Origin of the sequence: Aneurinibacillus uraniidurans (assembly GCF_028471905.1) — a bacterium.
In the GTDB taxonomy this organism is placed as follows: Bacteria; Bacillota; Bacilli; order Aneurinibacillales; family Aneurinibacillaceae; genus Aneurinibacillus; species Aneurinibacillus uraniidurans.
Window position 1 is genome coordinate 3,570,001 of sequence record NZ_CP116902.1, and the last position, 57,671, is coordinate 3,627,671.

The following is a 57,671-nucleotide window of genomic DNA, read 5'->3' on the forward strand; positions in this document are numbered from 1 at the left end:
GTTTGACCGAGATGGAGCGTGAAGCTCTCCCATTCTTCTTCCGCAACTAAATAATTCAGCATCCCTACATCATATGCTTCCTGTCCCGCAAAAGCACGTCCGGTAAAAATTAAATCCTTCGTACGGCTTGGGCCAATTACATGCACAAGGCGTTGCGAAAAACGCTGGCTGATCGTAATGCCTAACTTGCCAATCGGAATCCCCATCAGCGCATTCGGCGTACCAACCCGAATGTCACAGGCCAGGGCCAGTTCTAAACCCGCTCCCATCGCAGGGCCGTTAATCGCTGCAATCGTCGGAATGCGGATGTACTCAAATGCCGTAATGGCTTCTTCCATTGTTACAAATGCCTCATTCGCTTCTTCCAGCGACATCTGATGAAACGCCTTAATATCAGATCCTACTGTGAACTGCGAACCTTCCCCACGCAAAATGACGGTCTTAATTTTCGGGTTCTTTTCAATGCTGCGGGCAATGTCGGCCAATGCCTTCCACATCTCCGGTGTCATCGCGTTTTTCACTTCTGGGCGCTTAATCGTTACAATCGCCAACCCACCTGTTTCCTGCCAGACAAGCTTGGCCCCATTATCAAATCTCGTGATGTCCACTTTCATTGCTCTATCCTCCGCTGCTGTTTATCCTTCTACTACCACATCCAACTTTCCTGTCTCTGGATGAATAACTAATCCATGAACCGCAATGTTAGGTGGGAACAACGGATGCTTCTTAACATTTCGCACCGTCTCCTTCACACTTTCTTCTACACAACTAAATCCCGTCAGCCACTCATCGAGTTCAATCCCAGCGTCCTGCAGGGTATCTATTTTCTCTTGTTTAACTCCATATTCCCGTGCTTTTTCCAATATAGAATTCGGCTTCAGACCTGTCATCCCACAGTCGTGATGCCCGACAACAAACACTTCCTTAGCCTTTAATTCATAGACTGCGACTAGAATGCTGCGCATAATACTTCCAAATGGATGTGTAACCATTGCCCCGGCATTTTTGATAATCTTTGCATCTCCATTATGCAGATTCATCGCATGCGGCAGAAGTGCCAACAGGCGGGTATCCATACAAGTAAGAATTACGATTCCTTTATCAGGAAATTTCGTCGTACGAAACTCTTCATACTTCTCGTCAGCCACAAATTTTTGATTATAGTCCATGATTTCTTTTAGTACAGACATGATTGTCCCTCCTAAATTCCATTCCTGAAAAATTTTTATTTTCTTTTTATTGTATCCTACTGTTCATAATTCCACCACTAGCCCATCGGCACATGATGTGTAAAAAGAGAACTAGCTAACAAAAAAATCGCCTATCGGCTACAATAAAAGGTACGGAAAGGAGTGGCTGACATGACTACGATTTACTGCCTTACCCCTGCCTCTTACTGGGCCACATTCGCGGATAAAAGTGAATATGTGCCACGCGACTATAAAGAGGAAGGTTTTATTCATGCTACCAAAGGAGACGATCTGCTTTATAAAGTAGCAAACCGGGTTTATCATAATTTTGATGCAGAATTATTGCTTCTTGTTATCGATGAAGAACTTGTTACATCCACCATCAAATATGAGCAAGCAAAAGACGGGAATTTATACCCGCATATTTACGGACCATTAAACATGGATGCCATTATCGAAATCAAAACAATGCATCGGACCAAGGAAGGCTGGACGCTCCCTCACTCCCATCGGATATAAAAAGACGGAACCCTTTGCCGGGCCATTGCCGGGTCAAGGGTTCCGTCTTTTTCTCTTAAACGGTTGTTTAAACCGCATATCGAACAGGAAGCAAGATATCTACTGTCGTTCCACGACCTACCTGGCTTGAAAATAGAAGCTCTCCACCGTGTTCCTTTATAAACTTAAAGCAAATCATCAAGCCAAGCCCCGTTCCTTTTTCTTTTAATGTATAAAACGGTTCACCAAGTCTGGCGATTCGCTCGACTGGTATCCCGCAGCCGCTGTCTGTAATGCTAATCTTCACTCGTTCTCCAGCCATGCCAACCCTTATATTCACACACCCTCCATCCGGCATAGCTTCCATGGCATTTTTAATAATATTAATAAACACCTGTTTAAGCTGATTTTCTTCACATGTAACCATAGGAACACTCGCATATTCCGTCTTAATTTCAATCTGATTGAGCGCAGCCTGTGCCCCCAAAAGCATCGTAACGCTAGTCAAAAGCTGCTGTATATCACACTCCCGGAAGCTCCGAGCTTGCGGCTTGGCTAATCCCAAAAATTCATTCGTAATCATTTCAATTCGCTCCAACTCTGAAAACATCAAGTCAAAATAACGAGCATGCTTCGTATCCTTACCAAAAAACTGAATAAAACCCTTTAATGTTGTTAATGGATTTCGAATTTCATGAGCAATTCCTGCCGCCAGCTCGCCAATAATGGACAACTTCTCTGATTTTTGCAGCAGTTCTTCCGTTCGTTTTCGCTCGCTTACATCCCGGCAAACAATCAACAGCGATTCTACTTCCCCATGGTCATCAAGCACTGGCTGAATGCGCGCATCTAGGCATATCCAGACCCCAGTTTTATGCTGGATGCGAAATTCAACTTCTCCTTGTCGCTTTGCTGTAATACAAGACCGAAATGTGTGTTGCACCACAAACAAATCATCCGGATGCACAAGCATTCGGAATTCATCTACCCCTATTCGATCAACTTCCTCCTCACTATATCCGAGTATTACTTGATGCGAGGGCGAAGCATACTTGATTTGACCATTCGGCTTACTCACAACAATTAAATCGGTTGTATTTTCTGCGATGTATCTGTATTTAGCTTCACTAAGACGTAACGCCTCTTCCTGTTTTTTTCGATTTGTAATATCTAAGGATACAATCGAAAAGCTCGAAATTCGCTTTTCTTCATCCCAAATAGGCGAGATCGTAACAGCCACATACCGAAAATGTCCATTTTTACATTGGGCAACTGTCTCCAACCCAATCACAGATTCTCCACTCGCTACCCGATCAAACACACCCTTCATCATCTCTTCTTTCCCCGATGGAATGACCGGAAGCGGCTTTCCTTTGATCTCCTTCTCTGTCCAGCCGTATAACGTTTCGAATGCACGATTTACCTGCTGTACATTCCGATTTGCATCGAGAATCATAATTGCATCTGCGCTGTACAGAAGAAAGGCTTCCATCTGATCCTTGGCATTCTGCAGCAGTGTAAGCAAATCATTCGAGCGTCGCAAATATTCAGCCGCATACAAAACAAGAACGCCACCACTCAGAAAAATTAACGCAAAATCAATCCAGATGCGAAAAAACAGTTCCGTATCTTTGATAATGGGCAAAAAGATCAGACCATTTTGTATGGTCATGTAGACTAACATAAGGAGACCAGCCATCCAGCGAACAGACAAATGTCGCCTAATAAACAGGCAGACAACAGCCATCACCAACACACTTCCCATTCCAAGTAACGCCATAGAATCGACGCCTGTCACCATCAGGCGAAACAATCCAATGAGCAAGCCAGCTACAATAGGTGCCTGCCATCCTCCACCATACAAAGCTGCTAGCATGAGCGGAAGCTGACGCATATCCACAAAAATATGAGGGCCAATTGCAATTGTAAATTGCATCATCACGCCCCCCATTATCCCGTACACAATTCCTGCCTGACACGAGAATCTGACACTTTTTCGTGCATATAGCTTGCTGAAAATATAATTAGAAATAAACAAAAGACTAATGAATACTGCGATATGAATAAACAGTTCACGCAACATTTGCTTTACGCTCAACTTTCCTTAAAATCATAACGTTTTTACGATATCACACCGCAAGCTCCACATCACCCAAAATATCCACAAACGTACACAAAAAACCACCTGCTTCTATTCAGTCAGATGCAGGTGGTTTTTTCATTTATATTAGAACGTATCGATAACCGTCACTTCAGAAACCGGGAAACGGCTGGAGGCATGGGCCGCTTTTTCTGCCTTACCAACTGTAATCATCATAACCGGAATATAACGGTCCGGCACATTGAACGCCTTCTTGCATTGCTGTTTATCAAATCCGCCAATTGGGCATGTATCATACCCCTTCGCCTTTGCAGCAAGCATCAGCTGCATAGCCGCCAGAGAAGCATTCAAAATCGCTTCATCTCGTGCAATTGTCGGAGAAGATGCGTAGGCATTTTTGATCTGGCCGACTAGTGTATTCTTAACATCTTCATTCATAAAGCCATTTTCAACCGCTTCACCGTATACACGCTCTGCATTTTTGTCAGCTTCTAGATCGCCTAATACAACTACCGTAAACGAACTATCTACAACCTGCTGCTGATTGTATGCGATTGGAAGCATTTTTTGCTTGGCTTCCTCTGACTTGATGATAAGAAACTTCCAATGCTGCAGGTTCCAAGAAGACGGAGCCTGAGAAGTTACCGCCAGCATTTCTTCGATTTCGGCATCAGAAATCACATGTCCTTTTTCGTACGCCCGCACGGAATGGCGTTCGTTCATCACGTGTAATACAGAGTTCTGTGTTGCTTCCATAGATTTCGTCTCCTTTGTATGTACAAATATCAATGAAAAAAGAAGCACATCATGTGCTTTTCTCAAGCTTCTGACAGGCGCATGCTACCTCAACAGCTAAACGCTTCGCTTCATCCTGTCCTAACACTTCTATATACTGTGCATAAAGATTACGCAAACATTCCTGGATGCGCTCATGTAGTGCTTCGCCTTCTTCCGTCAGCGATAGCTCCACATATTTTCCCTCATTCCTTCGCACAGCATACTTCTGTGTAACCAATTTGTCCAAAAAACGTGTGCTCGTTGAGGGCGAAATACGGAGCTGCTCACATAGCTCTTTCTGCGTCAAGCCAGGCTTCTCTTTCAATGCGAGAATAACATACGCATATGTGGGCGCAATTCCGAGTGGCGCAAACGCTTCTTCTGCCAGCTTATTCATCGCACGATGCAGACGCCCTGCCACAAAAAACAGACAGGAATCATAAATACTTCCGGGCATATAGCATCCCTACTTCTCTTTTCATTTGTATGTACAAATAATAGTATATAAGTAGATCGGTAGCAAGCCCTTTTCATATGCCATAACAGACAAAAGCACCCAATCACCTGTTTACAGGCTATCAGATGCTTTTGGTGCTATTGGTTCTCTAACTGTCAAATCAACAAATTGAAGAGGGACGGATTATGATTGATCTCCATATAGGAGAAGCTTTTCTGCTCCAGTCGCTCGATAAGCGACGTGTAATCTTCTGGCTTTTTCAGCTCAATCCCGACAAGAGCCGGGCCATTATCTTTGTTTGTTTTCTTCGTATATTCAAATCGCGTAATATCATCGGTCGGTCCAAGCACTTCATCCAGGAATTCACGCAGCGCACCGGCGCGTTGTGGAAAGTTAATAATGAAGTAATGCTTCAATCCTTCATAGATCAAAGAGCGTTCTTTAATCTCCTGCATCCGGTCAATGTCATTATTACCGCCACTAATAATACATACAACGGTCTTGCCTGCAATCTGTTCTTTACAGAACTCAAGAGCTGCGATCGACAGAGCTCCCGCCGGCTCTGCGACGATGGCATTCTGATTATACAGCTCCAAAATCGTCGTACATACTTTCCCTTCCGGTACGACTACGATGTCGTCAAGAAGCTCCCGGCAGATCTCATACGTCAGCTGCCCAACCTGCTGAACGGCTGCTCCGTCTACAAACTTGTCAATCTGTCCGAGCGTTACGACTTTATTTTCCGCAAACGACTGCTGCATCGATGGTGCACCCGCCGGTTCAACTCCAACTACTTTCGTCTGTGGGCTAATGCTTTTCACATATGTTCCGACACCAGCAACCAGTCCACCTCCGCCAATGCCTGCAAACACATAATCAACCGGCTCAGGTATTTCGTTCATAATCTCCATCCCGACTGTTCCCTGGCCCGCAATAACCTTCGAATCATCAAATGGATGGATAAATGTCATGCCCTGTTCTTCACAGTACGCCATCGCTTCTGCAAATGACGCATCGAATGTATCGCCAACCAGAATCACTTCAACGAACTCTCCACCAAACAGCTTCACCTGCGTTACTTTTTGACGCGGTGTCGTAGTCGGCATGAAAATCTTGCCTGGAATCTGTAGCTCCTTGCAGGAAAACGCCACTCCCTGTGCATGGTTACCCGCACTCGCACACACAACCCCGCGCGCGAGTTCCTCATCTGTCAGACTGCGAATTTTATTGTATGCGCCCCGGATTTTGAACGACCGGACCGTTTGTAAATCTTCACGTTTAAGATACACATTGCAGTTGTACTTTTCTGACAGGACTGCATTGTGCTGCAGCGGTGTTTTGTGTACAACATCTCGCAAAACATGATGGGCAACGATAATCTCTTCCATGCTTACCTTCTGTGCTGTTTCGTTCATCATACTTCCTGCCTCCTTCATTTTTTCTAGATCAAATAAAAAACTCCCAGCCTGAAACAATGCTCAGGCGGGAGTTCGCGGTACCACTCAGCTTCTCTGTTTTCCTCACGGAAAACAGACTCATATAAGTCTCTATCAAGACCCTGCCCAGTAACGTGGGCGTATCCGTTGCTTCTTATTCCGATGATTATACAGTCGTTTCAGCAGCAAAGCTCAAAGGTGATGTTCAAAGAAAGATGATGTCCGTCCTCTCAGCCTTGGGACAGCTCTCTGCGCATCAGCGCTTTCTTCTACTTTTCCTTATCGGCGCTTTTTTATTTTTCTAAACTTTTCGTTACTTGTGACATCGATTATAGTGCGTCTCTACAACGGTGTCAACACCCCACGATCAATTGACAGGATGCGGTCACCTAATTTAGCTGCCTCCGCTGTATCATGTGTGACGAGCAAAATCGGAATTTTCCACATCCGATGAAGCTCTAGCAGTTCATCCTGACAGCGCAATCGTGTCGCTTCATCGAGCGCAGACAGCGGTTCATCGAGTAACAGTACATCCGGCTTCGTCGCCAGCGCCCGGGCGAGTGCAACGCGCTGCTTCTCCCCACCGGAAATCTCATGCGGATATGCCGTAAATAGATGTTGAATGCCGAGTACATCCAGGATGGCCTGCACATCGGACATGTCGTTCGATTGCATGCCATAGCCTATGTTTTCTTTCACAGACATATGCGGAAAAAGCGCATAGTCCTGAAACAAATACCCAACCTTCCGCTTCCGCGTTGGCATTGGTTTCTGTCCCGTCGCAAAAAACACCGTATCATGCAGTTGAATTCTTCCCGAGTCTGGCCGAACAAGACCTGCAACGCTATTAAGCACCGTTGTCTTCCCGGAGCCAGACGGACCGAACAGCACAACAATCTCATCGCGCACGACAAACTGCACATCTAACGTAAAATGCGTCAACTTCTTCTTTATTTGTACTTCTAGCATATACGCTGTCTCCTTACTTAGCTCGACTCATATAACGACGCATCGTCTTGCGGCTCCAGTAGTTGAGCCACATAAGGGCACTAAAGCCAAGCGCCGCAATTACAATCACCCAGGTCCATGCCGTCTTCATATCCCCGGCTTCTACTGCAAAATAAATCGCCAGCGGTATTGTATCGGTCTTACCCGGAATGTAGCCTGCAATCATCAACGTCGCACCGAACTCACCAAGGCCACGAGCAAATGAGAGAACCGAACCAGCCAAAATACCCGGCCATGCCAGCGGAAACGTAATTGTGCGAAACACCCGCCATTCTGATGCTCCCATCGTACGCGCCGCCTGCTCCAGCCGATCATCCACCGTTTGAAAAGCCGCTGAAGCCGATTGATACATAAGCGGAAAAGAAACGACAATAGATGCCAACACCGCACCGATCCAGTTAAATACAACCTGGATGTCGAACCAATCCGCAAGCCATGCACCAATCCATCCATTCTTGCCAAACAAGACGAGCAAGCCAAACCCGACCACAGTTGGCGGCAGCACCATCGGCAGTAAAAACAGCGACTCCACGATACTTTTGCCCGGAAACTGGCGGCGAGCAAGAAGGCGGGCGAGCACGGTTCCTGTGAGAAATACGATAATGGTAGAAATGCCCGCTACTTTTATGGATAAAAGAAGCGGGCCTATGTTTATTTCATTCATTTTTTTATCCCTGTTTTACTTATTGGAATCCATATGTTTTTAGCGTAGCTTTTCCTTCTGGACCCGTCAAGTATGCGAGAAATTCCTGCGCTTGCTCAGCATGGGACGAGCCTGCCAGCACAGCGGCTGGATATACGATTGGCTTATGCCACTTCGGATTCGCCGTTGCAACAACTTTTACTTTTTTCGATACACGTGCATCTGTCGCGTATACGATCCCCGCTTCCGCACTGCCGGACTCTACATACGACAGCACCTGGCGAACGTCACTGCCAAATACCAGCTTATTTTTCACCTTGGCTGATAACCCGAGTGCATTAAACAATTCCTGTGAATAGCGCCCGGCTGGCACACTTTGTGGCTCTCCTACCGCAAGATGAGTTAGCGGAGCTGTGCCAAGCTTCTCAAACGAATCAATCGCTCCTGTACTTCCTTCTGGTACAATTAAGACAAGCTCGTTGCGGGCAAAGTCTGTACGTGTCTGAGCTGCAAGTAATTTCTTATCATTCAGCTTATCCATATCCTTTTTACTGGCAGACAAAAAGACATCGGCCGGCGCGCCCTGTTCAATCTGTTGGGCTAGCTTACCTGACCCACCAAAGCTGTACGTCAATGTAATATCAAGATGCCCTTGCTCGAATTTCGGTTTTAACTCCGTAAGTGCATCTTTAAGACTGGCAGCAGCAGAAATCGTGATTTCCGTCTTTTTCACCGGCTCTGCTTTTTGTTGCGGAGAACACGCTGTTACCATAATGACGAGAGCCACCATCATTATGATCGAAATAACCTTTTTGTGCATTCTTCTACCCCTTTTACTTTTTATATCTAAACATAACTAATTATAACTAAATATAACTAATTATAAATAACGAATTTTAATCAGGAGGGTATTATGAGTGATATTTCGTATACCACAGAAGAAATCGCCTCTCTCTTAAAAGTGTCCAAACTTACCGTATATGATTTGATCAAAAAAGGGGATCTGATCGCGTATCGAGTCGGACGACAGATGCGGGTAGATGCAGCTGATCTCGAAGCGTACAAGCAGCGGGCACGGGGCGGAGTCCCATCCATCCGATCAGAGCAACCGCCATCGCATTCTAGTGTCAGCACTTCGGATCGCGATGTTGTCATTAGCGGGCAGGATATGGCTCTCGATATTTTGACACGCCACCTGGAAGGACATGATGGAATCCGTCCACTTCGCTCTTATACCGGAAGCTTAAATGGCCTGATGGCGATGTACCGGGGAGAAGCTCATATCGTGAGCACTCATCTGTGGGATGGGGATACAGGCGAATACAACATTCCATATGTACGCAAGATTCTGGTCAGCCACCACTATACTGTTGTCAATCTTGTATCCCGTCAGGCGGGCCTGTATGTACAAAAAGGGAATCCAAAAAAAATAACTGGGTGGAGTGATCTGGAGCGCGGCGACATCTCGATTGTCAATCGCGAGAAAGGCTCAGGAGCACGTGTTCTTCTTGATGAGCAGCTGCGTCTGCATCGCATTGCGTCATCTGATGTACACGGCTATCAAAATGAGGAGTCCAGCCATTTAGGAGTTGCCGGGGCAGTCGCCAGCGGATGCGCGGATACGGGAGTGGGCATTGAAAAAGTAGCGTATGTGGTCGGCGTGGACTTTATCCCTCTCATTCAAGAGCGGTATGATCTGGTGATACTCAAAACACCGAACAATACGATGCTGCTAGACAATTTGCTTCGGACACTACAAAGTCCCGCTTTTCAGAACGAAATCACAGCAATCGGGGGATATGATCTGACCCATACCGGTAAAATATTGTATGAAAACGAGTAAAAAGAAACCGTTCAATTCTTCTAACAAACAAGGTCGTAACCTGCTACACAGTTACGACCTTGCATTTTCTATTCTTCTTTAGCTAATTTCACTGTACTTCCCTGGGTAATCTGCACGAGTTTTTGCGGAGAAATAGGCAAAAGCGATTCTGGAATGCCCGCTGCTGTATAAACCACGTCAAAACGATGTAATAATTCATCAATATAAATCGGGATCTCCTGTTGTAAGGCAAACGGACAAACAGCACCCGGCTTAAAACCCGTCACCTCTTCTACTTCCTCAGCAGAGGCCATTTTTTGCTTTTTTCCACCAATAAGTGATTTTACCTTTTTGGAGTCGATTCGAATATCACCTGATGCTACAAATAAACCATACGCATCGTCATTCGTTCGAAATAAAATGGACTTGGCAATTTGGCCAATCTCTACTCCTAAAACGCGGGCAGCCTCTTCCGACGTATGCATTTTCTCCTCATATACAATCGGCTCAATAGCAGCATCATGCTTTTTAAGAAATTCTCGTACTCGCTCAATAGCCATACGACAATACCTCCCCTGTCTCTGTATCATTTCGACATGTCCATTTTACCTAAGGGAGGGTGAATTTGATAGAGAAAGCGCCTGAGTAAAATCAGCCTGCAAATCTGCCGCTTCTTCCAGCCCGACCGAAAGGCGGACAAGCTTACCTGTAATCCCGATCGCACGACGCACTTCTTCCGGAATGCTTGCATGTGACATGCGAATCGGATGCGTCAAAATACTCTCCACTGCTCCGAGACTCACCGCAAGTGCCGGGATTTTCGTCCGTTCCAGAAACGATTCCGCCTCTTCCTCTGTACGGAATTCAAACGAAACAATCCCGCCAAACCCAGATGCCTGCCGCGTCGCTAACTCATGATCCGGATGATCAGCAAGCCCCGGATAATACACCCGTTCAATTTGCGGCTGTTCCGAAAGCCAGCGAGCTAGCGCAAGCGCTGTCGCCTGGTGCTGGTCAAGCCGGATTTTTAACGTCTTCAATCCGCGAAGTAAGAGCCATGAATCCTGCGGGCCAAGAATGGCACCGAACGAATTCTGCACAAAATATATCTCCTCCGCCAGATCTTCCGCAGCTACAACCACAAGACCACCCACCACATCACTGTGCCCCCCAATGTATTTGGTCGCACTATGCACCACAATATCCGCTCCAAGCGCAAGCGGCTTCTGCAAATACGGGGTCATAAACGTGTTATCCACTACCGTTAGAATCCCATACTGCCTGGCAATTGCCGATACAGCAGCAATATCGGTAATTTTCATCAGTGGATTGGACGGTGTTTCAATAAAAATCATTCGTGTCTCTGGCGTGATTGAAGCCGCCACTGCCTCCAGGTCCGTCATATCAACGAACTGCGGCTCAATGCCAAAGCGTGGAAACAACCGAGTCAGCACCCGATACGTACCGCCATAAATATCACGGGAGATCAGCACCTTATCCCCCTGATTCAACAAACAAAATACAGAGGAGATTGCCGCCATCCCGGATGCGAACGCGAACCCTGCATACCCACCTTCCAGCTGCGCAATCGTATTCTCCAATGCTTTGCGAGTCGGGTTGCCGGATCGGGAATAATCAAACGCTCCCTCTCCCGCTAGTGCCCGTTGATCAAATGTCGAAACCTGGTACACCGGAACGTTTACCGCACCATACGGCTCCGCAATTCCTGTCTGAGCATGGATGAGCCGTGTGCCAAACGACGAATTTTCATCATAAGCGTCAACAGTATGAGTAAGCATGAAGGACCTCCTTTATATCCGCGAGAATATCGTCTACATTTTCAATACCGACCGACAGACGAAGCAAGCGGTCTGAGATACCAAGCTGCTTTCTTGTCTCTTCGGGAATGTCTGCATGTGTCTGACGTGCTGGAAATGTAATTAGACTCTCTACACCACCGAGGCTTTCGGCAAATGTGACAAGCTTCAGATTTTCCAGCAAGTATGAAACAAGTTCCTCTTCCTTCACTGTAAACGACAGCATGCCGCCTGCACCGGATGCCTGCTTCCGGTTCACTTCATACCCCTCATGATTTTCAAGCCCCGGATAATACACGGCCTCGATCTGCGGTTGTTTACAAAGCCACTCGGCAATCACCTGTGCATTATACTGCTGCCGCTCCATGCGCAGCGCCAGCGTTTTCAATCCGCGCAGCAACAGCCATGAATCCTGCGGACCAAGAATGGCTCCTATCGCATTCTGAATGAATCTAATTCGCTCACCTAACTTCTCATCCTTCGTCACGACCAGACCAGCAATCACATCATTATGTCCACCAAGATATTTAGAAGCGCTGTGAATGACAATGTCTGCACCAAGCTCAAGCGGTTTCTGTAAATACGGCGTCATAAATGTATTGTCTACAATCGTTAACAACCCGTGTGCCTTCGCCAGCGCGACTACACAGGGAATATCACTTATTTTCATCAATGGATTGGTTGGGGTTTCAATAAAAATCCCTTTTGTGTCTGACTGAATAGCTGCCTCAACCTCTTTCAGGTTACTCGTATCAACAAAGCTCGCCTGCACCCCATACACATTCAGCACTTCTCGAAGCACACGATACGTACCCCCGTACAAATCTTCCGTTACGATCAAATGATCACCCGGCGCAAACAGATGTAGCACAGCCGTTACCGCTGCCATACCGGAAGCAAACGCCGAAGCAACTGCCCCCTTCTCCAATCTGGCCGCTGCATCCTCCAGAACAGTTCGGGTCGGATTGGCCGTTCGGGAATAATCATATCCTGTGCTCTCCCCAAGCTTTGGATGAGCAAATGTCGCCACCTGATAAATCGGTGGGCTAACCGCCCCTGTCTGCGGATCTCTTCCGATACCTGCTCGCACTAACTCTGTTTCAATATGCATGTTCCTGCTCCCCTCTATAATAAAGTCCACAAAAAAACACCCTTCACAGATGGAAGGGTGTTGGATGCAGCGGTCCGCTCGTCTGCTACCTCTCATCTGTTAGAACACGTATGTTCTACAGGAATTAGCACCGTTCACACAATTGTCTATACAGACCATTCATGTGATGGTTGCCGGGCATCATCGGGCCAGTCCCTCCGCCTCTCTGGATAAGAGAATTCAATTTTTTCAATTATCAGCAATCATAAATCAAAAATGTTCATTTGTAAACCGCATTTTCATGGGTAACATTAACAAAATAGATTTTCACCATCAGGGAAGCTTAATAGGTGTAACGCACATTACAAATTTATTGAGGTGACATTCATGAAAAAGGTAATCGCATTTACATTAGCAGCATGTGTTGCCGGTTTTACGCTCCCAGCCTTCGCCGCTACTCCTGATACAACGCACAAAGCAAAACATCACCATCACCATAAAAAGGTGCATGCTAAGCATCATGGAAAAATGCATATTAAGGGACTGCCTAAGACAGGCTATGGCGGCGCAAGCGAATAAACAAAAAAAAGGGGGGCTTCCCCCTTTTTTGTACTGTGCACTATTAATTCAGAGGGGAAAATAACATGAGAATCCTAACCTGTCTTCTCTTGATCGCTATTTTTTTCTTTCCTTGCTCAACGATTGACGCCCATACTTCAAAAGCATTTGTACCCGTTCGTATCGAAATACCTCAGATTAAACTTAAAGCTGCTGTAGAACCTGTCTCCGTACTGGCAAATGGACAAATGGGGGTCCCACCTTCCTTTGAAAAAGTAGGCATTCTCACGCCTTGGACAAAGCCAGGTGAACCAGGCAATGCTGTGATTGCGGGACACTTCGACCACTATACAGGACCGGCTATATTTTATCGCCTAAGGGAATTAAAACGTGGTGATAAAATTTTTTTATACAACAGGAAAAATGACAAGCTTGTTTTTACTGTTAAAAATGTAGAATCATTTATGACCAAAAAAGCACCTTTAGAAAGAATATTCGGGCCCTCATCCAACGCTCAATTAAATTTAATTACTTGTAGTGGTAAATTTAATAAAAAAACACGTGAACATACCCAACGTCTTGTTGTGTTTGCTGAAATTTCCCCGTAACTTCTCCACTCCTTTTGTAACCAATATAAATAATCATCCGAACCTGGCCCTGAGCCGGGATTTTTTTATGGGATATTTTCACACAAAATCAGCATTGATTCATTTTTGCATTAAAATTTATGCACAAATGAATTGTATTTTCGACAAAAGTCCCTATTTTTCTATTATTTTTAACATTTATTTATTGGCATGACCCTTGCATATTACACATAATACAGACACAGTTTTGTAAAAAGTATAAACAAATAGGAGGATGGATATGGAGAAAACACAACAAGCTCAACTTCAAAAGCAGCTTAAGACAAGACATATTACGATGATCTCCATCGGGGGCATTATTGGTGCCGGTCTTTTCGTTGGTAGTGGTGCTGTTCTTAACTCAACAGGTCCTGGTGCAGTTCTTTCTTATGCTGTTGCCGGTTTGCTTGTAGTACTGCTTATGCGCATGCTTGGAGAAATGGCGCTCGTAAACCCGGACAGTGGTTCATTCGCCACATACGCACGACTGGCAATCGGACCGTGGGCTGGCTATACAATCGGATGGCTGTACTGGTTCTTCTGGGTTATTACCATCGCAATTGAAGCAACCGCGGGTGGCGCAATCGTACACGGCTGGTTCCCAGCTATACCGATCTGGGCCTGGAGTCTAATTCTCACATTCTTGCTAACGCTTACAAATATTTTTTCTGTTAAATCATTTGGTGAATTCGAATACTGGTTCTCCATGATTAAAGTTGTTGCTATCATCGCATTCATGGGCATTGGCCTTACCATTATTCTTGGTTTTTTCCCAGGCGTTCACTCTCCTGGTATGTCGAACTTCACAGGACACGGCGGCTTCATGCCACTTGGAACTAGTTCGATCTTTGTTGGGATCGTAACGGTTGTCTTCTCATACTTCGGAGCTGAAATCGCTGCCATCGCGGCAGGCGAGTCCGAAAACCCTGAAAAAGCCGTTGTCGTTGCAATTAAAAGCGTTGTCTGGCGTGTTCTATTATTCTATATCGGTTCTGTTACCATCCTTGCGTTCCTGCTTCCGTGGGACTCAACTGAATTGCTGAAAAGCCCATACGTAACGATGCTCGATATGGTAGGAATTAAGGCGGGCGCTCAAATCATGAACGTCGTTGTTCTAACATCTGTACTATCCTGCCTGAACTCAGCACTGTATTCGAACTCACGTATGCTGTACGCTCTGGCGAAACGTGGAGATGCTCCACGTGCACTCCTTAAATTGAACAAGCATGGTGTTCCGGTTCTTGCTGTATTTGCCAGCACAGTCGCTGCCTACATCTGTGCGATCTTCAGTTTTGTGTCACCAGGCAAGCTGTTCCTGTTCCTTGTAAACTCATCAGGTGCGATTGCGCTGCTTGTATACTTAGCTATTGCAATCTCTCAGCTTCGTCTACGCCGCCAAACAGAACGTGAAAATCCAGAAAAACTGAAAATGAAAATGTGGATGTTCCCATATCTGACTTACGTGGTAATTGTCGCTGTTGTCGGCATTCTCATTTCCATGGCCTTCATCGAATCTGTACGTTCACAGCTGTACCTGACTTTATTGCTTGCAGCATTTGTAGTACTTTCTTATTTTATCACCGGCAAGAAACATTCAGCCCCGGAACCAGCCCTGATCGATGGGGTAGATCCGGCTCAAGATAAATAATCCTTCCAATCCAGAGGACAAGCTCCTCTGGATTTTTTATTGCCTTATTATCATCATAAATTCACAGTTAATACATATCCATTTTTATTCATTTATAGTAAAATATATACAAGATAGATATATAAGGTGTGAGGGAGGGGATTCATAACTATGATTCGCAAAAAATTATCCTATTCACTAAAAAATGAGGTACTAGCCGAAAATGTGTACACAAATAACGATAAAATATTACTAGAAAAAGGAAAAAGACTCACCACATCGGATATCATTCGGCTCATCAACCTAGATATTGATAGCATTTATGTTGAAGAAGAACAAAAAAACATTGCCATTGAGGTCGTCAGTCAAGTTCGTACGCTTTGGAGCCAGGAAGATAAAGCTTTTACAGAGATGTACGTTCAAAACCTCGATCAAATTAAAAATTTGTTTACAGAAATAGCAGAAAACAAAGACATCTCCTTACAGTCTTATTTAAATGGGTATTCGAACATGTTAGAATCGGTGCTTGAGCATACCTCGGTACTGCACACTCTCCATAAAATAAAGGGTCACGATGATTACACCTATCGACATAGTTTGAACGTAAGCCTATTGTGTGGTGTGATTGGAAAATTACTCAATCTATCACTCGAAGAAATTTGGACACTTGGTCAATGCGGACTGCTGCATGATGTCGGTAAGATCAAAATCCCAGTGAATATTTTGCAAAAAAAGGCTCGTTTGACAAATGAAGAGTTCAAGCAAATGAAGCAGCATAGCTTATTGGGCTATAAAATTTTATGCAATATCGAAGGAATCGAACGGCACCTTCGTGAGGTTGCCCATTATCATCACGAACGCCTCGATGGATCTGGATATCCCGAAGGACGGAGAGGCGATGAAATTCCTTTCTATGCTCAAATCGTTGCTGTTGCTGATACATACGATGCGCTCTGTTCTGATCGATACTACAATCGGCGGATTTCCCCGTATCAGGCCGTTCGAGAATTATTGGAATCTTCGTTCAAAAACCAACTAAACGCAAATATTGTAGTTCCATTTGTACAATTTATGCTCTCTGGTTATGCGGGGTATTCCGTTGTGTTAACGGATAAAACGTGCGGCAAGGTTGTATTTATTCCTCCAGATGAACCGGATCGCCCACTAATTCAAACTGATACAGGATACGTAGATTTACGTCAACGAAGGAACCTGGAGATTGCTGAAATCATATAACTCTCCCTACACATTTGTTATAATTTGTAAAAATATTGCATTTATATTATCAATTACATCACGATTTGCCCAGAAATAAGAAGAGGGTATTCCAACATTACTTTTGGAATACCCTCTTCTTATTTCTTATTACCATCCACGCCCGGCACCTCCACCTCCGGATGAGCCTCCTCGTCCACCAGCGCTTCCACCACCTCCGCCCCCGCGTCCACGAAACATTGACAACAGGCCATACGTAATCGCACCGCCAAAATATTTGAAATCAAGAAACAGCAGCATCGCTACGCCAATCCCAATGACAAGCTTGATTCCCCAGGGCAAACTACTCCACCACGATAACTCCTGTACTTGTCTCTGCTCACTCGGTTCATTTGGCATTGGCTTTGCACCATCGACGCCATACTCTGCTGCGATTTCATTTGCCAGCACCTTATAGGTGGTAAGAATCGCAATATCCATCTGATTGTTTTTCAAATATGGAATGGCATACGTATCAAGAATGCGCCCGACTTTTCCATCTGGAAGCGTTCCTTCCAATCCATACCCAACTTCTACTCGAATTTTCCGGTCCTGTGTGGCGAGAAACAACAGCACCCCGTTATTTTTCTTCGGATCTCCCAGGCCAAACTTACGAAAGGCCGCTGTTGCATATTCTTCAGGCGCAGCTCCATGCGTTGTCGGTACAGTTAGAACAGCGAGCTGAGCACTTCCTGTCTTTTGTTCGAGTTCCCTACCCAAGTTGATCAACTGTGCCCGCTGCTCCGGTGTCAGCACCCCTGCCGTGTCCTGCACATACACGTCTCCACGTACAGCCGGAATGTCAGCCGGATTGACCTGTGCCTGCACATATCCATCAATCCTTGTAAATAAGGCTAATCCGCATACAATAAGCAGAAATGCTAGCTGCCGAATCATTTTGTTTCACCAAAGTTAACCTGCGGTGCCTGTTTCGCGCGCTCCTCTGCTTTAAAGTAGTCTTTCGCTTTAAATCCACCCATCGAGGCAATGATACTGCCGGGGAACCGCTTAATTTCCTTATTAAACGTTTCCACCTGCTTGTTGTAATCCATGCGTGCCGTCGCGATGCGATTCTCTGTACCCGCTAGTTCATCCATCAACTGCGTAAATTGTTTGTCCGCCTTCAGTTCTGGATAGTTCTCCGAAATAACCAGCAAGCGGCTTAGTGCACCGCTTAGTTCTGCATCTGCATTTGCCTGATCTGTTTTCGTCTGGGCCCCCGCTAATTTGGCGCGAGCATTGGCAATTTGGGTAAGTACATCTTTTTCATGAATACTATAGCCCTTCACCGTATTCACGAGATTCGGGATCAGATCGGCCCGGCGCTGTAGCTGGTTGTCGATCTGAGCCGCGCTCTGATTGACACTCTCTTCTGCATTGACGAAGCTGTTGTATTTGCCCGCAAAGATCATGCCCAGAACGAGAATGATCCCAACAATTACTGCGATAAAGCCCCAGCTTGTTTTTTTCATGTTCAAATCTCACTCCTGCTTTTTTCTTCTTCACCCGTTCCCTTCTAAGGTTTATTCTTTCCTACCTACGTATATAACATGAAAAAGCCTCCGATCCGTTTCCGAATAGGAGGCAATGAACGCCATAACAAAACTTCAAGATAAAGTAAAGGTTGCTCCCGATACGCTGCAGCACTCACTTTCGATACTGTGCTTTTCGCTGCATAAACCCTGTCAAAAAGGTAAGCATTACATGAACCCCTGCCTTCACCGTAACCTGAGCTACATCACGATACGGATCAAGGCAGACAATATCCATCGCCTGAACAAGCGGATGGCTTCCAGCCAGGTAAACCGCTTCAAACAACTCATCCGTACGCATTCCACCAGGAGTGGCAGCCGGAACCCCCGGCGCATAAGCGATATCCAGTACGTCCATATCGACCGTGAGATAAATGACATCGACTTTTCCACTCAGATCATCCAATGCAGCTTGAATCGTAGAAACAATGCCCTTCTCTCTCACCTGACGCAGGGTGACATACTGAACACCTTTTTTGTCTGCATATTCTTTTAATGATTTCGCATTATAAAAGCCGTGCAGCCCTACATTCCACACGTCCTCACCAAGAATCGTACCGCTTTCGATCAAATTACGAATTGGCGTTCCATTGCTTGGACCGTTATCTTCAAGACTGCGTAAATCAAAATGAGTATCCAACTGCAAAATTCCAATACGCTGCTCTGGATGAGCCTGTTTCCAGCCTTTCACAAGCATCGCCGTAATCGAATGATCTCCTCCCAGCATAATAGGAAGTGCATGCGCATGATGCTGGCGCATCGAAACCATAGCGTCTGTGATCCACTGATGAGAAAGAGGAATATCGGTTACATGCTGGCGCACGTCTCCTAAATCCAAAACATGCAACGGAGTTAAATCGATATCATATTCAAGATGGTATGGATTAAATGCTTTCCATGCCTGACGCATCGCCTCCGGGTTTTCACTCGCCGCTGATGCGCTAATGGATGAACGGGACAGCGGAACCCCGAGGATGGTTACATCCACGGAGCTAAAATCCACTGTTTGTTCCTCACTAGAGAGAGTACGAATCCATTCGTTTACTTTTGGTTCCGTTCCTTGTGCGGCGGACCAGCGAAACGAAGGCGGCTTAAGCTGGGGATACGGATACTTCATGCGTCAAACTCCCTTTCTGCACCACAATCTTCCCTGCTTTAATCACAGTATCTACAAGATTCACGCCGTAGTTATACTGCATATACGAATAGTTTGGTGCGTCAAATACGACGAGATCCGCTGCTTTTCCTTTTTCGAGGCTTCCTACCCGGTGCGCCTGTTTAATCGCATGCGCCGCATTAATGGTAGCGGCAACGAGTACCTCAGCAGGTGTCATTCCCATCGTTAGACAGCCGAGATTCATGATGAACGGCATCGATTCACTCGGAGAAGAACCAGGATTCCGGTCTGTAGACAAGGCAACAGCTACGCCAGCGTCAATCATTTTCCGGCCATTGGCAGCCTCTGCCTTCAAAAAGAAGGCTGTGCCTGGCAGCAAGACCGCAACGACTCCTTTTTCCGCCATCTGCCGGATTCCTTCATCCGATGCCCGCAAAAGGTGATCGGCCGACACAGCTCCCAGACGCGCAGCCAGTTCCGCCCCCTGATACGGTTCAATCTCATCCGCGTGAATTTTCGGAAGCAGGCCATGTTCCATCCCTGCGCGCAAAATTCTCTCGGACTGTTCCGGTGTAAACACACCGTGTTCACAAAATACATCATTAAACTGGGCAAGACCGCTTTTAGCCACTTCCGGAATCATCTCATTTACGAGAATATCAACAAAACGATCTGGGTCGTGTTTATACTCAGCAGGCACAGCATGTGCGCCCATAAAAGTAGAAACGATATCGATTGGATGCGTATCCTGAAGTTGCTTCGCTACATGAAGCTGCTTCATTTCATGTTCTAACGTTAAGCCATATCCACTTTTCGCTTCCACTGTCGTTACACCGTATTGCAAAAAGCGATTGAGACGCTGGTACGCTTCCTTATATAATTCTTCTTCGCTAGCAGCCTGCGTTGCACGTGTTGTATTATGAATGCCGCCGCCCGCATTCATAATCTCCATGTATGTTTTGCCAGCGAGCCGCATTTCAAATTCATTTTCCCGGCTTCCGGCAAACACCAGATGAGTATGCGGATCAATTAGCCCAGGTGTCACTACTTTTCCTGACGCATCGATCACATCAGCTTCGTGAAGACGATCCTGATAAAAAGCTGTCACGACTTCATCCCGATCTACCATCTGGATAGAGCCGTCTTCTATCCAGACGGCTCCATCTTCAATAATGTGTAAATTGCTCATGGCTGTTCCTGTTACCGGTTGTGCAGATGTTCCTTGAAGTGTAACAAGCTGTGCTGCATGACGAAGCAGAATCGGTTTTTGTTTCATCATAACCCTCCTTAGCTTCGTAACATCGGAATATGAACGCCTTTATTTTTCGCTGTTTCAATTGCCAGTTCATAGCCTGCATCTGCGTGACGAACGACTCCCATACCCGGGTCTGAAGTTAATACACGTTCGAGGCGTTTTTCTGCCGCTTCTGTTCCGTCAGCTACAATAACCATTCCGGCATGCAGGGAGTATCCCATACCTACGCCACCGCCATGATGAACAGATACCCAGCTTGCGCCACCTACCGCATTAATCATAGCGTTAAGGATCGGCCAGTCAGCTACAGCATCACTGCCATCACGCATTGCTTCTGTTTCCCGGTTTGGCGATGCAACGGACCCGGAATCAAGATGGTCACGTCCAATTACAATTGGTGCTTTTAACTCACCATTGCGTACCATATCATTGATGATTTTCGCAAAACGTGCGCGTTCTCCATACCCTAACCAGCAAATGCGAGAAGGAAGCCCCTGGAATGCGATGCGTTCCTGAGCCATTTTGATCCAACGGCAAAGGTGCTCATTATAAGAGAATTCACGTAAGATCACTTCGTCTGTTTTGTAAATATCTTCTGGATCACCGGACAGAGCAACCCAGCGGAATGGTCCTTTACCTTCACAGAATTGCGGGCGAATATACGCCGGTACGAATCCTGGGAATGCAAATGCATTTTCTACCCCTTGGTCTAATGCAACCTGACGAATGTTGTTGCCATAGTCAAAGGCAACGGCTCCTCTTGCCTGCATATCTAAAATGGCCTGAACATGCACAGCCATGCTCGCTTTCGAACGCTTTACATACTCTTCTGGATCAGCAGCGCGAAGCTTTGCCCCTTCTTCCAGCGTCATGTTGGCAGGCAGGTATCCATTTAACGGATCGTGTGCTGATGTCTGATCGGTAATAACATCTGGGATAAAGTTTCGCTGAATCATTTCTGGCAAGATTTCAGCCGCATTTCCTAAGAGACCAATGGAAAGGGCACGCCCTTCTTGTTTCGCTTTTTCCGCAAGCGCAATCGCTTCGTCCAGCGTTTCCACAAGGATATCGCAATAACGAGTTTCGATACGTTTTTCGATGCGTGTGCGATCCACGTCGATCCCGATCACAACCCCATCGTTCATTGTAACCGCCAGTGGCTGAGCGCCGCCCATGCCGCCTAAACCGGCTGTAACCGTGATGGTTCCTTTCAGGCTACCTCCAAAATGCTGTTTCGCACACTCTGCGAATGTTTCGTACGTTCCTTGTACAATTCCTTGACTTCCGATATAAATCCAGCTGCCAGCTGTCATTTGTCCGTACATCATGAGACCTTTTTTATCAAGCTCATGGAAGTGATCCCAATTTGCCCAGGCTGGAACCAAGTTTGAATTTGCAAGCAGCACCCGTGGAGCATCTGGATGAGACTTGAACACAGCAACCGGTTTTCCAGACTGTACGAGCATCGTTTCGTCATCTTCCAGATTTTTCAGTGTGTGAACAATCGCATCGAAGCTTTCCCAGTTACGAGCCGCTCTTCCAATTCCCCCATATACAACAAGGTCCTCTGGCCATTCTGCAACTTCCGGGTCAAGGTTGTTGAAAAGCATGCGCAGCGCTGCCTCCTGAACCCACCCTTTTGTATTTAACTCCGTTCCGTGTGGAGCTCGGTATACTCGTTTTTGTCCTGTTGTTTTTTCCAACTTTCGTCACTCCTTTGTTCTTTTCTTACTTTTATTTTATTAAGAACGACGAATAGAAAGTAGAAGAGTGTTTTTGTAAATCATGAATGATTCAGTATATTGATATCGCTTTCTTTTTCTAATTCTGCAGATAAACTGGATTTTTATTTGTTTTTCTGGACTATCTTTTTATTTCTCCAGAGACGAGGAGAACAGCCCGTACACTCCTTGAATAGGCGGCTAAAATAATTAGGGTCATCATATCCGACCGCAAAGGCAATTTCGCGTACGGTCAGCGAAGTGGATGACAGCAAATGCTTCGCCTGCTTAATGCGCACATCCATTAGATAGTGACGGAACGTTTGCTCTCTTTGGGTCGACAGCACATGGCTGAAATAGCTTGGGCTTCGTTGAACATGGCTAGCTACTTCCTCCAAACTTAGATTGGAGCGGTGAAAATGCTCATCAATGTAGCGGAGACCTCTCTCAATAAAATCACCATGTGCATTTTCCTTCTGATTCTGCGCCTGTTGAATAATATCAAAAATAAAAAGCAGCACTTCTTGTACAATTCGAAATAACACGGGCATATGCAAAATGGTTTGGAAAATCTCCTGATAGCGAATTTCCATTTGCGATATCTTCTGAAGCTGATACGTTTGCATAAAGCGCCGCAAATGAGCAAGAATGCTCGTCATCCGAATCCGCAGCAGCTCAGGTTCAGGGAAACCCTGCGGAAATTCAGTGAACTGCTCATACATCCAGCGTTTAATAGCTGCTCTATCCCCTTCTTCAAGCATTGTCATCCATGCTCGCTGTTCAGCAGGAGTTAAGAAAGGATCGATTTCAAGGAAAGCAGGCGTGTCCTGAATGTGCACGATTTGCTGGTACCCCTTAAAAAAAATCATGTTTAAGGCCTGTAATGCTTTTTCGTAGCAATGATGAGCGGTTAAGGAGGAATACCCGACAGATGAAAGAACAATAAACAATCTACTTTCCTGTCTCCTCGAAGCTTCTCTTTCCATACGCCGCGCTTCCTGATGCAGCATTTCGCTTGTATAAAAAGGTAACAGGCAAACAATATGCTCACGTAATGGCAGGATATACGGTTGCTGTGCAAATGAATAATTCTCTAACCATTCCGTAAGCTCTTTTAGCTCCTTTTTATCTTCCGGCTGCACGATCATCATGCTGATATCGTTACCCATCGTTACTTCCATATCAAAAAATAGTGAAGCATACTGCCTTTGCAGCGCTTCCTTCTCTATCTCTACATCCGTTACCATTCGTTCTTTTTTCCGCTGCTTGCGAACTACCTTTGTAATGAGTGGTCTGATTTGATCAGGTGACAATGGTTTGACCAAAAATCCCGCTGCTTGTAATTGGGTCGCTTGCCAGGCTCTTTCGAAAACAGCTTCTGCTGTTACGGCGATAACAGCACCTGCATACTTTTCGATCGCCTGTATAAAAACATCCCAGCCGGTAGAAGGAATCATTTCAAGCTCTACAAAAAGCACATCCGGCTTGTACTCTTCCAGTTCTTTCATAAGCGATACCATATCTACAGCCTGGCGGATATCCGCAAATCTTATCGAATACGAATTCATCAACCATTCAATCCCGGTCCGTTCTGTTGAATCTCTGTCAGCAATAAGCAAACGCATAGAATCGTCCTTTCCTCATCTATATCGGAGATTACCATTTTGGAGGTCTCATTATATTCATTAATAAAAAATGCTTGCTTTTATGATACTAGCAGTTAATTCATCGTGATTACATACCTTTACTTTTATGGTTTTGCGTAAATTTTCCGCGTTTACAATCATTACGTCACCTTTCTCTAAAACCAAAACCTCATTTTCATCAATGATCGCTCGAACGCTTCCATTGACACAATAAAAAGCCTCAGATCTTTTTGCACCTTCCCTACTATATGCAGTATCTAACACTTCATTATGGATCCCTTTTTTGAGATGAATAGCGCGAAGTTCTCCACTGCACCCTTCTGCTAACATCAAATTAAAGTCCTTTACTCTACCCATACTTCGGGTTGTCCAGTCCCCGCTAAAGCGATCCTGTTCAAATGGCTTTAAAAGCACCTGATGCTTCCCCTCATGTTGAAGAAACATTTCCCCCTCCATGATCATAATGATTCTTTGGATGCCTGGAAGAGGCGTAAATACGGATTCTTCCACTTCAACATCTGCGGAACTAATCCGCCATTTGAAATCACGTTTCGTATAATCCGCATCTTCCGGATAAATTGCAAGTTGGGTTGTGATTCCACCTGACCAAAGGCTTGTTGTTTGTTCATTTTTTCTCATCATTTTTATTGAATAAGACAATTTATTATCCCCCTTGATACTTTCTGCATGAATAGTAAGAGGCCAAATCCTTACCTCATAAGGAAAGATTTGGACCTAAAATTGGTGTGTCGGTGTTTTGGATTCACGTACTTCTTAACTTGTTTGGATCTAGCGCAATATTGCGCGAACGATATTCGGACGGGCTGAACTGGTGCACTTTCTTGAACATGCGGCTAAAGTAGCTAGCATCCTGAAACCCAACCTGACTCGCGATCTGCTGCACCGTCAAATCAGTTGTCTCCAGATAATACTTTGCTTTTTCAAGACGAAGCTTGTTGATGAAATCAATGACGCTCAGCCCCACCTCTCGCTTGAACAAATGGCTGAGGTGATATTTACTCAGACAACAATATTGTGCTACTTCTTCCAGCATGATTCTCTCGTTCAACTGTTCCTTGATAAATCGGACGGCCTGACGAATGAGCGGGGAAACATACAGCGTCTGTGTTAACGCTATCTGTTCCGTCAATTGTCGCACATACGTGCACACCTTCTGAACGAACTTGTCGTAGCGGATCGTCCGATACAATTCCTGAATGAAATGGGCGTTCTCCGTCAAAATCGTTTCCGCACTGAATCCTGCCTCCAGCACCAGCCTCGATACCATCATCACCAAGTTGACTACTTCTGATTGAAATCGGCTAACATTATACTGATTGGCTTGTGCCACCTTTTCCAATAGTGTTGGCAAAACAGTGATGGCTCCCTCGACATCGCCGATATGAACCCTCGCTAGCAGGTCAACGCGCTCCCTCTCGATATTTTCTTTATAGGCGGACATCGTCTCGCGTGCTGCCGCTTCCGACTGTTTCTTTTTCATATATGAAAAAATCATACGGTTCCCCTGAAAAAAGCGGTCGATCATAGAATGCATCGCTTCCTGATATGAACGCTGTAGCATCACCGGATCGCTATAATACGTGCCGATACCGATCGAAACAGAAATCCGCTCCGCATCGCTTGCCTTCTGGATCTCGTTGGCGATCCGTATCGCGTTTAGGCTCAGGGGCGTCTGTTCCGTTTGTACAGGCAGTTCTATTAACAAAGCCACCACCCCTTCTTCAATCCAAAGCCAGGTAAACGGAGCGGTCACCATCTTACAGATCGCCTTCATCAGCGTCTGTCCCAATTCAATCTTCCACTCAATTTCTTTTCCAATGATCAAGTCTGGATAGCGATCAACAGAAACAAGCATGACGAGTGTAGGGTTAATCGTGACTCCGTATGCCTCCTGCATCTGTTCATATGTGTATTCATGCACAAATGTTCCCATAAGCAGCAAATGTGAAAAAGCCGCATGCTGAGGAAGTTGGTTCATATATTCAATCTCCTCTATTTGTGATATACCCCCTATATTGTAGCTTGTATGGCGTATTCATACCAAATCGAGAATGGGGACGAAGAAAGCAGCTTCCCTCTGACAAAAGGAGAAGCTGCTTTGCTGTATATTTTCCTAGAATGACATGCTGCCAATTCTTTCTTCCACAAGCTTGACGAATTCCCCATGATGAAGCTGATCGCGGATGTATTCGATATCTGGATAAAAATATCGATCCACTTTAACCGTTGGGACCATGCTGCGAATTTTTTGGTAGACGGCCTCCGTGACAGGCGATGGCTTCAACGGCTTGTGAAAATCCAGTGCCTGCGCCACGGTCATCAATTCAATCGCAAGGATGTACTCCACTTTTTTGGAGATGTGATACGCTTTCTTGGCTGCAAAGTACGCCATGCTCACCTGATCCTCCTGATTGGCACTCGTTGAAATGTTGTCAACGGTAGAGGGATGTGACAGCACCTTGATTTCCCCGAGAAGCCCTGCTGCCGTATATTGTGGAATCATATAACCGTTATTCAACCCTGGATTGGCTACAAGAAAGCTTGGGAGCTCGCTATGATGATGATTCACGAGCCGATCGATTCGCCGCTCTGCCATTTTTGCTAAATTGGCCATTGCAATACACATGGAATCACTGTACATCCCCACATAGGTCCCATCAAAATTCCCTCCCATCAGGGCGATGCCATCGTCGTCCTCTGGGTAAATAATCGGATTGTCACCGGTAGATGCCATCTCATTCTCAATCACTTCTCGAGCATCCTTGAGCAGCTTTTTGCAAGCCCCGTGCAGTTGGGGAATACACCGCAAGCTAAGCGCATCCTGCAGACGGTGGCTTTTGTATGCCTCTGCGATTTCGCTGCCTTTGAGGATGTGCAGGATCGTTTTTGCCGTCGCGGATTGTTCGTCGTGTTTCTTCACAGCATGCAATCGCGGATCGCACGCTTTTATTGTTCCTTTTAACGCTTCAAGAGACATCGCCCCCGCCACATCGGCTGTTTTGACGGCTTGACTGGCATTGTACAGGGCTAACGCTGCAAAAGCGGTGATCGAGGTGGTTCCGCTGATCAAAGCCAGCCCTTCCTTGCAACCGAGCTCAATCGGCTGCAATCCCGCTCTGTGCAAAGCCTCTTTTCCTTCCAACAGTTCTCCTTGATACCATGCCTTCCCTTCCCCGATCAGCACAAGCGCCATATGGGCTTCCGGTGCTAGATAGCCGACAGAGCCTTCGCCCGGTGCAAACGGAGTGATCTCCTCATTGAGTAGGCTGGCGATCAGTTGAAGCGCTTCCAATCGTACGCCCGAGTAACCTTGTCCAAGACTGACCAGAATCATGAACTGGATGGCCCTTACGATCTCTTTCTCCAGAGGCTCGCCGACGGAAACCGCATGTGAGCGAATAATGTTATGCTGCAATGTCGTGGCATCTTCCGGGGAAATCACCTCAGTGACGTTTTCACCAAAACCAGTGGTTACGCCATAAATAAGCCGATTCTCCCGCAAAAATCGTTCAATCAAGCTTCTCGATGCCACCACCCGATCGCAATACTGTTGTGAGAAAGACACTTTTGCCTTGTAACGGGCCACCGCCACCATTTCTTCAACCGTAACAGGACCCGTCCCCAGTACCACGTGTTCAAGTTCGCTTGGATAACGATGCGCTTCTTTTCCCATATTAAACCTTCCTTCCCATTGTAACGATCAGCAGTCCAATGATCCTGACTGCTTTTTACACACTCTCTATCTCCTGCACCTGCAGGGTCTGCCCCTCATCGCATAGTAAGTTGCTGGCTTCATTCAAGGCCAATGATTTGGTTTCCGGAGCCCAGGCAATGGATACAATTAACCCTATAAGTAGTACTCCAGTCATTCCAATCATTGTGAAATTCAATCCAAAAGAGTTGAGGCTTATCGGTAGAAAGAATGTTCCCGCAGCAGATCCAATCCGGCTAATTGCTGAAACAACTCCCACTCCTGTCGAACGAATTTCAGTTGGGAAAAGCTCGGCTGGATATACCAACGTAAGATTTCCCGCTGCAGCCATTACAAAAGTAAACACTACAAAGGCTATAATAACTAAGCTTTGTGGTCCATTGTGTAAAATACTAAGAATAAACAAAGAGACCGCAAGTATGGCAAAAGTGTTAATGGTAAAACCTCTACGTGAGAACTTCTCTATACACCAAAGACCGGCAATTGTACCAATAAGCAAGAATATATTTAATACCATGTCTACAAAGAAGCTTTCCGTAAAACCCATCGCACTTAAAATGACGGGAAGAAATGTATAAATGGCATAGTATGGAAGAACCTGACATGCATAAAAAAGACCACCAAAAGCTGTGTTTTTCCAAAGCTGTTTACTAAAAAGATCACGAAAACCATGCGTTGTTTCAGTATGATTGATAAGTGTTTCATCAATTTCTGCATGAGGACTAACGTATTTTTTTACAATTTGACGTGCTTCATCAATGCGTCCTACACTGACAAGCCATCCCGGTGATTCAGGCGTCCCGATTCGCAAAAGAAGTACAATAAAAGCAGGAATAGCTGTACTGACAAGCATCCAACGCCAGGATTCAGGACCTGTTTGCTCCAAATAATACCCAATAAAATTTGATGCTACATATCCAACTGTCCAAATTACGTTTAAAAAGGCTAATAGGAACCCCCGATATTTTCTAGGGGCAAATTCTGCAAGCAATGTCGATCCGACGGTGAAGTCCCCTCCAAGAGCAAATCCTATCAGTAATCGTAGAGCAAATAAAACGGCTGGATCATTGACAAAGAATTGTAAGACTGAAGCAATGGTAATTACCAAAAAATTTAACTGGAAAATTTTTTGTCTACCTATCCTATCAGCTAGCCTTCCAAGTACTAAACATCCTAGAAATACTCCAATTAAGGCAGAACTTCCAATCAATCCTTCCCATAGAGGGCTGAGCTTCATTTGAGGACTAAGCAAAGTAAGAGCCATTCCAATAATTCCAAGGGCGTAACCATCAGAGAAATTCGCTCCAAAAGTAAGTGCAGTAATCTTTAAATGAAACTTATTGAGTGGTACATCATCCATTTTAATCTTTTGTTCGTTCATCAAAAGATATCCCTCATTTCTCACTATAATGGTTCACTGTAACTAAAACACTACAAATAGAAACCGCTTTCAAAACTTATTTTAATTAATTTATACCTCCTTTTTGATAGAAATTTAAAATATCTACAAACTAATTTACTGTACATTCACTTTATCAAAGTAAAATATAGATAAATTATAATAATTCGAAAAAAATAAAACTATGGATAATAATTTGGATTACTAGCACAATATTGTTTGGATTAATTTTCATATAAAAAAAGAGGGGGATGTCCCCCTCTTTTTTTACTTAACCATTTATTCAGCATTTCCAACAAATTGAGTCGTTTCGATTTCGTTCGTTGTCTGCTCGCCTTCTTGTTTCTTTTTGATACGTAAGAAGTAGTAGAGGTAACAGCCAGCCATAAATGGAAGCCCACAGTATAGAGCCATTCGCTGCTCTGCATCAAATGCCATGCTAACAATCACAATTGAGCATAATACCGTGCAAAGAATAGGTACGAACGGATAAAGTGGAGTTCGATACTTTAACTCATCTAGTTTCCCCCCCGCTTCAAGAAAGCGCTTACGAAATAGGTATTGCGAAACACCCACTCCCAGCCACACGACAATACCCGCCAGACCCGCAACCGAAACAAGCAAGACATAAAGAGTATCTTCCGCTACAAAGCTGGACAAAAGTGACAGACAGGCAACCGCGAGAGTCGTGATCAAAGCGTTAAGCGGTATTTGTTTTCTGCTTAGCTTTCCTAAGAAAGGACTTGCCATTCCATCACGAGCTAACCCCCATAACATACGTGAACCCGCATAAAGCCCCGAATTCCCTACCGAGAGTACAGCAGTAAGAATAACAAAGTTCATAAAATCAGCTGCATACGGAATCCCAACTCCATCGAAAACCATGACAAATGGACTTTCGATTACACCGGCCTTGCGCCAAGGAATTAAACCAACTAGTACAATCATCGAAATCACATAAAAGAACATCGTGCGCCATGCAGTGGCACGGATCGAACGTGGGATCGTTTTTTCCGGCTTTTCACTTTCACCTGCGGCTACACCGATCACTTCAGTCCCTTGGAACGAAAAAGTAACAGCAATCATCGAAAGAAGTACAGCGCTAATTCCTTTTGGAAATAGCCCACCGTCATTCACAAAGTTGGAAAACATAGGAGCATGCTGTCCTTTTATAGAGATAAAGCCAAACAATACGGAACTGCCCACTACGATAAAGAGAATGATCGCAACAACTTTAATACTTGAAAACCAAAATTCTGTTTCCGCAAAACTTTTTGCCGAGAATGCATTCATCAAAAATAACGAGACAGCAAACACGATACACCACACCCATACCGGTGTCATCGGAAACCAGCGCTTCATTAACATTCCGGCAGCAGTAAATTCTACGCCCACTGTAACCGCCCAATTAAGCCAATACATCCACCCGATCGTAAATCCAGTGGCGGGTCCTATATATTTACTCGCATATGTTTGGAAGGAACCTGCTACTGGCATAGCAACAGCCAGTTCACCCAGGCAGAGCATGACAAGGTACATGAGGAAGCCTCCCGCGATATACGCGAGAACGGCTCCTCCTGGACCTGCTTGATTAATTGTATATCCAGCACCAAGGAATAAACCTGTACCGATTACTCCGCCAATCGAAATCATAAATAAATGTCTGCTTTTCATGGTACGCTGTAATTCGTGCTGATTCCCGTTACCCATATAACTATCATCTCCTTTACCTAATTTTTCTGTATCTATTCCAAAGTGTGCTACTCATTCCGTACGATTTATACAGTGAGTTCCTTAGGAGTTTGTTTGATTACCTGGTTAACGTCTGTTGCTTTTAAAAATTGGTCAACAGCGTTGATGTCTTTAGAAAAAATACGATCTTTTGTCATCGCCGGAGTAACGGTCCGCGCCATTGTATGGAATTGTTTTGTGATTGATGCTGTCTTCTCTACACCGCGATACTCAACCGCCTGGAGAGCGCATATTAATTCAATCGCCAGCACCTTACGGCAATTGAGAACTACTTGATACGCATGACGTGCACCGATCGTTCCCATACTTACATGATCTTCTTGATTAGCAGATGACGGAATCGAATCTACGCTGGCCGGATGGGCAAGTGTTTTGTTTTCAGAAACAAGTGCTGCCGCGCAATATTGCAGAATCATCGCCCCTGACTGTACACCCGGCTGTGGGCTCAAAAACGGTGGCAGATCATTCAATTGCGGATTCACAAGTCGCTCGATGCGTCGCTCTGAAATATTCGCAAACTCAGCCATGGCAATCGCTAAAAAGTCCATCGCAAGAGCAATCGGCTGGCCGTGGAAGTTTCCGCCTGAAATAACCTTTTCACCGTCATCAAAAATGAGCGGATTATCCGTTGCGGCGTTGATCTCAATTTCCAGCTTTTCTTTCACGTAATTAAGTGCTTGCCAGGATGCCCCATGTACTTGTGGAATGCAACGAAGCGAGTATGCGTCCTGCACACGAAGCTCCCCTTGTCGAGTAATCAACTTGCTATCAGCTACGTAGCTGCGAATCCGCTCTGCTACCGCGATTTGCTCCGGATAGCCGCGTACGATTTGTACTTCTTCCGCAAACGCATCGATGATGCCGCGCAATCCTTCCAGCGTCAGCGAAGCGATTAACTCTGATTGATACGCAAGCTGCTCCGCTTCTAAATATGCCACAACACCCATCGCTGTCATAGCCTGCGTTCCGTTAATAAGAGCCAGCCCTTCCTTCGCTGTTAACACAAGAGGTGTAATTCCTTCTTTCTGTAATGCAGTGAGTGACGGAACGATTTCTCCTTTATAAAACACTTCCCCTTCTCCAATAAGAGCGAGAGTCAAATGAGACAGAGGCGCTAAATCACCACTCGCACCAAGCGATCCTTGCTGCGGCACTACAGGGTGGATCTGCTTATTTAACAGGGCAAGCAAGCAGTCAACGACCTGACGACGTACACCGGAGTGCCCTTTGAGCAGAGCATTCGCTCGCAACAGAAGCATTGCCCGCGATACGATTTCCGGAAATGGTTCGCCAACGCCGCAAGCGTGACTGCGAATCAAATTGAGTTGCAAACTTTCTACATCTTTTTGATCAATCACAACATCACTTAGTTTGCCAAATCCTGTGTTAATTCCATATGCTACGCGATTTTCTGCCACAATTTTTTCAACGGCTCGCCGACTAGCATCTACACGTTCTAAACTTTCTACTGAAGCTACCACCTTTTCATTGTTATACAAAACGGCCTTCACATCCGCCAATGTGAGTGAATGTCCTTTTACTGTAATCATCTGTTCCAGCCTCCTTTTTTTATACAAAAAGGGGGGCTGCATACACTTAAATAGAGCGAAAAAATCGCTTTCTTTAAGAAATATGCAGCCCCCTGATTTCTACTTACCAACTATGGGCTATTCATATTCAATCGTCATACTGTCTAACACAATACATAATGAAGCGCTTACAATACATAGTATACATCACTGATTAACCTTTTGCAAAACTAAAACTCTGGACTAACTCCTTATGCAAACGGCCATCTTTATACTTCGTACTATTCTTCAACTCATTATGATTATTATCAATATACAGAAGAGTTATAAAACAGTCAAGTGTTATTTACCTAAATATGATTAATGCCAAGCCCTAATGTTTCGTGCTCCAATCCTCTAACAGGAGCTCCGATTGTTCCGTAGAGTGCAACTGCAATCCACTCGTCCTCCCGCTCCTGATCATACGGTCTTCCTCTCACAATCGCAAAGTTTAATCCAACGGTGCGAAGCACGGTCCCAAGTTGAACCTGTCCCCTGGTTACCCCTTGCATCGCTTCAAGAATGGCGTGATACAGCGAATGTGTCTCACGGTAAAACGAACCATCAATGATTGTTTTTTTCGCAGCTGTTTCCACTGCAGCAACGACCTTGTGAGCATCCATCGAGCCTACTTTTCCCTTGCAGAACCGATAACCTACATTTTTCAATTGTGCAAGCAGAACGCTTTCTGCTTCATGATCGCCTTCTTCCAGAAGAGCCAGCTGCATTGCCATCTTTCCAATTCGACGTTCAATGTATAAAGACATATCTGCACACTCCCGCGTTTTGGATTTACTTACTTCTTACTCTATTTCCTCAGCCTTTTTTGATACATCGTATAATGTTTCAGATCCTTTGTATTGTAATCCATCTCATCACTCCGTTCCATCCAGAATTTATTTCCTATACTCCTTATTTTCATCGTAAAATATTCGATCTGGTCAACTATTTATTCGACTAAAAGGAATAATAAGTAAAAACAGCTTCAAAATAAAGAAGAATGGGGATTATCATCATGTGGAAAAAATCGCTGACGTACCTTCCTAAACTGAATATAAGGTCACTTACATTATGCTAATCAATACAAAAGACCAAATCACAACAACGCAAGCTACTTTGATTGTATGGAATACCATTATTGGGGTAGGAATTCTTATGTCTCCTAGGGAAATCGCAACAAAAGTCGGTACACCTGATGGGTGGATCTCCGTGCTCCTGGGTGGTTTTATTGCCCTGTTGGCGGGGTATATACTCGCCAAGTTGAGTCAACGCTTTCCCGGACAGACATTCTACCAATACAGCCAGATCGTAGCCGGAAAATTTTTAGGTAAAGTTCATGGATTCATACTAATTATCTATTACACTTTCTTCGCTGGATATGAAGTGCGTGGGATGGGCGAGCTGATCCACATGTACTTATTGCAAAATACCCCGATAGAAGTGATTATAATCGCTTTTATAAGTGTAGTAACATATATTACGGTGGAAGGAGCAAATCCTATCGCACGTATATGTGAATTTTTTTTCCCGGTTATATTCATCATTATTTTAGTGTTATGTGCATTCAGTTTCGGGGATTTCGAACTAGATAATGTTCGTCCCGTGCTTGGGGATGGGGTTATGCCTGTATTAAAAGGTGTTCAAAGCACAGCCCTTTCTATGGGTGGCTTTGATGTTATGCTACTTTTTACTGCCTTTATGAAAGAGCCAAACAAAGCGGTAAAGGCTACGCTTTTGGGGATTGGTTTGATTATTCCTGTGTATACTCTCATTGTAGTAGTTTCCTTTGGTGTGTTAACAGTAGATGATATACAGACGCTGACATGGCCTATGGTAGAAGTATCTAAATCCATTGAACTGCCCGGAGGATTTTTCGAGCGATTTGAATTGTTACTTTTGATTCTCTGGGTCATAACGATATATACAACGGTTATTTGCTATTACTATGTAGCAAGTCTGGGACTCGGACAGCTGTTTCAGAAAGACCATAAAAAATTTGTTTATGGATTGCTACCTGTTATTTATATCATTGCCATGTATCCAGACAATTTGAACAGCGTATTTAAATTCGGTAATTATCTTGGCTATGCAGCCATGGGTATTGTAGGAATCATGCCGTCCTATTTCTTGATAATTGCCAAGATAAGAAGGAAAGGACTCGGAAAAAACTAAGCGGATTTTTGATTGTTTTTTCAATCTGGTTAGCTGTTATCTCAAAACACAAAAAGCCTCCGATTCGGTTCCGAATAGGAGGCAACGAGTACGATAGCAATTCGTAACGTATTACTTTTCCTGTATTATCTTTCAACTTGTTCGATTTTCAGACCAAAGATCTGGGGCGGTTCGATTCCGTTCATCTGAAGATATGTGGACAGCTGCCCCCGATGATGAATCTCGTGTTCTGTCAGTGCCATCATAATTCTCCAGGAGCTTACTTCATGTCCATGTAAAGTTGGAACCTTTTTTTCCAGGAGATCATTTCCTAAGCTCAATAAGCCCTCCATTAACCTTGTATGACAGGCTTCCATGTACGGAATAATTTCCTCGATAGTTTCCCCTTTGCTGCTTTCATGACCGGGGTAACTCCATTTCCCATGCTCGAATACGCTCAAAAACATAAGCTCAGAGGAAGCAAGATGGCGCAGTATATCTCCCGTTGAAAATTTATCCTCCGCCGGTTTCCATTCCAGGATTGAATTCGGTACAGCCTTTACATAGTTCATGGTACGCTTGCGCAATCCGCCTAGAAACTCTACAAATTCCTCTACATTATGGATCATACATACCCTCCCTGTTATAAGGTTGATGACACGTACATTCATATTTCATGCTTTATATCGCAAATCCTTTTTTTGTACAGGAAAAAATCGGTTCTTGTTCGATGTATAAATCTTGATTGTTGGACAATTATTGATAAACTTAATTTTAATTTTGAAGAAACGAGGAATAAAATGCGTGAGTTTTCTTTAAATCTTTTGTCCAATCCAAAGCCTTTATTTTTTCAAATTTATAGCTATTTTAAAGATGAAATATTACAAGGCCAATTACAATATGACGCTTTTCTTCCCTCCATACGAAGCTGTGCACAATCACTTAAAGTTAGTAAAAATACGGTAGAGAATGCCTATCACCTTTTAGTGTCAGAAGGATACATATGCAATATCCCCAAAAAAGGGTATAAGGTAGTGCATCAAGGCGAAAAGAGCATTCATGATCACTTATCTATTTCAAATGACTCATATAACCAACATATACATCTCGATTTTCGTTATGGAAATATTGAACTTGCTGCATTCCCTTTTAACCAGTGGAACAAAGTGCGTAACACCTTTATAGCTAATAATCAAAGTGATTATAGGGTAGAAGGGAAATCACAAGGGGAATACGTCTTACGGAAAGAACTATCAAGATTACTGTACGAATCGAGAGGAGTAGTATCTAATCCCGAACAAATTATTATTGGTTCTACTCCTCAGCAACTTGTATCTTTTTTATGCCAGCTCCTAGCAGTGGATAAACATATCATTGGGGTAGAAGATCCCGGATACGATGGGGCAAGGAACACTTTTTTAAACCACGGTTTCCAAGTGTGTGCGATTCCTTTAACCGCAGACGGAGTTTCGATAGAAGAACTTGAGAAAAGTCATGCCGATGTTATGTATGTAAGCCCTTCTCAGCAATTTATGAATAAGATGGCTATGTCTCAAGACAAAAGACAACAACTGATTCAGTGGGTCTATTCGAATCAATACATTATAGAGGATGACTACGAATGGGAATTTAAAGATGGAGACGGTTATTTACCTTCTATTCAAAGTCTATATCCCGAAAAGGTAATTTATATTGGCAGAATTTCAAAAGCGTTATTACCAGTCTCCAATATAAGCTACCTGGTACTTCCTTACGATGTACTCTCTTTATTTTACGCAAAAGTGCCAGAATATGATCAGCCTGTTCCGAGGCTTGATCAATTAACTTTTTCACAATATTTATCTGACGGCTATTGGTATAAGCATTTACAAAAGATGCGAAAAAAATATGAAGAGAAGCGGAAAGCCTTTTTTGAAGCTATATCACACAATATGAGGAGTTTAGTAGAAATCGAAGGGAAAGATATAGGCCTACACGTTTTCTTAACTGTCAAAACAGATAAAACAGAATCTGAGTTAATTGGGCTGGGTTTAAAAAAAGGCGTTAAAGTTTATGGAACATCTAGATATTGGTTTCATCGGGCAGATAAGTATCCAACTGTACTGCTCGGTTACGGAGCTTTAGATTGTAGTCAGATTTATACCGGCATAAAATTACTGGCTGAAGCTTGGTTTGAATCCGTTTAATCTCAGCTTGTCCTACCCACTTTATCCGTTCTGTCCCTTTAACCGTAAAGAAGTTCTGTTTACTATGTATGTACATCATACTTATTAAGGTGGGTATATACATGAACTTTATTTTTGATATGGATGGAACCATTTGCTTTAAGGGACAACCCATTTCGAAGAACATTTTAGATCTTTTATTGGAGTTACAGGAATCCGGTCATTTTGTTGGATTTGCTTCTGCACGACCTTGTCGTGACATGCTGCCGGTTTTAGATGACCGATTTAACAACCATCTTTTAATCGGAGCTAACGGGGCGATGACGTACTACCAAGGAAAGCCCCGCTTCTTTACTCCGATTCCGACTACATTAGCTGAAGAAATCGTTACTATACTGGATGATTATCATGCTGAATATCTCATTGATGATAAGTGGAACTATGCTTTCAATTTGAAACCGCAGCATCCTTTTCTTATGAATGTAGATCCACATAAGTTGGCTACTCATATAGCAATTGATCAAATTGAGTCTTTCATTAAAATTGTTGTGTTATCTTGCACTAACTTTGAAGAATTATCGCGGAGAATGGCACAGTTAGATGTCACCATTCATTATCATTCTGCTGAAGGTATTTTAGATATCACATATAAAGATGTGAATAAAATGGCCGCCCTGGAGCAATCAGGTCTCTCTCTAGAGCCGTTTGTTTGCTTTGGAAATGACATGAACGATCTCCCGTTATTTAAAAAGGCTCACCACTCCGTCGTAATCGGTGAATATGAACCTCTTCTTATGATAGCGAAAGACCAAATTTTGGTTGATGAAAAAACCGAACAAAATATTATCTCGAAACTACATGAGCTTAGTACCGTATTTGTTTAACAGAATAATTTACGAGAGGTGAGAGGAAATGATGAATCAGTCCCTGGAGAAAAAGCACGTATCTCTGCGCGATGCTGAAAAGAAGGCTGAAGATCTATTTAAAGCGATCGAAGAAAAAGGCATCCTACGTGGCGGTGTAACGGAAAAACAAATCAATCAAGAAATTTATGAGTTAGCCTTCCAAATGTTCGGTATTAAGAAATATTGGCATAAACGTATTGTGCGAGCTGGAAGGAACACCTTATATCCTTATCGTGAAAATCCACCAGATTTAACTGTGTCGGAGGAAGACATTATCTTTCTTGACTTCGGCCCCATCTTTGAAGACTGGGAAGCTGATTTCGGTCGGACATACGTTCTTGGAGAAGATCCAATGAAAATAAAGCTGCGTAATGATCTTGAACAAGCTTGGGAAGAGGGAAAAGCCTTCTTTCAATCCAATCCAACTATTACAGGCAGTGAACTTTTCGCATTTGCTTGTGATCTTGCGAAAAAGTATGGATGGGAATTCGGAAGCCCAATTGCAGGTCACCTCATTGGTGAATTCCCTCATGAACAAATTCAAGGAGATGAAGTTGAAAACTATATTCATCCCGATAATCCAGTTCCCATGAGAGAACCTGATCAGAACGGCCAGACACGAGACTGGATTCTAGAGATACACTTTATTGATCGGGAACTGAAAATCGGCGGCTTCTTCGAGCAGTTATTAACAGTTGAATAGATTGTTAAGATAAGAAATAACGCAGGAGAGTCCTATTCACTCTGTAACGTAGACAACGGTAGACCGGGAAAAGTGGCTGGTCTACCGTTGTGCCGTCATACTCTTCATTTTTTTACAAAACGATAGACTATGTATACAATCAGACCGATAAAAACAATTCCCCCGACCTGAAATAATGCTGTCATCGGCTCAAAGCTTCTTCCCATTATTCTCTCCCCCTCACTTTGCTTCGGCATGTGAATGGTTTCAGTTTTCTTATCCCACGTAATCGTAAGCATCCATTCATCATCTTCCAAAGCTTCTAGTGGACATTTACTACAGCTTCCTCCAGCACTGATTTGATGATCAGGACCCAGTGTTGCAAGTCCACTATTTGATAAAGGAACTTTGTCATTGTTCTTAATTTCATATTGAACCCTACCAACCTTTTCAGGACTTTGTCCTTTGAGTGTCCAATCATACAGTAAGGGCTATGCTGAAACATCCTTTTTTGCACAAAAAATACCCGTTATTTTAACGGGTAAAAAGAATGCCAATAAGCGAGTAAATAATAACTGTCGAAAATAAAATGGTCATATGGAAAAGCGAAAAAACAAACAGAGCCTTTGCCCATTTCTCCGGGTCCATCCTTTTATAACCGACAACACTTAAGACAAGCCATGCCACACTTAAAAGAAGTGCAACTAACATAATCCCAACACTTAAAGACCCAAAAAGAAAACTGACTGCAACTAACACCACTAAATAGATATTCGTTTGTATATATGTTCGCTTCACACCTTTAACAACTGGAAGCATAGGGATATTTGCCGCCTCATATTCAGTGTGTTTACGAATCGCGATCGCATAAAAGTGAGGCATTTGCCAGATAATCATAATCAAAAAAAGTCCCAGAATTGCAGGATGCGTAACGTCTGGATGAATCGCCGCCCATCCTATAAGAGGTGGCATGGCTCCAGAAATACTTCCCACCTCCGTATTATAAATCGTTCGCCGTTTACTCCACATCGTGTATGGGACTACATAAAAAAACAAACCCAGAAATCCTAAGAATGCCGCTAGCGGCGTTGCTAGTGCCAGTACCGCTAGTCCAAGAATGCTCATCACAATTCCAAGCCATAATACAGACTTTGGCTTTATTGCACCGGTCACAGTCGGTCTATGTTTTGTTCTCTCCATAACCGCATCAATATCACGATCATACAAGTTATTAAACGCACCTGCGGCACCCATTACCAAAGTCGAGCCAATCAAAGCACATAGTATTTCGGGAAGTTTAGCAGACAAGCTAATCTGATATGTATATAAGGCCAATGTCAATCCTGCAAACATCGGAATCAGATTTGATTTAATAATCCCGGTTTTAACGGTTTGTGCCAAAATGTTTGATAAAGTCTGTTTCGACGTTGTGCGAGAGGCTTTTAGAACATCTGTATCTTTCCTTACAACACTTCGCAATGTTACCCTCTTTCCTTTATCTTTATTTTTAGATTCACATGAATTGTACATAATCCTCAGAACTTATATACTTATTGGTATATATATTCTAAGTGGTATATTAATTCTATATGGTACAATTGTCAAGAAAAGGAGGCGCGATAGTGGCCAAACGAAGATTAACTCAAAAAGAGCGCAAACAGGAAACACGACAAATGCTCCTCGAATCCGCTGCGGAAACTTTTGCGCAACTTGGTTTTCATGGAGCCTCTGTCGATAAAATTGCGGAGTTTGCCGGATTTAGTAAAGGGGCTGTTTATGCCCATTTCGAATCCAAAGAAGAGTTGTTTCTCGCTTTACTAGAGCAACAAATTCAATCACATGTAAATCTCATTCATGAAGTGTGGAGCGAACAGCAATCATTCGATCATGTAATCGAAAACATAGATGATTATTTCCATTTAGTTAGCAAAAAAAGCCGCGTATGGAGCATCCTGAGCATGGAATTTCTCTTATACGCAATGCGTGATGAATCTGTACGCAAGAAATGGGCGGCTCTGATTATAGAATCCGTAGACAAAATTTCTAAAATCATTGGGAAGATGATGTCAGAAAAAAATCATGAATGCACTTTATCTTCAGAAGAACTAGCCTGGACAATTCTGTCACTAGAGAACGGCATGACCATATTTTCTCATATTACCGGAGAACGTACGCCTCCAAACCTATATGGAAAAGCACTACAAAACATACTCCGCCAAGATATATCATGAACCTTGGTAGATTTGTTTTAAGTATTGACGTGGTGTACCGTAATAAAAAACATTCCTATACTCTGGATAAACAGATTCATAGGAAAGGTAGATGGGGGCATCAAGCAGGACGGGATAAGTAGAATAAAACGGTATGTCTCCATATATAATTCCTTTTAGTGCAGTGTCCATTTCTTTTTTGAATACGTTAAAACGGATGCCTGAAACATTTTTGTCGAATTCTCCACCGTCTACATATGCCTTTCCCATTAAAATTAAAAGACCCTGCTGATTTTTCACCCATTCTGCCAGTACTTCATCTCGCATTTTCCAGTTAATAGCCTCATAATTGTACACACATCCAATATCCAGAAATAATTCAGCGGTAATGTCAGAATGGGTAAGCGTATATTTCCTTCCTTCAATCGGGTGGTAAAAAGTGGCGGGTGGAATAAATTTCACAAATAATTTCTGTGGGTTAAAAACAGACATATATTTCTCCCCCTGTAAGCAAGCATAGTAGTTTAGGAACTTCAGAAGTCAATTACTATACATTTACAATATGTGGGTCATTAACTATATGACTGTGTTCATGCCCATGAAGGATATAAGCAAAGGCTGTACCCTTTATATCGAGTACAGCCTTTGCTTATTGACGCTTCTTTTTTAGGCTAATTTAAAAATGGACACTTCCTGTTTCAGGCGTGCAGCAATCGTAGATAACTCTGTAGAGCTGGCTGCGATTTCTTGTACCGTAGCAGACTGTTCTTCGGCTACTGCAGCCACCTCCTGGGAAGATGCCGCAGCTTCTTCAATGACGTGCGAGATTCCCTGGATAGAGGTAAATACTTCGTGCGAGTTCTGATTTATTTCTTTAAAAATCTCTTGTACGTGTTTTGTATCTTTTTCAGTTTCTTCTACATTTTTTACAATCCGATCTAATGCGTCTCCGCCCCGCTCTATAATGTGTACCTGATGATGAACCGCTTCTAGGTTCTTCTCCATTGTTTCGATTGTCGTAAATGTTTCAGATTGAATATGGTGAATCAATTCTGTAATTTGTCCCGCAGCTTTACTTGATTCTTCCGCTAGCTTTCGTACCTCATCTGCAACAACAGCAAATCCCTTACCTTGTTCCCCAGCACGTGCAGCCTCGATCGCCGCATTTAGTGCCAGGAGATTCGTTTGGCTTGAGATGTCTGTAATAACGGTAATAATATTTCCGATTTCTTCTGATCGCTTCCCTAGTTTTTGAATAGAATCTGTGGCGAGTTCCACCGTTTCTTTGACCGTATCCAAATGTTCAACCGCATCACGAATAGCTGTATTCCCCTCATGCGAAAGCGTAGTAGAAGCGTTGGCGTTTTGTAAGGTTTTTACGGCCTGCTGATTCCCGATGTCTACTTTTTCCTTTGTAGTATTCATTATTCTTAGAATCATACCAGCTTGATCTGCTTGTCGGGAAGCTCCTTCGGCAACGTCGTTAATCGTAGCAGCTACTTGCGCAGAACTTTCCCCTGATTGTTGAGCCGCTTCCGAAAGCTGAAAAGACGTTTCAGCCACTTGTTCGGCACTCGTATTAATGGAGGTAACAACATGACGTAGTTTCACGACCATATCGTTAAAATGTGCAGCTAATTCACCGATTTCATCACGATTAGCGACCTGGACAGCTTCTAAACTTAAATCCCCTTCCGACACAAGCTTTACGTTTTCTGTGACTAATTTAAGTGGACGAGTAATGTTACGAGCCAGCAGTAAAGAAATAGCAAGGCTACTCACAATGGCAACGATCTCTAGAATGATAATGAGCCATTTCCCATTTGTATAAATATCATTTGCCTCTGTCGCTGCTTTATCAGAACCATCGTTATTCAGTTTCACAAGCGCATCAAGATAGTTTTGCATCGCAGAGAATGAGGCAGCAGATTGCTCTCTTAGTTGTAAAAACAGCTTGGTATCCCCTATTTTTGAGTTTACGATCTGTTGATGAATATCTTGATAAGCTGCCCATTCTTTTTTTAAGCCTTCGAAGTTTTTTCGATCTTCATCTAAAAAAATGGTTTTTTCATAACTAGCTAATGTGTCCTGGACTTTAGCCAAGGTTTTATTCATTTGTTCTGCTAGATTTTTTCTTTCCTCAGGTTTCGTAGAGTCCATAAACTTTAGTTCCTGTGTGAGTACATGCTCCGTTAAAAAGTTAATATTATTTATAGAAGCAACTCCAGGCAGCCAGCTTGTGTTAATTTCATCAGCTTTTTTGTTAATGTCATTCATTCGGAGCAAAGCGTTTACCCCTAAAAATAAAATGATTAAAAAAATAGCCATTGACGATAAGAGTAGTTTTTTCCCAACCGACATTTCCCTTCTCCCTCTCTCTTGTAAATTGATTAGTTAATATTTTCTGTTTATTTGGCATGAATCTTATTACTTAAGATAAAAGTACCATAAACATGAAGGTTAATCTTTATTTTTTATTCATTTTTTTGTTTTTTTATATTTTCTTAATAATATTTTATAAAATTAAAGACTATTCCTATACAAGGAATAGTCTTTAAGTCACATACTCATTGCCAAGTATGGTTAGATTTTCAACGAAGAAGTTGCCATAACTTCTCCAACGTTTCCTCAGTTTCCGACATATGCACCGTAACTATTAAATCAGGCGCATCACTTACCTGAAATGAGAGATGACCGAGAACTAGTTCTCCTACTTGCGGATGGTGAAGCACCTTTCTTCCTTCCGGTGTATCTAGGACATCATGCCGCAACCACCATTCTCGAAACTCTTCGCTCTCTTTCGTTAGTTTATCGATCATTTCCCCCCACCATGGCTCATCGATATACCTTCCGTAACCAGCACGAAACTGGGCTAGCCGTCTTTGAGCATGCGCCTCCCAATCATCCTCCAGAAGCTTCCTCATGTACGGTGATGTAAACGCTCTCCATAGGGAATTTCGCTCTAACTCCGACATCGTATTATAATCTCCAAAAACTTTGCACGCCGCCTGATTCCAGGCTACAAAATCCCACTTAAGATTCGTCACATAGGCCGGATTTGGATCCTGATGGTTCAAAAACTTTTGTAAAGCTGGACTTACTTTGCCTGAGGTGTCCGTTTTTTCAAAAGGCATTTGCTGCCTAGCTAGCAGGAACAGATGTCGTCTTTCACTGCTGCTCAGTTTTAGTACCCTCGCCAATTCCTCTAAAAAATGTGCGGATACATTGATATCCCGCCCCTGTTCTAACCTGGTGTACCAATCTACGCTAACTCTTGCTAACTGCGCTACTTCTTCGCGTCTTAAACCTGTTGTACGCCTCCGACTTCCCGAGGGTAATCCAACCTGTTCAGGAAGAAGCCGGGCGCGTCTTGTTTTAAGAAATTCGCCTAACTCTTTGTGACGCACCTCATCAGGATTTTTCATTACAGCCTCCATGTTGATGTACATCCTAGGAGTAATAATCCTAGGATAAGTCCTTTTCTAGCTACCCTTCTATTGTCATTTTATATTATACATGCTCCTACTAAGTGGGCGAAAAAAATCAATCTTCGTAAAAGGACGGTAATAACATGCAAAGGAATTTTACTAGACGAGATATTGAATTCGATGCAGATGGTATCACTCTTCGCGGGTGGCTCTATGTACCCGAATCCAATGGTCATCAAGTTCCTGCCATCGTAATGGCACATGGCTATTCTGCTGTGAAAGAAATGTATCTTGACCGTTATGCAGAAGTATTTGCCCAAGCTGGGCTTGCAGCATTAGTTTTTGATTATCGCGGTTTTGGCGCAAGTGATGGCATGCCTCGTCAAGAAGTTAATCCTTGGCAACAAATTGAAGACTATCGTCATGCTATCACATACGCGAGCATGATGCCTGAAGTAGATAACAACAGAATTGGCGTGTGGGGATCAAGTTATAGTGGAGGACATGTTTTGGTTGTAGCTGCCACAGACCGACGTGTGAAATGTGTAGTTTCTCAAGTACCTACGATAAGTGGGTATCAAAGTGCTCTACGTCGTGTACCTGGGGAAGCAGTAGAAAAATTGTTACATTCATTTGCGGAAGACCGTGTTCGTCGTATGAAAGGCGAGGAGCCACAAATGCTTTCTGTAATCCCTCATGAAGCGGATGGAAACGCGATTTACACGATGCCAGATGCTGTAAAATGGTATTCCGAAGGTGGAGCACTCGCTCCGGGTTGGCGCAATGAAGTGACATTACGTTCTGTAGAGTTTTCAAGATCTTATGAACCTGGTATCTATGTTTCCAGAATCAGTCCAACACCGTTACTTATGATCGTTGGCGAAAACGATTATGTTACGCCTACTGATCTGGCCCTCGAAGCTTATGAAAATGCGTTACAGCCAAAAAGATTAGCATTGTTGTCAGGTGGACACTTTGATCCGTATCTCAATCATTTTGAACAATCAAGTACAGAAGCCGTCAAATGGTTTAGTCAACACTTGTTGAAGTAATCATTTACAACTTGAAGACGTGTTAAAAAATGTATTGACACAAAAATAATTAGGATCCATACTATATGCATGACCAAGGATACTAAAGTAATAAATGACAGTACCGCTATTCCCTCGCTTATACAATCCAAGCGCCAGATTGAACGCTATAACCTCGATGTAGATGCACAGGCTATACTCGTCGCGTCTAGGCTAATGGCAGCGGGAGCCAAGCTTGGACATGCTGCGGAAATTCATTTCTCCAGATTCGATTTATCAACGGGTCGTTATCGTTTACTTGCAGACCTTGAAGATAACGAAGGAGAAGAATTACCCTCGCAATTGGCGGAGCATCTAGGTGTTACACGTGCTACAGTGACAGGTCTTATCGACACGCTTGAGCGAGATGGCCTCGTATCCCGGCGACCAAGTTCACACGATGGCCGTCAGAAATCGGTCATTTTAACGGAGGAAGGAAGAAAGAAGCTCCGTGAAATGGCTCCTGAGCATTTCGCTCGACTGGAAGCAATGGTGGGCTCACTCAGTATCGAGGAGCGTAGTGTATTTCTCGACCTGCTCGGCCGGGTTACACAAGGCATCTCAGCGCTAACGGATGAATCAGGCAAACCAAATGAATAATCAGTAAAGTGTGAAACGGGCTAGTAAAGCTAGCCCATTTTCACCACCATATAGTTAGGATCCTAATTATATGGTGGTGAAAGCAACCGCTGAACTACTTAAAGGAAGGAGTGACGAAACAGCCAAGATGAGCTACCAGAATAATACGGAAGGTATTTATGACGTCAAAGCTGCTGGTTCTAGTTCCAAAAACTTTGTGCTGTGGCGTGAAGTTGTAACCGCTTATGCTGCTCCTGCCATCATGGCAGGAATCGGGGGATTGGTCACCTCCGACAGGGGTCTTCAAATAGGAGCATTGACTACGATCGGAGGATCATCGGCTCTAGTAGCCTGGATGATTGGCCTTTGGTTGCGTAGTCGAGGAGGACATAAACAATGGATCATCAGCACACCTCGCTTGATTGTAGTAGGAATGTTCGCATTGACCGGGGCCTTGTTTGGCTTATTCGCGGCATGGGTAACATCCGGTTTACTAGAAATTCTTAATCCGAGCAATCACTTGGCCTGGTTCAGTCGTGTCTGGACTGATTTCCCGCTATCTGCAACGATCGCCAGCACGACAGTAACATGGCGATGGCGTCTTACTGTCACAAAAAATTTTTCAGCTAACGGAGGAGATAGAAGATGATCGTTATAATGGGAGCAACAAGTATAATCGGCAGTGCACTTTTGAAACGTTTGATTGATCTTGGCGTACCTGCGCGAGCGCTAAGTAGAGAGCCTGAGAAATTACGGAGTCAGATCGCGGATTTAGGTCAGTCGACTATCGAGGTCGCAGCGGCTGATGCTTCCGATCCTGAATCATTGCGCCGGGCGTTTACAGGAGCTACCCAGCTCTTCCTTACAATGTCCAACAGTCCAAGACAGATCGAATTGGAGACTTCAATCATTCATATTGCCGCCGAAGCTGGAATCGAGCACATCGTAAAGATATCCAGTCCTGCCTTCGAGAAAAGCTCTCCAGTGACAGTGGCAGGTTGGCATAGCGAAATTGAGAAAGCTCTATGCGAATCTGGTCTCACTCACACGGTGTTACGCCCGTATGCGTTCATGCAAAACTTGCTGCGTTTTGCCCCAACGATCGTAACACAAGATGCTTTTTTCGGCTCCATGGGTGATTCACCATGTAACTTCATTGACTGTCGAGATATTGCGGATGTTGCCGCAGAGGTCCTGACCAACCGGGAGGTATCAGGACAAATCTATACGCTTACCGGTTCGGAGGTTTTTAGCTATCCCCAGATCGCGAATAAACTATCCGCCCTGCTTAATCGACCGATACACTACATAGACATGGACCGCCACGTACTGCTCCGAAGTCTAATGGAGCACGAGCACATGCCTGCTTGGCTCGCGAACCACGTTGTGGAGATTCAAGCCATGTCTACGGTGGTGCCGGAAAAACCTACGGACACTGTAAAGCGCTTGCTCGGTAGAGAGCCTCGCACTCTAGACGCTTTTCTGTATGAATATGTAGAAAGTTTCCGATAGTAACGGACCCCGAGAACTGGTTACTGTAACAGATAGAGGAGTCATTCGATTTCGTAAAGGAAAGCCAATCGAGGTAGCGTTGTGTAAAAACAGCTGGTGCTCAGCTCAGATAAAAATATTTGCTCCATAACGTCAACAACGGTAGACCGGAAAGACTCGCCGGTGTACCGTTGTTCTGTCATCAGTTCAAAGCTTCTTCTCTCTTTTTGAACCTGTTCGATTTTTAGATTAGAAATCTTTGCCGCCTTATATTCATAATCGCTATCGTATAAAAGTGAAGCATTTGCGAGAATTTCATTCCCACCCTTTGCGTTCAAGTAAACGTTGAATATGCGCTAAATGGTGTTTGCCATGCCAAGCATAAATACCGATATTTCTCTCAACTGTTATAACACCTGAATCTGGATGTATAAATTCTTTTTTCAAATCCGATTCTGTTAAATTTGATAAAAGTGCTGCCCATTTAGTATGTAAAGCTTCAATTAGTTTCAGGGATATTGCTACTGGCAATTTTGAATCGGACAGTTCTGCCCATAGCCCTTCATCGTATGGTTTGATTGTTGGTCGATTTTCTGTCAAAGCTAGCTTAAATCGGATATAAGCATTCATATGACTGTCTGCAACGTGATGAACGACTTGCCGAATCGTCCACCCACCATCTCTATAAGGCGTATCTAATTGTACATCATCTAAACCTTCTACTGTGTTATGAAGCTCTGCTGGTAAAACACGAATTTCTTCAATCCACTTATTAACTTGTGCAAAGCTAATTTCTTCCTCACACTGAAATTGTCCTATCGGAAACTTTACATTCATTCTATTCCCCCCCCTTTTTCTTCAAATATATGATTAGATCTTATCATAAGTGGCTAATTGACTTTATATCATCTCTAATCATTCAATCGCGAAATCATGTAGCTTCAAGTTTTTCAATTCTTTCTTTGAACGATACTGTCACATCTCATCTATTCCTTGCGAACCATCAATATTACATCTTCCACATGTGACGAGTAGACAGTGACAACACAATCATGTACTTGTCCGAAGGAATAGAGTTTGCTCTGATTTGTTCTCAACCTTCAGTTCCACCTGAGAAAACATCTGTTTCAATTCAAACGGGAGGTATCTTCGCTCCTTAACCTCAACCTGCTTTTTTTCCTTCAGGCAAATCCCATTCATCCGTATAATGTTTAATGTTCTGATGATATATCGACTCCTGTGACCTTGTATCCACGCTTTGCTAGTTCGATGGAATGTCTTCCTGTGCCACACCCTACATCAAGGATGGTACTTCCTTCCGAAATGGTGTTCTTGGTAAAACCATTATTCATGTAGTGAGGTGCATGTGCATCAAAAAAAGATTCCCAATTATTTTTATTTAACTTGTTGGTTATACTTCCGTGTTATGTGAACCCCGGAAGCTCATCGATATCTCAACGTATAAATGTAACTTCCGTTAAAGATTATCGACATATATTTTTCAGAACATCATTGACCGGTGGTCGGTCGGTGAGTTATAATTTGAAAAAAATTGGAAAGAGATGTGATGATCGATGGTCAGGACACGTGACGAAGGGTTTAACGAAATTATACAAACGGCCGAATGTCTGTTTTTGGAAAAAGGCTTCGAAAAAACAACGGTTCAGGATATTGTGCAACGAATGGGCATTGCAAAAGGAACGTTTTATCATTATTTCAAATCGAAAGATGAGTTAGTTGATCACCTGCTTGAGCGTTACTCTGATCGCCTTATTCATGTAATGGAAATGACTGCGCGTAACAGTCAAATAGATGCGATTCATAAATTTGAACAGATGGCCAAATCTTTTATTTATTTTGAAGGTTGGAATAGCGACCTCATGAGTTACATCCATCAAAATGAAAGTTTAGTGCTGAATCATTTGTTTGAAATTCGATGTAATAACGAAATTAAGCCACTTGTACAATCTGTTATCGAAGAAGGTGTTGAGGCTGGTTTGTTCAATGTGGAATTTCCAAAGCAAACTGCTTTTATGATCGTAGCGGTATTTGACTGCATTTTTGACGACGACTGTATACGATCGGGTATTATTGAACCAGAGGTTCTTGCTGCGATGGAAGATTTTTCAAATCGATTGCTAGGGGCGAAACAAAAATTTAAATTTTCTAAGGATGAATGACAGTGGTTACAGGCAACCGAGATTGCAGGACAACAATGGTTGCAAAATAACAATATTATAGAGAGGGAGATGGCGGCGAGTGAACAATTTGAGTAGGGGTAGAACAATACTAACATTTATTGGAATTATTTTAGGATATTTTATCGCACTGCTGGATACAACGATTGTGAATATTGCATTGCCGAAAACGGCTGAATATTTTAATCGTGATGTGAGAGATATTAGTTGGATCATAAATGGATACAATATAGCATTTGCGGTATTGATGTTAACAGCTTCGCGCATAGCGGATCAATTTGGTCGCAAAAAACTTTTTCTCATCGGACTAATTTTGTTTACGTTAACTTCTTTTTTGTGCGGAATTGCATCAACACTTGATTTACTCATTTTGTTTCGTGTGTTGCAAGGCTTAAGTGCGGCCATTATTGTACCCGTCACCATTCCGCTTGCCATTCAACTTTTTCCGAAAGAAAAACATGGCGCTGTTCTAGGGATCTGGGGAGCAATAGCAGGCGTGGCTAGTGCAAGTGGGCCAGCACTAGGAGGAATTTTGACCGAGTACTTCAATTGGCAGTCTGTATATTTCGTAAATCTTCCGATTGCTATCATTTCGTTTATCGTTTCTTACATATTAATAAAAGAGTCTTACGACAAAACCGCTAGCAAAAACATAGATATTGCAGGAATGTTAACGATTTCAGCCGCCATTTTTTGCTTCACATTAGGATTAATAGAGACATCGGATTATGGTTGGAGTTCCTTCTACGTCTTATCGTTATTCGCAGGATCATTATTGTCACTTACATTGTTTATAGTTGTTGAAAGAAGATCAAAAGATCCGATGCTCCCCTTGTCATTGATGCGCATTTCAACCTTTAATGCTTCTTCTATTTCACTATTATTTACTTCGATTGGAACGTCTGCTGGAAGTTTTTTAATCGCCTTTTACTTAACGAGTTTACGTAATATGTCTGTGCTTGAAGCGGGAATGACGATCATTGCAAGCTCTTTGACTGCAACGGTATTTTCGGTAGTTTCCGGGCCGGTGTCTGAAAAAATAGGTGGCCGCTTCTTGGCAAGTTTCGGTTTGACCATTATCACTGTAGCGGTTTATTTATTTGGCAGCCTAGATGCGGATTCGTCTCGCTTTGACGCGTTGTGGCGACTTTCTCTGTTAGGTGCAGGGCTTGGTATATCGGTTGTGCCGCTTTTTGGTTCAGCTGTTAACAACATTCCTGCCGACAAGCTTGGGATCGTTTCAGGAGTTACCAATGTGGCACGTACACTCGGGATGGTAGTAGGTGTCGCTTTATTAGCTACGATGCTGAGCAGTAATATGAAGAACGAACTTTCAACTGCTCGTGACAAAGCTATACAAACGATTCAAGCTTCCGAACTTGATGCGTCTATGAAAGACGGAATGATTACAAGTATTCAATCAATGAACATTGAATCGCTACAAGAAGGAAACGCCCAGCAAAAGATGACATTAGAGAAAGTTTTGGAACAGGTGGATCAACGTGAAAAGGAAGCATTTCTTCAAGCACCAAGTCAAAAGCAGGAAACGATTAAAGTAGCTTTTGATCATAATCGAGAACAGATTAAACAGTTGTGGCCAAGTATCAATGCTGAAATACGATCGGATATGGCAAAGGGATTTAGCTCAACTTTTCATTTGGTTAGTTTCTTACTTATTCCAAGCATATTCATCGCTTTCTTCTCGGATAAACGAAGACAAAAGGTCAATGGTGAAACCAAGAGAACGGCTGTCAGTTCACATTAAATTAAACATGAAACGACGCCAGGGCTGAAAGTCGTTAAAAGTTTATTCAAAGCTCGCGTTTACCGACGCGCAAAATGAATATGAGGAGAGTAAACAGATGGACGATTGGAATCGATCGAGGCGAGCCAAGAACGGCAAATTCCAGAACGAAATCCCCGTGATCGTGAAATTTAGTGCAGGAGACATTGTATCCATGCTTCGTGAATTTCTATCCGCTAAGACTCAGAGAAGGCCGAAGCAGCCGCTTCCTATCGTCCCCCTTCAGCGTGGCACGCTAAGCGACGGAAAAGACAAGATCTTTTGGTTCGGACATTCGGCGTCCTTGCTGCAGATTGGAGGCAAAACGATCCTGCTTGATCCGATGCTTGGCAAGAACCCGACGCCGTTTCCTTTCTCCCGCAATCGCAGATTCAGCGTCAAGCTGCCAATTACAATTGAGGAACTTCCTCCGATCGATATCGTTGTTCTGTCTCACGATCACTACGATCATCTGGATTCTTCCTCTATCCGCAAGCTTATTCCGAAAACTGGCACTTTCCTCGTTCCGCTCGGAGTCGGCAAGCGAATCCGGAAAAGAGGAGCGTCGCCCGATACCGTCATCGAGCTGGACTGGGGAGAAGAACGGAGCGTTCAGGGCATTCGCTTCACTTGCACTCCGGCGAGACATTTCTCGGGAAGAGGGCTGTTCGATCAGGATTCCACCCTATGGTGCTCGTGGGTAATCAAGACAGAGAAGAGAAGTCTCTTCTACAGTGGGGACGGGGGTTACGGTCCTCACTTTAAGCGAATAGGTCGTCAGCACGGACCGTTCGAACTGGCCTTTATGGAATGCGGGCAATATATGGAATGCGGGCAATATGACAAACGGTGGAGCGGCGTGCATATGCTTCCGGAGGAGACGGTACAAGCTCATCGTGACGTCCAGGGAGGAGTTCTGCTGCCCGTACACTGGGGGGGTTCGCTTTGGCGCTGCATGATTGGAACGACCCTGTAAGAAGGTTATCGGCCGCAGCCGAAGAGCAGAGCATCCCATACCATATACCTAGAATCGGCGAAGCGGTCTATCTGGAACAGATTCCGCAATCTCCACAGCGGGAAGTCTGGTGGCAGGATCTGGGGAGAAGAACAGAATAAGGATTCCATAAGCGGGCGATGCTGACTAAAAAACGATTTTGTTGAGCTCCATAGCTTGAGAGGTTTAGAGGTCAGCTCACCACAAAAAACACTTATAATTCATACAAGTTATATAGCATCATTATCTCTTATGCAGATGTTATTGAGTAGGGTAGAAGTATTACGAGGAAGTCGACATCACCTTTAGATACACGAAATCAGAACAACAAAAAGTCCAAGTAGCATGTTTCCTTGGACTTTTGAAGACTTAATTTAAGTTCAGCGAACTTGCCACATCTCAATTACGAACCATCAATATTACCGTTTCCACATGTGTTGAGTGTGTATACTTGAACTCCAATCTGCAGATTTAGCATTGCAAGATCAACGCTCAATTCAATTTTCTGCTATTTGTGACACGGTTCAGCGTAGTGTCGGTAACGGCAAGTTTTTTAATTGCATTTTTCCATCGCTCTTAAAATGCGTTCCGGGTGTACAGATAACGGACTTCGTAAGCCTATTTTGCTTATCAGACCTTCAGAAACAAAATTGCTTAATTGTTCCGTCACTGTCTCACGAATGCTCCCCGTCATACTAGCTAATTCTTGATGAGTGAGCTTGACCTCCAACTGAACCCACTCCTGGTCTGAATCTTCCTTTTGCCCAAACTTTTGGGATAATTTATAGAGCATGTAGAGGAGCCTTTTTCGTACGCTTCCATAGGCTATTAGTTCGAGCATTTCCTCCACTTCTTTTAAACGTGAAGAAACGATCTCAATCAACCTAAGCCCTATCTCTGGGTGTGACTTTACAATTGTTTCAAACTTGTCCTTGTCCAGTGTACAAATGATTGAGTCATCTATTGTTTCCGCATACAAACTTTCTGAACCCGTCGTAAAAGATCCAACTTCACCGAAAATGTGTCCATCCCCTATTATGTCAACGGTTAATTCTTTCCCCGATTTTAATATCCTGTATAATCGAACCTTTCCGGATTTTACTAGAAACAAACACTTTTGTGGCATATGGGGAGAAGCTATTATTGTTTTTCTTTTAACGGCATTCGCTGGGGTAACATGATCAAGATTTTGTAATTGTTCCAGACCCAACTCGTCAAATAATTGAATTCGGGATAAATATTTTATTTTATCCAGGTAAGCCCCCTCCTAGCATCGACTTTGTAGTCTACCCTACATTCGAAATGACAATCCCACTTTATACTGTACTACAGAAGGGGATGACCCTGCAGAATATCATAAGGGAGAGGTGTTTGTTTGAATATGGTTACCTTAATCATTCAAATGATTTTAGTTATTATGTTTACATTCTCTGCTGCCATCAAATTTCTCCGAACAAAAACAATGGTTCAGCACTGGAATGAATATCGTTACCCGTTCTGGTTTATGTATGTAGTCGCAACCCTGGAGACGATTGGAGTGATAGGAATACTGGCAGGATTCTGGTACTCCGAACTTTTAAAATACGCTGCTGCATTAATCTCGGTTCTTATGCTTGGTGCCATTCACGCACATCTATTCAGGGCCAAGCATAACCCCTATATGGCAATCAATGCATTTCTAATGTTGGGCTTGTCCATCTTACTTATTATGATGTAACAGCAAACTTACCGTTACTTATTTTGGAAGTAAATTGAATAAGGAAAATTGCTGGGGTCAACCGGCTGACATCATACCGTGGTGGCGAGCAAAAGAAACATACGTAAAGTAGCCCTTTGCGTATGTTTGATTGTTGTGCTAACGGAGACGTTAGTTTAAATATCACTATCGTTTTAATCTGCTGATATAACTACTATCAAGTGCTATTTCTTTTCTGATCGTGTATACCATCACTTGTGATACGGTTCTCCGCAATGTATTTAAGCACAATGTACAATTTGACCATAACCTTTACATCTGTATATAAAGATAAAGCCACTCCGAACAATGGAGTGGCTTCTTTGAACAGACTTCTCTTTATTAAACTCTCGTGTCCCGTAATGCCTTGTGATACGGTTTCCCCACGCTATCTGTAACGATAAGTTTTCATGTAAGTTACTTACAATTCAAAATAGGCAGGAGAAATCAAATCAATCCGATATTAATTTTGAATAGATATTGAGATCGTTAAACTTTCCGTCTACTCTTTCATATTGTCTTAGTGTTCCTTCAAACGTAAAGTTTAGCTTTTGTAAAAGCTTTATTGAATTCACGTTTTCGGGTTCAACTTTTGCCTCGATTCGATTCATCTTTAAAGATGAGAATGCGTAATCTAACAAAGAATAGATAGCTTCTGAAGCATATCCTTTTCCCCAAAATGATTTAGCAATATCATATCCAATTTCTGCTTTTTCATTTTCAAAATCCAAGGAATTATAACCACAGGAACCTATGATTTCATTGGTTTCTATTCTAATTATGGAGAAACGGATAGCCTTTCTTTCTTGAGAAAGGTCATCAAGAAGAGCGATCATTTCTTTTGCTTGATTTTCATTAGTAAAACAACTAACATTCATAAATTTAGTAACATCTGGATCAGACCAAATTTTAAACAAGCTAGACGAATCCGATACCTTCATTTTTCTCAAATGTAAACGTTCTGTGTGTAACTCTGTAATCAATACTTTTACCTCCATTATATTTTAATAGTTAGGTTGAAAATATTGACATCTGTGCATAGTTCAGTCCCTTCATATTTGAAATAGTTTCATTATATAAGAAGTTATAAGCTTTATCTACGCTTAATCCCCCAAAAGCCTATTTATCAATGCCGCTTCAACCTTTATCATCATTTTCTTCTTTGCCACTATTTGTGGTACGGTTCACTACAATTAATCTCAAAATATTTTTGTTACGCAATTTTCGACTTATCCAACAATCTGGTCCTTTTACTGAACAAGAAAAAATCCTGCATTTTCAAAACAGGATTTTTGATCAACCTTCGTTAAAAATTATCGAACTTAATTTTTAATCCGCATTGATTCCTTTTAATCTAGTAGACCTATCCTTCGAAGGTACATCTTGAGTTTATAATCTACTCCCATTCCACTTCCTCAGCCTCCTTTTATACCCTTCTCAATCTCAAATATTCTTTCTCTTTTAACCATAAAAAACACCCCTTTAGATAATCAGATCTAAAGGGGTGAAACAGTACAGCTTTATTTCGAAATAGATATAGTTTTTGTTACAACTGTTTGTTGAAATGCCTGATCATGCTCAACAATAACCATTGTGGGATTAAATTGTTGAATAAGCTCTTCAATCTGCATACGCGAATAAATATCAACAAAATTTAATGGTTCATCCCATATATATAAATGAGCTTTTTCACATAAACTTTTAGCGATAAGCAGCTTTTTCTTTTGTCCACCAGAATAATGAGATATATCTTTCTCAAATTGAATTCGGTCAAAATCCATCTTACGTAGAATGGATTTAAATAACGTCTCATCAATCTCGTGCTCTTCAATAAAGTCCGATAACGACCCCTTCAAATGAGAAGTATCTTGTTGGACATAGGAAATGATGAGTCCTGAACCTACATTAACTGAGCCTGTATGCTGTATTAGATGTCCTAGAATTAGTTTTAGGATACTACTTTTCCCGCTTCCATTCTTTCCATCAAGTACAATTCGGTCCCCTTGTTCAACTATGAAGCTAATTGGTTCATTTACTATTTGGTCATCATACTTAACAGACACATCAGCCAAAACAACCAATTCATTTGACTGAAATTTCAATTGTTCTAATTTTAACGACTCCGTTTTCTCCACATTTTTTAGTAATTTTGACTTTTCTTCAATAGCTTTTTGTTGCCTTGATTCAAGGTTCTTCGCTCTCTTCATCATCTTGGCCGCTTTATGTCCTACAAAACCCTTATCTAACTTAGATCCCGAATTCCTTGTTCCATTTTTGGAAGCTTCCACTTGATGAGACCAACCTGCTGAACGTTGTGAAGACTGTTTTAATCTTCCTATGTCTTTTTGTAGACGCTCATTTGTAGCCTCTTCGTGTTCTTGCTGTCTATCAAAATTTACCTTCCAAGAAGAATAGTTACCACTTTGAACTTCAATATTTGCTCTATTTATAGATAAGATATGGTCAACGCATCCATCTAAAAAGATTCTGTCATGTGAAATCAAAACAAACCCTTTTTTCTTCCTTAGATAATCAGAGACCGTCTTTCGTGCATCAGTGTCTAGATGATTGGTTGGCTCATCAATTAATAGAAATTGACCCTCATTCAAAAACAGTGCAGCAAGCAACACCTTTGTTTGTTCTCCATTTGATAATGTTTTAAATGGTCGATACATGGCCTCGGCATCAACATTTAAATAGGATATTTCACGCAGAAATTCCCAATCTTCTGCTTGGGGACAAATTTCTTCAAGGATTTCATGAGTGAACTTGTTCTTATCCGAAACTGGGTAAGGGAAATAATTAAATTCTACCGAAGAAGTGATTTTCCCACTATACTCATAATTACCTAATAATAAATTAAAGAATGTCGTTTTACCTCGTCCGTTCCTACCAATAAACCCCAGCTTCCAATCCGTATCTATTTGAAAATTTACATCTTCAAAAATATTATCAAAGCTACCTGGGTATGAAAAAGTTAAGTCTTGAACTTTTATCATTGACATAATAATTCCTCCTTTATATATCAACACTTTTCACATAAAGTCGGAATATCCATCAATTTTTAAATTCCTCTATATAAGTTTGATGGATATTAACGACTTATATAGAGCATTACATGTGTAACGATAGTGTCTGAATTACTCATTTTTCTCCCTCCTTTATTTGTTAGGTTACAGTTACGGATTAATAAATATCAACTTACCTATAAGAGAATAAAAAAATCCTCCCAATTTGTAATCGGAAGGATTAGTATTTCACACTTAATAAGTTCTTATTAATCATTGGAATCATGACAAATAAAGTATGAACTGATTTATAAAGATGGATAGACTAACCCTATATTTTGTAGTTTGAAGTTATTAATTTCAAAGTAAAATATAGATTAGTTAATCATTATTCATCCATCAGTCCTCTCATCATTCTATTTTTAGAGTAACATCCTTTTTTATGGAATGCAATATCACAATCCATTTAAAGTTAACACAACAACTTATTTTATTCGTACTTTTTCAGAACAATGACCGCATTGTGCCCACCGAAACCAAAAGAATTGGATAGCCCTATCTTAAGATCTGCTTTACGTGCAACATTCGGCACATAGTCTAAATCACATAATGGGTCACGTTGTTCTTGATTAACGGTTGGAGGAA

55 protein-coding genes, 1 riboswitch and 1 other annotated feature (2 of these 57 only partly in view) are annotated in these 57,671 nt (G+C 43.0%); of the genes, 19 read left to right on the top strand and 36 right to left on the bottom strand.

From position 1 onward, the window contains the following. Both PO771_RS17860 and PO771_RS17865 read right to left on the bottom strand, forming a co-directional pair. Positions 1-614, bottom strand: partial view of an enoyl-CoA hydratase/isomerase family protein gene (locus PO771_RS17860; protein WP_272560978.1) — the 5' portion only. It extends 178 nt beyond the left edge of the window; 614 of the gene's 792 nt are visible here — the first part of the coding sequence; its start codon is at positions 612-614; its stop codon lies off the left edge, out of view. Positions 615-635: 21 nt separating this feature from the next. Further along, the gene (locus PO771_RS17865) at positions 636-1,190 is read right to left on the bottom strand and encodes a beta-class carbonic anhydrase (protein WP_272560979.1); all 555 of its coding nucleotides are present in this window, start codon (positions 1,188-1,190) and stop codon (positions 636-638) included. Between the two features lie 171 nt (positions 1,191-1,361). Between PO771_RS17865 and PO771_RS17870 the strand changes: the two genes are divergently transcribed. Then, positions 1,362-1,709, top strand: a complete 348-nt coding sequence (locus tag PO771_RS17870) for a DUF952 domain-containing protein (protein WP_272560980.1) — start codon at positions 1,362-1,364, stop codon at positions 1,707-1,709. 67 nt (positions 1,710-1,776) lie between these two features. Here the strand turns inward: PO771_RS17870 and PO771_RS17875 are convergent, their stop codons facing one another. The 7 genes from PO771_RS17875 to modA form a co-directional block, all read right to left on the bottom strand. Continuing rightward, positions 1,777-3,627 (bottom strand): PAS domain S-box protein, encoded by a 1,851-nt coding sequence (locus PO771_RS17875; protein ID WP_272560981.1) that lies wholly within the window; start codon positions 3,625-3,627, stop codon positions 1,777-1,779. Positions 3,628-3,915: 288 nt separating this feature from the next. Continuing rightward, the gene (locus tag PO771_RS17880; protein ID WP_272560982.1) at positions 3,916-4,545 is read right to left on the bottom strand and encodes a nitroreductase family protein; all 630 of its coding nucleotides are present in this window, start codon (positions 4,543-4,545) and stop codon (positions 3,916-3,918) included. Between the two features lie 49 nt (positions 4,546-4,594). Beyond that, positions 4,595-5,023 carry a MarR family winged helix-turn-helix transcriptional regulator gene (locus PO771_RS17885; RefSeq protein ID WP_272560983.1) on the bottom strand — a complete coding sequence of 143 codons (429 nt, stop codon included), beginning with the start codon at positions 5,021-5,023 and terminating at the stop codon, positions 4,595-4,597. A gap of 155 nt (positions 5,024-5,178) precedes the next feature. Continuing rightward, the gene (ilvA, locus tag PO771_RS17890) at positions 5,179-6,438 is read right to left on the bottom strand and encodes a threonine ammonia-lyase IlvA (protein WP_272563207.1); all 1,260 of its coding nucleotides are present in this window, start codon (positions 6,436-6,438) and stop codon (positions 5,179-5,181) included. A gap of 60 nt (positions 6,439-6,498) precedes the next feature. Next, positions 6,499-6,754, bottom strand: a binding site (T-box leader). 47 nt (positions 6,755-6,801) lie between these two features. Then, a complete protein-coding gene (locus tag PO771_RS17895) occupies positions 6,802-7,428 on the bottom strand; it encodes an ATP-binding cassette domain-containing protein (RefSeq protein ID WP_272560984.1) in 627 nt (208 codons plus the stop codon). 13 nt (positions 7,429-7,441) lie between these two features. Further along, entirely contained in the window at positions 7,442-8,131 is a 690-nt protein-coding gene (modB, locus tag PO771_RS17900; protein WP_272560985.1) for a molybdate ABC transporter permease subunit, read from the bottom strand. Positions 8,132-8,150: 19 nt separating this feature from the next. After that, entirely contained in the window at positions 8,151-8,930 is a 780-nt protein-coding gene (gene modA, locus PO771_RS17905; RefSeq protein ID WP_272560987.1) for a molybdate ABC transporter substrate-binding protein, read from the bottom strand. Positions 8,931-9,023: 93 nt separating this feature from the next. Here modA and PO771_RS17910 point away from each other — a divergent pair, with 93 nt between their 5' ends. After that, positions 9,024-9,953, top strand: coding sequence for a substrate-binding domain-containing protein (locus PO771_RS17910; RefSeq protein ID WP_422664966.1), 930 nt, complete (start codon positions 9,024-9,026; stop codon positions 9,951-9,953). Between the two features lie 68 nt (positions 9,954-10,021). On the opposite strand, the gene PO771_RS17915 is transcribed toward PO771_RS17910, so the two are convergent. From PO771_RS17915 to PO771_RS17925, 3 genes are read right to left on the bottom strand one after another with little or no spacing between them, the layout of a single operon-like run. Further along, positions 10,022-10,492, bottom strand: a complete 471-nt coding sequence (locus tag PO771_RS17915) for a YbaK/EbsC family protein (protein WP_272560989.1) — start codon at positions 10,490-10,492, stop codon at positions 10,022-10,024. Positions 10,493-10,537: 45 nt separating this feature from the next. Then, positions 10,538-11,731 (bottom strand): trans-sulfuration enzyme family protein, encoded by a 1,194-nt coding sequence (locus tag PO771_RS17920; protein WP_272560990.1) that lies wholly within the window; start codon positions 11,729-11,731, stop codon positions 10,538-10,540. Further along, positions 11,712-12,860, bottom strand: a complete 1,149-nt coding sequence (locus PO771_RS17925) for a trans-sulfuration enzyme family protein (protein ID WP_272560991.1) — start codon at positions 12,858-12,860, stop codon at positions 11,712-11,714. The genes PO771_RS17920 and PO771_RS17925 overlap by 20 nt, the downstream gene beginning before the upstream one ends. Before the next feature lie 89 nt (positions 12,861-12,949). After that, positions 12,950-13,076: riboswitch (SAM riboswitch) on the bottom strand. A 150-nt stretch (positions 13,077-13,226) separates the two neighbouring features. Between PO771_RS17925 and PO771_RS17930 the strand changes: the two genes are divergently transcribed. The 4 genes from PO771_RS17930 (at position 13,227) to PO771_RS17945 (ending at position 16,886) form a co-directional block, all read left to right on the top strand. Then, entirely contained in the window at positions 13,227-13,418 is a 192-nt protein-coding gene (locus PO771_RS17930) for a hypothetical protein (RefSeq protein WP_272560992.1), read from the top strand. A gap of 65 nt (positions 13,419-13,483) precedes the next feature. After that, on the top strand, positions 13,484-14,005 hold the full coding sequence (locus PO771_RS17935) for a class F sortase (protein ID WP_272560993.1): 522 nt from the start codon (positions 13,484-13,486) through the stop codon (positions 14,003-14,005). Positions 14,006-14,264: 259 nt separating this feature from the next. Beyond that, the gene (locus PO771_RS17940) at positions 14,265-15,671 is read left to right on the top strand and encodes an amino acid permease (protein ID WP_272560995.1); all 1,407 of its coding nucleotides are present in this window, start codon (positions 14,265-14,267) and stop codon (positions 15,669-15,671) included. Positions 15,672-15,821: 150 nt separating this feature from the next. Further along, positions 15,822-16,886, top strand: coding sequence for an HD-GYP domain-containing protein (locus PO771_RS17945; protein WP_272560996.1), 1,065 nt, complete (start codon positions 15,822-15,824; stop codon positions 16,884-16,886). Between the two features lie 129 nt (positions 16,887-17,015). Here the strand turns inward: PO771_RS17945 and PO771_RS17950 are convergent, their stop codons facing one another. The 13 genes from PO771_RS17950 to hutP form a co-directional block, all read right to left on the bottom strand. After that, positions 17,016-17,801, bottom strand: a complete 786-nt coding sequence (locus tag PO771_RS17950; RefSeq protein WP_272560997.1) for a TPM domain-containing protein — start codon at positions 17,799-17,801, stop codon at positions 17,016-17,018. Then, on the bottom strand, positions 17,798-18,376 hold the full coding sequence (locus tag PO771_RS17955) for a LemA family protein (protein ID WP_272560998.1): 579 nt from the start codon (positions 18,374-18,376) through the stop codon (positions 17,798-17,800). Before PO771_RS17955 ends, PO771_RS17950 begins: the two co-directional genes overlap by 4 nt. Positions 18,377-18,551: 175 nt before the next feature. Further along, positions 18,552-19,553: a formimidoylglutamase gene (gene hutG, locus PO771_RS17960; protein ID WP_272560999.1), complete on the bottom strand. Its 1,002-nt coding sequence runs from the start codon at positions 19,551-19,553 to the stop codon at positions 18,552-18,554. After that, positions 19,528-20,829 carry an imidazolonepropionase gene (gene hutI, locus PO771_RS17965; RefSeq protein ID WP_272563209.1) on the bottom strand — a complete coding sequence of 434 codons (1,302 nt, stop codon included), beginning with the start codon at positions 20,827-20,829 and terminating at the stop codon, positions 19,528-19,530. The genes hutG and hutI overlap by 26 nt, the downstream gene beginning before the upstream one ends. A gap of 11 nt (positions 20,830-20,840) precedes the next feature. Continuing rightward, complete coding sequence (gene hutU, locus PO771_RS17970) at positions 20,841-22,511, bottom strand: urocanate hydratase (RefSeq protein ID WP_272561000.1); 1,671 nt, start codon at positions 22,509-22,511, stop codon at positions 20,841-20,843. 143 nt (positions 22,512-22,654) lie between these two features. Then, on the bottom strand, positions 22,655-24,154 hold the full coding sequence (locus PO771_RS17975) for a helix-turn-helix domain-containing protein (RefSeq protein WP_272561002.1): 1,500 nt from the start codon (positions 24,152-24,154) through the stop codon (positions 22,655-22,657). 60 nt (positions 24,155-24,214) lie between these two features. After that, positions 24,215-24,835, bottom strand: a complete 621-nt coding sequence (locus PO771_RS17980) for a HutD/Ves family protein (protein ID WP_272561003.1) — start codon at positions 24,833-24,835, stop codon at positions 24,215-24,217. A 103-nt stretch (positions 24,836-24,938) separates the two neighbouring features. Next, the gene (locus PO771_RS17985; RefSeq protein WP_272561004.1) at positions 24,939-26,174 is read right to left on the bottom strand and encodes a helix-turn-helix domain-containing protein; all 1,236 of its coding nucleotides are present in this window, start codon (positions 26,172-26,174) and stop codon (positions 24,939-24,941) included. A 135-nt stretch (positions 26,175-26,309) separates the two neighbouring features. After that, positions 26,310-27,869, bottom strand: a complete 1,560-nt coding sequence (gene hutH, locus PO771_RS17990; RefSeq protein ID WP_272561006.1) for a histidine ammonia-lyase — start codon at positions 27,867-27,869, stop codon at positions 26,310-26,312. A 55-nt stretch (positions 27,870-27,924) separates the two neighbouring features. Continuing rightward, the gene (locus PO771_RS17995) at positions 27,925-29,289 is read right to left on the bottom strand and encodes an MFS transporter (protein WP_272561007.1); all 1,365 of its coding nucleotides are present in this window, start codon (positions 29,287-29,289) and stop codon (positions 27,925-27,927) included. 297 nt (positions 29,290-29,586) lie between these two features. Next, positions 29,587-31,017 carry an amino acid permease gene (locus tag PO771_RS18000; RefSeq protein ID WP_272561008.1) on the bottom strand — a complete coding sequence of 477 codons (1,431 nt, stop codon included), beginning with the start codon at positions 31,015-31,017 and terminating at the stop codon, positions 29,587-29,589. 68 nt (positions 31,018-31,085) lie between these two features. Further along, positions 31,086-32,609: a histidine ammonia-lyase gene (gene hutH, locus PO771_RS18005; protein ID WP_272561009.1), complete on the bottom strand. Its 1,524-nt coding sequence runs from the start codon at positions 32,607-32,609 to the stop codon at positions 31,086-31,088. Positions 32,610-32,938: 329 nt separating this feature from the next. Next, positions 32,939-33,394: a histidine utilization transcription antiterminator HutP gene (gene hutP, locus PO771_RS18010; RefSeq protein ID WP_272561010.1), complete on the bottom strand. Its 456-nt coding sequence runs from the start codon at positions 33,392-33,394 to the stop codon at positions 32,939-32,941. A gap of 304 nt (positions 33,395-33,698) precedes the next feature. Between hutP and PO771_RS18015 the strand changes: the two genes are divergently transcribed. Then, the gene (locus PO771_RS18015; protein WP_272561011.1) at positions 33,699-34,799 is read left to right on the top strand and encodes a GerAB/ArcD/ProY family transporter; all 1,101 of its coding nucleotides are present in this window, start codon (positions 33,699-33,701) and stop codon (positions 34,797-34,799) included. Between the two features lie 125 nt (positions 34,800-34,924). Here the strand turns inward: PO771_RS18015 and PO771_RS18020 are convergent, their stop codons facing one another. After that, a complete protein-coding gene (locus PO771_RS18020) occupies positions 34,925-35,407 on the bottom strand; it encodes a DinB family protein (protein WP_272561012.1) in 483 nt (160 codons plus the stop codon). 171 nt (positions 35,408-35,578) lie between these two features. Here PO771_RS18020 and pdxR point away from each other — a divergent pair, with 171 nt between their 5' ends. The 3 genes from pdxR (at position 35,579) to PO771_RS18035 (ending at position 38,551) form a co-directional block, all read left to right on the top strand. Next, positions 35,579-36,964: a MocR-like pyridoxine biosynthesis transcription factor PdxR gene (gene pdxR, locus PO771_RS18025; RefSeq protein WP_272561013.1), complete on the top strand. Its 1,386-nt coding sequence runs from the start codon at positions 35,579-35,581 to the stop codon at positions 36,962-36,964. 101 nt (positions 36,965-37,065) lie between these two features. Beyond that, the gene (locus PO771_RS18030; protein WP_272561014.1) at positions 37,066-37,827 is read left to right on the top strand and encodes an HAD-IIB family hydrolase; all 762 of its coding nucleotides are present in this window, start codon (positions 37,066-37,068) and stop codon (positions 37,825-37,827) included. Positions 37,828-37,858: 31 nt separating this feature from the next. Continuing rightward, positions 37,859-38,551 (top strand): M24 family metallopeptidase, encoded by a 693-nt coding sequence (locus PO771_RS18035; protein WP_272563210.1) that lies wholly within the window; start codon positions 37,859-37,861, stop codon positions 38,549-38,551. Between the two features lie 513 nt (positions 38,552-39,064). Here PO771_RS18035 and cyoE read toward each other — a convergent pair. Continuing rightward, complete coding sequence (gene cyoE, locus PO771_RS18040; protein WP_422665020.1) at positions 39,065-39,934, bottom strand: heme o synthase; 870 nt, start codon at positions 39,932-39,934, stop codon at positions 39,065-39,067. Positions 39,935-40,152: 218 nt separating this feature from the next. On the opposite strand from cyoE, the gene PO771_RS18045 reads away from it, so the two are divergent. Continuing rightward, complete coding sequence (locus PO771_RS18045; protein ID WP_272561016.1) at positions 40,153-40,761, top strand: TetR/AcrR family transcriptional regulator; 609 nt, start codon at positions 40,153-40,155, stop codon at positions 40,759-40,761. Here PO771_RS18045 and PO771_RS18050 read toward each other — a convergent pair. The 3 genes from PO771_RS18050 to PO771_RS18060 form a co-directional block, all read right to left on the bottom strand. Next, a complete protein-coding gene (locus PO771_RS18050) occupies positions 40,756-41,232 on the bottom strand; it encodes a staygreen family protein (protein WP_272561017.1) in 477 nt (158 codons plus the stop codon). The two genes, PO771_RS18045 and PO771_RS18050, sit on opposite strands and share 6 nt — an antisense overlap. 174 nt (positions 41,233-41,406) lie before the next feature. Continuing rightward, a complete protein-coding gene (locus tag PO771_RS18055) occupies positions 41,407-43,101 on the bottom strand; it encodes a HAMP domain-containing methyl-accepting chemotaxis protein (protein ID WP_272561018.1) in 1,695 nt (564 codons plus the stop codon). A gap of 230 nt (positions 43,102-43,331) precedes the next feature. Beyond that, entirely contained in the window at positions 43,332-44,177 is an 846-nt protein-coding gene (locus tag PO771_RS18060; protein WP_272561019.1) for a helix-turn-helix transcriptional regulator, read from the bottom strand. 134 nt (positions 44,178-44,311) lie between these two features. Here PO771_RS18060 and PO771_RS18065 point away from each other — a divergent pair, with 134 nt between their 5' ends. The 4 genes from PO771_RS18065 (at position 44,312) to PO771_RS18080 (ending at position 47,329) form a co-directional block, all read left to right on the top strand. Then, positions 44,312-45,220: an alpha/beta hydrolase gene (locus tag PO771_RS18065; protein ID WP_272561020.1), complete on the top strand. Its 909-nt coding sequence runs from the start codon at positions 44,312-44,314 to the stop codon at positions 45,218-45,220. Between the two features lie 69 nt (positions 45,221-45,289). Next, positions 45,290-45,838 (top strand): MarR family winged helix-turn-helix transcriptional regulator, encoded by a 549-nt coding sequence (locus tag PO771_RS18070; RefSeq protein WP_272561021.1) that lies wholly within the window; start codon positions 45,290-45,292, stop codon positions 45,836-45,838. A 70-nt stretch (positions 45,839-45,908) separates the two neighbouring features. Beyond that, positions 45,909-46,466, top strand: coding sequence for a hypothetical protein (locus PO771_RS18075; protein ID WP_272561023.1), 558 nt, complete (start codon positions 45,909-45,911; stop codon positions 46,464-46,466). Further along, positions 46,463-47,329: an SDR family oxidoreductase gene (locus PO771_RS18080; RefSeq protein ID WP_272561024.1), complete on the top strand. Its 867-nt coding sequence runs from the start codon at positions 46,463-46,465 to the stop codon at positions 47,327-47,329. The genes PO771_RS18075 and PO771_RS18080 overlap by 4 nt, the downstream gene beginning before the upstream one ends. A gap of 294 nt (positions 47,330-47,623) precedes the next feature. Here PO771_RS18080 and PO771_RS18085 read toward each other — a convergent pair whose 3' ends face one another. Both PO771_RS18085 and PO771_RS18090 read right to left on the bottom strand, forming a co-directional pair. Then, the gene (locus PO771_RS18085) at positions 47,624-48,145 is read right to left on the bottom strand and encodes a YfiT family bacillithiol transferase (protein WP_272561025.1); all 522 of its coding nucleotides are present in this window, start codon (positions 48,143-48,145) and stop codon (positions 47,624-47,626) included. 374 nt (positions 48,146-48,519) lie between these two features. After that, entirely contained in the window at positions 48,520-48,660 is a 141-nt protein-coding gene (locus PO771_RS18090; protein ID WP_272561026.1) for a class I SAM-dependent methyltransferase, read from the bottom strand. A 222-nt stretch (positions 48,661-48,882) separates the two neighbouring features. On the opposite strand from PO771_RS18090, the gene PO771_RS18095 reads away from it, so the two are divergent. The 3 genes from PO771_RS18095 to PO771_RS18105 all read left to right on the top strand — a co-directional run bounded on the left by PO771_RS18095 (position 48,883) and on the right by PO771_RS18105 (position 52,265). Then, positions 48,883-49,488: a TetR/AcrR family transcriptional regulator gene (locus tag PO771_RS18095; protein ID WP_272561027.1), complete on the top strand. Its 606-nt coding sequence runs from the start codon at positions 48,883-48,885 to the stop codon at positions 49,486-49,488. A 79-nt stretch (positions 49,489-49,567) separates the two neighbouring features. Beyond that, a complete protein-coding gene (locus tag PO771_RS18100; protein ID WP_272561028.1) occupies positions 49,568-51,271 on the top strand; it encodes an MFS transporter in 1,704 nt (567 codons plus the stop codon). A 97-nt stretch (positions 51,272-51,368) separates the two neighbouring features. Next, positions 51,369-52,265 (top strand): MBL fold metallo-hydrolase, encoded by an 897-nt coding sequence (locus tag PO771_RS18105; protein WP_272561029.1) that lies wholly within the window; start codon positions 51,369-51,371, stop codon positions 52,263-52,265. A gap of 571 nt (positions 52,266-52,836) precedes the next feature. Here the strand turns inward: PO771_RS18105 and PO771_RS18110 are convergent. Next, positions 52,837-53,493, bottom strand: coding sequence for a Crp/Fnr family transcriptional regulator (locus PO771_RS18110; RefSeq protein ID WP_272561030.1), 657 nt, complete (start codon positions 53,491-53,493; stop codon positions 52,837-52,839). 171 nt (positions 53,494-53,664) lie between these two features. Here PO771_RS18110 and PO771_RS18115 point away from each other — a divergent pair, with 171 nt between their 5' ends. Next, entirely contained in the window at positions 53,665-54,000 is a 336-nt protein-coding gene (locus PO771_RS18115) for a DoxX family protein (RefSeq protein ID WP_336297963.1), read from the top strand. Between the two features lie 470 nt (positions 54,001-54,470). Here PO771_RS18115 and PO771_RS18120 read toward each other — a convergent pair whose 3' ends face one another. The 3 genes from PO771_RS18120 to fabF form a co-directional block, all read right to left on the bottom strand. Then, complete coding sequence (locus tag PO771_RS18120) at positions 54,471-55,001, bottom strand: GNAT family N-acetyltransferase (protein ID WP_272561032.1); 531 nt, start codon at positions 54,999-55,001, stop codon at positions 54,471-54,473. Positions 55,002-55,538: 537 nt separating this feature from the next. After that, a complete protein-coding gene (locus PO771_RS18125) occupies positions 55,539-57,023 on the bottom strand; it encodes an Lsa family ABC-F type ribosomal protection protein (RefSeq protein ID WP_272561033.1) in 1,485 nt (494 codons plus the stop codon). Between the two features lie 493 nt (positions 57,024-57,516). Then, on the bottom strand, positions 57,517-57,671 hold the 3' end of the coding sequence (gene fabF / locus PO771_RS18130) for a beta-ketoacyl-ACP synthase II (RefSeq protein ID WP_272561035.1). The gene runs 1,081 nt beyond the window's last position; only the last 155 of its 1,236 coding nucleotides appear in the window; its start codon lies beyond the right edge, outside the window; its stop codon occupies positions 57,517-57,519.

Bases quoted from the DNA above. Each gene is read 5' to 3' on its own strand.
- PO771_RS17865 (WP_272560979.1), bottom strand. From the start codon at position 1,190: ATGTCTGTACTAAAAGAAATCATGGACTATAATCAAAAATTTGTGGCT.
- PO771_RS17870 (WP_272560980.1), top strand. From the start codon at position 1,362: ATGACTACGATTTACTGCCTTACCCCTGCCTCTTACTGGGCCACATTC.
- PO771_RS17875 (WP_272560981.1), bottom strand. From the start codon at position 3,627: ATGATGCAATTTACAATTGCAATTGGCCCTCATATTTTTGTGGATATG.
- PO771_RS17880 (WP_272560982.1), bottom strand. From the start codon at position 4,545: ATGGAAGCAACACAGAACTCTGTATTACACGTGATGAACGAACGCCAT.
- PO771_RS17885 (WP_272560983.1), bottom strand. From the start codon at position 5,023: ATGCCCGGAAGTATTTATGATTCCTGTCTGTTTTTTGTGGCAGGGCGT.
- ilvA (WP_272563207.1), bottom strand. From the start codon at position 6,438: ATGAACGAAACAGCACAGAAGGTAAGCATGGAAGAGATTATCGTTGCC.
- PO771_RS17895 (WP_272560984.1), bottom strand. From the start codon at position 7,428: ATGCTAGAAGTACAAATAAAGAAGAAGTTGACGCATTTTACGTTAGAT.
- modB (WP_272560985.1), bottom strand. From the start codon at position 8,131: ATGAATGAAATAAACATAGGCCCGCTTCTTTTATCCATAAAAGTAGCG.
- modA (WP_272560987.1), bottom strand. From the start codon at position 8,930: ATGCACAAAAAGGTTATTTCGATCATAATGATGGTGGCTCTCGTCATT.
- PO771_RS17910 (WP_422664966.1), top strand. From the start codon at position 9,024: ATGAGTGATATTTCGTATACCACAGAAGAAATCGCCTCTCTCTTAAAA.
- PO771_RS17915 (WP_272560989.1), bottom strand. From the start codon at position 10,492: ATGGCTATTGAGCGAGTACGAGAATTTCTTAAAAAGCATGATGCTGCT.
- PO771_RS17920 (WP_272560990.1), bottom strand. From the start codon at position 11,731: ATGCTTACTCATACTGTTGACGCTTATGATGAAAATTCGTCGTTTGGC.
- PO771_RS17925 (WP_272560991.1), bottom strand. From the start codon at position 12,860: ATGCATATTGAAACAGAGTTAGTGCGAGCAGGTATCGGAAGAGATCCG.
- PO771_RS17930 (WP_272560992.1), top strand. From the start codon at position 13,227: ATGAAAAAGGTAATCGCATTTACATTAGCAGCATGTGTTGCCGGTTTT.
- PO771_RS17935 (WP_272560993.1), top strand. From the start codon at position 13,484: ATGAGAATCCTAACCTGTCTTCTCTTGATCGCTATTTTTTTCTTTCCT.
- PO771_RS17940 (WP_272560995.1), top strand. From the start codon at position 14,265: ATGGAGAAAACACAACAAGCTCAACTTCAAAAGCAGCTTAAGACAAGA.
- PO771_RS17945 (WP_272560996.1), top strand. From the start codon at position 15,822: ATGATTCGCAAAAAATTATCCTATTCACTAAAAAATGAGGTACTAGCC.
- PO771_RS17950 (WP_272560997.1), bottom strand. From the start codon at position 17,801: ATGATTCGGCAGCTAGCATTTCTGCTTATTGTATGCGGATTAGCCTTA.
- PO771_RS17955 (WP_272560998.1), bottom strand. From the start codon at position 18,376: ATGAAAAAAACAAGCTGGGGCTTTATCGCAGTAATTGTTGGGATCATT.
- hutG (WP_272560999.1), bottom strand. From the start codon at position 19,553: ATGAAGTATCCGTATCCCCAGCTTAAGCCGCCTTCGTTTCGCTGGTCC.
- hutI (WP_272563209.1), bottom strand. From the start codon at position 20,829: ATGAAACAAAAACCGATTCTGCTTCGTCATGCAGCACAGCTTGTTACA.
- PO771_RS17975 (WP_272561002.1), bottom strand. From the start codon at position 24,154: ATGCGTTTGCTTATTGCTGACAGAGATTCAACAGAACGGACCGGGATT.
- PO771_RS17985 (WP_272561004.1), bottom strand. From the start codon at position 26,174: ATGAACCAACTTCCTCAGCATGCGGCTTTTTCACATTTGCTGCTTATG.
- hutH (WP_272561006.1), bottom strand. From the start codon at position 27,869: ATGGGAAAAGAAGCGCATCGTTATCCAAGCGAACTTGAACACGTGGTA.
- PO771_RS17995 (WP_272561007.1), bottom strand. From the start codon at position 29,289: ATGAACGAACAAAAGATTAAAATGGATGATGTACCACTCAATAAGTTT.
- PO771_RS18000 (WP_272561008.1), bottom strand. From the start codon at position 31,017: ATGGGTAACGGGAATCAGCACGAATTACAGCGTACCATGAAAAGCAGA.
- hutH (WP_272561009.1), bottom strand. From the start codon at position 32,609: ATGATTACAGTAAAAGGACATTCACTCACATTGGCGGATGTGAAGGCC.
- hutP (WP_272561010.1), bottom strand. From the start codon at position 33,394: ATGTCTTTATACATTGAACGTCGAATTGGAAAGATGGCAATGCAGCTG.
- PO771_RS18015 (WP_272561011.1), top strand. From the start codon at position 33,699: ATGCTAATCAATACAAAAGACCAAATCACAACAACGCAAGCTACTTTG.
- PO771_RS18020 (WP_272561012.1), bottom strand. From the start codon at position 35,407: ATGATCCATAATGTAGAGGAATTTGTAGAGTTTCTAGGCGGATTGCGC.
- pdxR (WP_272561013.1), top strand. From the start codon at position 35,579: ATGCGTGAGTTTTCTTTAAATCTTTTGTCCAATCCAAAGCCTTTATTT.
- PO771_RS18030 (WP_272561014.1), top strand. From the start codon at position 37,066: ATGAACTTTATTTTTGATATGGATGGAACCATTTGCTTTAAGGGACAA.
- PO771_RS18035 (WP_272563210.1), top strand. From the start codon at position 37,859: ATGAATCAGTCCCTGGAGAAAAAGCACGTATCTCTGCGCGATGCTGAA.
- PO771_RS18050 (WP_272561017.1), bottom strand. From the start codon at position 41,232: ATGTCTGTTTTTAACCCACAGAAATTATTTGTGAAATTTATTCCACCC.
- PO771_RS18055 (WP_272561018.1), bottom strand. From the start codon at position 43,101: ATGTCGGTTGGGAAAAAACTACTCTTATCGTCAATGGCTATTTTTTTA.
- PO771_RS18060 (WP_272561019.1), bottom strand. From the start codon at position 44,177: ATGGAGGCTGTAATGAAAAATCCTGATGAGGTGCGTCACAAAGAGTTA.
- PO771_RS18065 (WP_272561020.1), top strand. From the start codon at position 44,312: ATGCAAAGGAATTTTACTAGACGAGATATTGAATTCGATGCAGATGGT.
- PO771_RS18070 (WP_272561021.1), top strand. From the start codon at position 45,290: ATGACCAAGGATACTAAAGTAATAAATGACAGTACCGCTATTCCCTCG.
- PO771_RS18075 (WP_272561023.1), top strand. From the start codon at position 45,909: ATGGTGGTGAAAGCAACCGCTGAACTACTTAAAGGAAGGAGTGACGAA.
- PO771_RS18080 (WP_272561024.1), top strand. From the start codon at position 46,463: ATGATCGTTATAATGGGAGCAACAAGTATAATCGGCAGTGCACTTTTG.
- PO771_RS18085 (WP_272561025.1), bottom strand. From the start codon at position 48,145: ATGAATGTAAAGTTTCCGATAGGACAATTTCAGTGTGAGGAAGAAATT.
- PO771_RS18090 (WP_272561026.1), bottom strand. From the start codon at position 48,660: ATGAATAATGGTTTTACCAAGAACACCATTTCGGAAGGAAGTACCATC.
- PO771_RS18095 (WP_272561027.1), top strand. From the start codon at position 48,883: ATGGTCAGGACACGTGACGAAGGGTTTAACGAAATTATACAAACGGCC.
- PO771_RS18105 (WP_272561029.1), top strand. From the start codon at position 51,369: ATGGACGATTGGAATCGATCGAGGCGAGCCAAGAACGGCAAATTCCAG.
- PO771_RS18115 (WP_336297963.1), top strand. From the start codon at position 53,665: ATGGTTACCTTAATCATTCAAATGATTTTAGTTATTATGTTTACATTC.
- PO771_RS18125 (WP_272561033.1), bottom strand. From the start codon at position 57,023: ATGTCAATGATAAAAGTTCAAGACTTAACTTTTTCATACCCAGGTAGC.